General features: G+C 54.6%; 55 protein-coding genes, 4 tRNA genes and 1 pseudogene (1 of these 60 running past the window's edge). 18 read left to right on the forward strand and 42 right to left on the reverse strand.

All coding sequences use genetic code 11. The annotated features are described in order from the left end of the window. Positions 1–23: 23 nt before the first annotated feature. The gene (yjfP, locus tag ACUTSU_RS20340) at positions 24–776 is read right to left on the reverse strand and encodes an esterase (RefSeq protein ID WP_445654660.1); all 753 of its coding nucleotides are present in this window, start codon (positions 774–776) and stop codon (positions 24–26) included. 125 nt (positions 777–901) lie between these two features. Between yjfP and bsmA the strand changes: the two genes are divergently transcribed. Both bsmA and ACUTSU_RS20350 read left to right on the forward strand, forming a co-directional pair. After that, positions 902–1,210, forward strand: a complete 309-nt coding sequence (gene bsmA, locus ACUTSU_RS20345; protein ID WP_445652716.1) for a biofilm peroxide resistance protein BsmA — start codon at positions 902–904, stop codon at positions 1,208–1,210. Positions 1,211–1,321: 111 nt separating this feature from the next. Beyond that, the gene (locus ACUTSU_RS20350) at positions 1,322–1,597 is read left to right on the forward strand and encodes a DUF1471 domain-containing protein (protein WP_445652715.1); all 276 of its coding nucleotides are present in this window, start codon (positions 1,322–1,324) and stop codon (positions 1,595–1,597) included. Here the strand turns inward: ACUTSU_RS20350 and ACUTSU_RS20355 are convergent. From ACUTSU_RS20355 to nnr, 16 genes are all read right to left on the reverse strand, one after another. Beyond that, positions 1,594–1,992, reverse strand: coding sequence for a DUF350 domain-containing protein (locus ACUTSU_RS20355; RefSeq protein WP_445652714.1), 399 nt, complete (start codon positions 1,990–1,992; stop codon positions 1,594–1,596). The two genes, ACUTSU_RS20350 and ACUTSU_RS20355, sit on opposite strands and share 4 nt — an antisense overlap. 87 nt (positions 1,993–2,079) lie before the next feature. Beyond that, positions 2,080–3,714: an isovaleryl-CoA dehydrogenase gene (locus tag ACUTSU_RS20360; protein ID WP_445652713.1), complete on the reverse strand. Its 1,635-nt coding sequence runs from the start codon at positions 3,712–3,714 to the stop codon at positions 2,080–2,082. 129 nt (positions 3,715–3,843) lie between these two features. Next, positions 3,844–4,575, reverse strand: coding sequence for a 23S rRNA (guanosine(2251)-2'-O)-methyltransferase RlmB (gene rlmB, locus ACUTSU_RS20365; RefSeq protein ID WP_012004902.1), 732 nt, complete (start codon positions 4,573–4,575; stop codon positions 3,844–3,846). Between the two features lie 59 nt (positions 4,576–4,634). Beyond that, the gene (gene rnr, locus ACUTSU_RS20370; RefSeq protein ID WP_445654661.1) at positions 4,635–7,121 is read right to left on the reverse strand and encodes a ribonuclease R; all 2,487 of its coding nucleotides are present in this window, start codon (positions 7,119–7,121) and stop codon (positions 4,635–4,637) included. A 59-nt stretch (positions 7,122–7,180) separates the two neighbouring features. Continuing rightward, positions 7,181–7,606, reverse strand: coding sequence for a nitric oxide-sensing transcriptional repressor NsrR (nsrR, locus tag ACUTSU_RS20375; RefSeq protein ID WP_445652711.1), 426 nt, complete (start codon positions 7,604–7,606; stop codon positions 7,181–7,183). 545 nt (positions 7,607–8,151) lie between these two features. After that, a complete protein-coding gene (locus ACUTSU_RS20380; RefSeq protein ID WP_261110172.1) occupies positions 8,152–9,450 on the reverse strand; it encodes an adenylosuccinate synthase in 1,299 nt (432 codons plus the stop codon). A gap of 97 nt (positions 9,451–9,547) precedes the next feature. Then, positions 9,548–9,748 carry a DUF2065 domain-containing protein gene (locus ACUTSU_RS20385; protein WP_017891360.1) on the reverse strand — a complete coding sequence of 67 codons (201 nt, stop codon included), beginning with the start codon at positions 9,746–9,748 and terminating at the stop codon, positions 9,548–9,550. Between the two features lie 62 nt (positions 9,749–9,810). Further along, complete coding sequence (hflC, locus tag ACUTSU_RS20390; protein WP_445652710.1) at positions 9,811–10,818, reverse strand: protease modulator HflC; 1,008 nt, start codon at positions 10,816–10,818, stop codon at positions 9,811–9,813. Between the two features lie 3 nt (positions 10,819–10,821). Beyond that, the gene (gene hflK / locus ACUTSU_RS20395; protein ID WP_445652709.1) at positions 10,822–12,081 is read right to left on the reverse strand and encodes an FtsH protease activity modulator HflK; all 1,260 of its coding nucleotides are present in this window, start codon (positions 12,079–12,081) and stop codon (positions 10,822–10,824) included. A 68-nt stretch (positions 12,082–12,149) separates the two neighbouring features. Continuing rightward, on the reverse strand, positions 12,150–13,430 hold the full coding sequence (gene hflX / locus ACUTSU_RS20400; RefSeq protein ID WP_020824906.1) for a ribosome rescue GTPase HflX: 1,281 nt from the start codon (positions 13,428–13,430) through the stop codon (positions 12,150–12,152). Positions 13,431–13,525: 95 nt separating this feature from the next. Next, positions 13,526–13,834, reverse strand: a complete 309-nt coding sequence (gene hfq / locus ACUTSU_RS20405; protein ID WP_012004894.1) for an RNA chaperone Hfq — start codon at positions 13,832–13,834, stop codon at positions 13,526–13,528. A 114-nt stretch (positions 13,835–13,948) separates the two neighbouring features. After that, on the reverse strand, positions 13,949–14,890 hold the full coding sequence (miaA, locus tag ACUTSU_RS20410; RefSeq protein ID WP_445652708.1) for a tRNA (adenosine(37)-N6)-dimethylallyltransferase MiaA: 942 nt from the start codon (positions 14,888–14,890) through the stop codon (positions 13,949–13,951). Then, positions 14,883–16,757: a DNA mismatch repair endonuclease MutL gene (gene mutL, locus ACUTSU_RS20415; protein WP_445654662.1), complete on the reverse strand. Its 1,875-nt coding sequence runs from the start codon at positions 16,755–16,757 to the stop codon at positions 14,883–14,885. The genes miaA and mutL overlap by 8 nt, the downstream gene beginning before the upstream one ends. 24 nt (positions 16,758–16,781) lie before the next feature. Then, a complete protein-coding gene (gene amiB, locus ACUTSU_RS20420; protein WP_445652706.1) occupies positions 16,782–18,584 on the reverse strand; it encodes an N-acetylmuramoyl-L-alanine amidase AmiB in 1,803 nt (600 codons plus the stop codon). 7 nt (positions 18,585–18,591) lie between these two features. Then, a complete protein-coding gene (tsaE, locus tag ACUTSU_RS20425) occupies positions 18,592–19,062 on the reverse strand; it encodes a tRNA (adenosine(37)-N6)-threonylcarbamoyltransferase complex ATPase subunit type 1 TsaE (protein WP_012004890.1) in 471 nt (156 codons plus the stop codon). Between the two features lie 14 nt (positions 19,063–19,076). After that, entirely contained in the window at positions 19,077–20,588 is a 1,512-nt protein-coding gene (gene nnr / locus ACUTSU_RS20430) for a bifunctional ADP-dependent NAD(P)H-hydrate dehydratase/NAD(P)H-hydrate epimerase (protein WP_445652705.1), read from the reverse strand. Here nnr and queG point away from each other — a divergent pair. Continuing rightward, entirely contained in the window at positions 20,587–21,726 is a 1,140-nt protein-coding gene (gene queG / locus ACUTSU_RS20435; protein ID WP_445652704.1) for a tRNA epoxyqueuosine(34) reductase QueG, read from the forward strand. The genes nnr and queG overlap by 2 nt on opposite strands. 298 nt (positions 21,727–22,024) lie before the next feature. Here queG and ACUTSU_RS20440 read toward each other — a convergent pair. From ACUTSU_RS20440 to orn, 4 genes are all read right to left on the reverse strand, one after another. Beyond that, positions 22,025–22,100: transfer RNA gene (locus tag ACUTSU_RS20440), tRNA-Gly, on the reverse strand. Between the two features lie 55 nt (positions 22,101–22,155). Next, a tRNA-Gly gene (locus ACUTSU_RS20445) sits at positions 22,156–22,231 on the reverse strand. 63 nt (positions 22,232–22,294) lie between these two features. Then, a tRNA-Gly gene (locus ACUTSU_RS20450) sits at positions 22,295–22,370 on the reverse strand. A 205-nt stretch (positions 22,371–22,575) separates the two neighbouring features. Further along, positions 22,576–23,121 (reverse strand): oligoribonuclease, encoded by a 546-nt coding sequence (orn, locus tag ACUTSU_RS20455; RefSeq protein WP_445652703.1) that lies wholly within the window; start codon positions 23,119–23,121, stop codon positions 22,576–22,578. 183 nt (positions 23,122–23,304) lie between these two features. On the opposite strand from orn, the gene rsgA reads away from it, so the two are divergent. The 3 genes from rsgA (at position 23,305) to mscM (ending at position 28,687) form a co-directional block, all read left to right on the forward strand. Then, positions 23,305–24,354, forward strand: a complete 1,050-nt coding sequence (rsgA, locus tag ACUTSU_RS20460) for a small ribosomal subunit biogenesis GTPase RsgA (RefSeq protein WP_445654663.1) — start codon at positions 23,305–23,307, stop codon at positions 24,352–24,354. A gap of 75 nt (positions 24,355–24,429) precedes the next feature. Beyond that, positions 24,430–25,326, forward strand: a complete 897-nt coding sequence (asd, locus tag ACUTSU_RS20465; RefSeq protein ID WP_445652719.1) for an archaetidylserine decarboxylase — start codon at positions 24,430–24,432, stop codon at positions 25,324–25,326. Between the two features lie 13 nt (positions 25,327–25,339). After that, positions 25,340–28,687, forward strand: coding sequence for a miniconductance mechanosensitive channel MscM (mscM, locus tag ACUTSU_RS20470; protein WP_445652701.1), 3,348 nt, complete (start codon positions 25,340–25,342; stop codon positions 28,685–28,687). 68 nt (positions 28,688–28,755) lie between these two features. Here mscM and epmA read toward each other — a convergent pair whose 3' ends face one another. Further along, on the reverse strand, positions 28,756–29,733 hold the full coding sequence (gene epmA, locus ACUTSU_RS20475) for an elongation factor P--(R)-beta-lysine ligase (protein ID WP_445652700.1): 978 nt from the start codon (positions 29,731–29,733) through the stop codon (positions 28,756–28,758). Positions 29,734–30,118: 385 nt separating this feature from the next. On the opposite strand from epmA, the gene frdA reads away from it, so the two are divergent. From frdA to frdD, 4 genes are read left to right on the forward strand one after another with little or no spacing between them, the layout of a single operon-like run. Then, complete coding sequence (gene frdA, locus ACUTSU_RS20480) at positions 30,119–31,915, forward strand: fumarate reductase (quinol) flavoprotein subunit (protein WP_445652699.1); 1,797 nt, start codon at positions 30,119–30,121, stop codon at positions 31,913–31,915. Further along, entirely contained in the window at positions 31,908–32,642 is a 735-nt protein-coding gene (locus ACUTSU_RS20485) for a succinate dehydrogenase/fumarate reductase iron-sulfur subunit (protein WP_445652698.1), read from the forward strand. The genes frdA and ACUTSU_RS20485 overlap by 8 nt, the downstream gene beginning before the upstream one ends. Before the next feature lie 15 nt (positions 32,643–32,657). Next, positions 32,658–33,050, forward strand: a complete 393-nt coding sequence (gene frdC / locus ACUTSU_RS20490) for a fumarate reductase subunit FrdC (protein ID WP_261110230.1) — start codon at positions 32,658–32,660, stop codon at positions 33,048–33,050. Positions 33,051–33,062: 12 nt separating this feature from the next. Then, positions 33,063–33,422, forward strand: a complete 360-nt coding sequence (gene frdD / locus ACUTSU_RS20495) for a fumarate reductase subunit FrdD (protein ID WP_445652697.1) — start codon at positions 33,063–33,065, stop codon at positions 33,420–33,422. A 271-nt stretch (positions 33,423–33,693) separates the two neighbouring features. Here the strand turns inward: frdD and sugE are convergent, their stop codons facing one another. From sugE to efp, 4 genes are all read right to left on the reverse strand, one after another. Further along, entirely contained in the window at positions 33,694–34,011 is a 318-nt protein-coding gene (sugE, locus tag ACUTSU_RS20500; protein ID WP_017891350.1) for a quaternary ammonium compound efflux SMR transporter SugE, read from the reverse strand. A 217-nt stretch (positions 34,012–34,228) separates the two neighbouring features. Next, entirely contained in the window at positions 34,229–34,360 is a 132-nt protein-coding gene (locus ACUTSU_RS20505) for an entericidin A/B family lipoprotein (protein ID WP_135314814.1), read from the reverse strand. Positions 34,361–34,482: 122 nt separating this feature from the next. Then, positions 34,483–34,611 carry an entericidin A/B family lipoprotein gene (locus ACUTSU_RS20510; RefSeq protein WP_012004876.1) on the reverse strand — a complete coding sequence of 43 codons (129 nt, stop codon included), beginning with the start codon at positions 34,609–34,611 and terminating at the stop codon, positions 34,483–34,485. A gap of 74 nt (positions 34,612–34,685) precedes the next feature. Beyond that, positions 34,686–35,252 (reverse strand): elongation factor P, encoded by a 567-nt coding sequence (gene efp / locus ACUTSU_RS20515; protein ID WP_004952647.1) that lies wholly within the window; start codon positions 35,250–35,252, stop codon positions 34,686–34,688. 43 nt (positions 35,253–35,295) lie between these two features. On the opposite strand from efp, the gene epmB reads away from it, so the two are divergent. Beyond that, positions 35,296–36,324 (forward strand): EF-P beta-lysylation protein EpmB, encoded by a 1,029-nt coding sequence (epmB, locus tag ACUTSU_RS20520; RefSeq protein WP_445652696.1) that lies wholly within the window; start codon positions 35,296–35,298, stop codon positions 36,322–36,324. A gap of 79 nt (positions 36,325–36,403) precedes the next feature. On the opposite strand, the gene ACUTSU_RS20525 is transcribed toward epmB, so the two are convergent. From ACUTSU_RS20525 to ACUTSU_RS20540, 4 genes are all read right to left on the reverse strand, one after another. Continuing rightward, positions 36,404–36,748 (reverse strand): DUF4156 domain-containing protein, encoded by a 345-nt coding sequence (locus tag ACUTSU_RS20525; protein ID WP_445652695.1) that lies wholly within the window; start codon positions 36,746–36,748, stop codon positions 36,404–36,406. 243 nt (positions 36,749–36,991) lie between these two features. Then, positions 36,992–38,638, reverse strand: coding sequence for a chaperonin GroEL (gene groL, locus ACUTSU_RS20530; protein ID WP_135314812.1), 1,647 nt, complete (start codon positions 38,636–38,638; stop codon positions 36,992–36,994). Positions 38,639–38,682: 44 nt separating this feature from the next. Further along, positions 38,683–38,976, reverse strand: a complete 294-nt coding sequence (locus tag ACUTSU_RS20535) for a co-chaperone GroES (RefSeq protein ID WP_004952634.1) — start codon at positions 38,974–38,976, stop codon at positions 38,683–38,685. A gap of 185 nt (positions 38,977–39,161) precedes the next feature. Next, positions 39,162–39,653, reverse strand: a complete 492-nt coding sequence (locus tag ACUTSU_RS20540) for an FxsA family protein (protein ID WP_445654664.1) — start codon at positions 39,651–39,653, stop codon at positions 39,162–39,164. 341 nt (positions 39,654–39,994) lie between these two features. Between ACUTSU_RS20540 and aspA the strand changes: the two genes are divergently transcribed. The 7 genes and pseudogenes from aspA to ACUTSU_RS20575 all read left to right on the forward strand — a co-directional run. Beyond that, on the forward strand, positions 39,995–41,431 hold the full coding sequence (aspA, locus tag ACUTSU_RS20545) for an aspartate ammonia-lyase (RefSeq protein ID WP_445652693.1): 1,437 nt from the start codon (positions 39,995–39,997) through the stop codon (positions 41,429–41,431). Positions 41,432–41,681: 250 nt separating this feature from the next. Beyond that, positions 41,682–42,983 carry an anaerobic C4-dicarboxylate transporter gene (locus ACUTSU_RS20550; RefSeq protein WP_445652692.1) on the forward strand — a complete coding sequence of 434 codons (1,302 nt, stop codon included), beginning with the start codon at positions 41,682–41,684 and terminating at the stop codon, positions 42,981–42,983. 121 nt (positions 42,984–43,104) lie between these two features. Beyond that, a complete protein-coding gene (gene cutA, locus ACUTSU_RS20555) occupies positions 43,105–43,428 on the forward strand; it encodes a divalent cation tolerance protein CutA (RefSeq protein WP_445652691.1) in 324 nt (107 codons plus the stop codon). Continuing rightward, positions 43,404–45,110, forward strand: a complete 1,707-nt coding sequence (locus ACUTSU_RS20560; protein ID WP_445654665.1) for a protein-disulfide reductase DsbD — start codon at positions 43,404–43,406, stop codon at positions 45,108–45,110. The genes cutA and ACUTSU_RS20560 overlap by 25 nt, the downstream gene beginning before the upstream one ends. Positions 45,111–45,150: 40 nt before the next feature. Then, positions 45,151–45,726, forward strand: coding sequence for a division control transcriptional repressor DicD (dicD, locus tag ACUTSU_RS20565; protein WP_445652689.1), 576 nt, complete (start codon positions 45,151–45,153; stop codon positions 45,724–45,726). 159 nt (positions 45,727–45,885) lie between these two features. Then, positions 45,886–45,961 (forward strand) — tRNA-Phe (locus ACUTSU_RS20570). 196 nt (positions 45,962–46,157) lie between these two features. Continuing rightward, positions 46,158–46,457 (forward strand): annotated as a pseudogene (locus tag ACUTSU_RS20575) (integrase arm-type DNA-binding domain-containing protein); the annotation flags it as partial. A 168-nt stretch (positions 46,458–46,625) separates the two neighbouring features. Here ACUTSU_RS20575 and ACUTSU_RS20580 read toward each other — a convergent pair. From ACUTSU_RS20580 to ACUTSU_RS20635, 12 genes are all read right to left on the reverse strand, one after another. Then, entirely contained in the window at positions 46,626–47,222 is a 597-nt protein-coding gene (locus tag ACUTSU_RS20580; RefSeq protein WP_445652688.1) for a LuxR C-terminal-related transcriptional regulator, read from the reverse strand. Next, positions 47,219–48,856 carry a Wzy polymerase domain-containing protein gene (locus tag ACUTSU_RS20585; RefSeq protein WP_445654666.1) on the reverse strand — a complete coding sequence of 546 codons (1,638 nt, stop codon included), beginning with the start codon at positions 48,854–48,856 and terminating at the stop codon, positions 47,219–47,221. Before ACUTSU_RS20585 ends, ACUTSU_RS20580 begins: the two co-directional genes overlap by 4 nt. Before the next feature lie 262 nt (positions 48,857–49,118). Then, positions 49,119–49,799 carry a hypothetical protein gene (locus ACUTSU_RS20590; protein ID WP_445654667.1) on the reverse strand — a complete coding sequence of 227 codons (681 nt, stop codon included), beginning with the start codon at positions 49,797–49,799 and terminating at the stop codon, positions 49,119–49,121. A 237-nt stretch (positions 49,800–50,036) separates the two neighbouring features. Next, entirely contained in the window at positions 50,037–50,423 is a 387-nt protein-coding gene (locus ACUTSU_RS20595; RefSeq protein WP_445652685.1) for a hypothetical protein, read from the reverse strand. Positions 50,424–50,982: 559 nt separating this feature from the next. Further along, positions 50,983–51,369 carry a hypothetical protein gene (locus tag ACUTSU_RS20600; RefSeq protein WP_445652684.1) on the reverse strand — a complete coding sequence of 129 codons (387 nt, stop codon included), beginning with the start codon at positions 51,367–51,369 and terminating at the stop codon, positions 50,983–50,985. Positions 51,370–51,826: 457 nt separating this feature from the next. Continuing rightward, the gene (locus ACUTSU_RS20605; RefSeq protein ID WP_445652683.1) at positions 51,827–52,399 is read right to left on the reverse strand and encodes a fimbrial protein; all 573 of its coding nucleotides are present in this window, start codon (positions 52,397–52,399) and stop codon (positions 51,827–51,829) included. A gap of 10 nt (positions 52,400–52,409) precedes the next feature. Beyond that, positions 52,410–52,904 carry a fimbrial protein gene (locus ACUTSU_RS20610; RefSeq protein ID WP_445652682.1) on the reverse strand — a complete coding sequence of 165 codons (495 nt, stop codon included), beginning with the start codon at positions 52,902–52,904 and terminating at the stop codon, positions 52,410–52,412. A gap of 13 nt (positions 52,905–52,917) precedes the next feature. Continuing rightward, a complete protein-coding gene (locus ACUTSU_RS20615) occupies positions 52,918–53,415 on the reverse strand; it encodes a fimbrial protein (protein WP_445652681.1) in 498 nt (165 codons plus the stop codon). A 7-nt stretch (positions 53,416–53,422) separates the two neighbouring features. Continuing rightward, positions 53,423–54,052 (reverse strand): fimbrial protein, encoded by a 630-nt coding sequence (locus ACUTSU_RS20620; RefSeq protein ID WP_445652680.1) that lies wholly within the window; start codon positions 54,050–54,052, stop codon positions 53,423–53,425. Between the two features lie 58 nt (positions 54,053–54,110). Continuing rightward, positions 54,111–54,863: a fimbria/pilus periplasmic chaperone gene (locus ACUTSU_RS20625; protein ID WP_445652679.1), complete on the reverse strand. Its 753-nt coding sequence runs from the start codon at positions 54,861–54,863 to the stop codon at positions 54,111–54,113. 122 nt (positions 54,864–54,985) lie between these two features. Next, on the reverse strand, positions 54,986–57,550 hold the full coding sequence (locus ACUTSU_RS20630) for an outer membrane usher protein (protein ID WP_445652678.1): 2,565 nt from the start codon (positions 57,548–57,550) through the stop codon (positions 54,986–54,988). A 59-nt stretch (positions 57,551–57,609) separates the two neighbouring features. Then, positions 57,610–57,671 carry the final stretch of a fimbrial protein gene (locus ACUTSU_RS20635; protein WP_445652677.1) on the reverse strand. The gene runs 481 nt beyond the window's last position, so 62 of the gene's 543 nt are visible here — the last part of the coding sequence; its start codon lies off the right edge, out of view; it ends in the stop codon at positions 57,610–57,612.

Below are 57,671 nucleotides of genomic sequence, written 5' to 3' on the forward strand. Positions count from 1 at the left end.
CCCCCTGCCTGCAGGGGGCTTTTTTACAGCGATTGCACGAAGAAATCGGCGGTGGCACTAAGTGCCTGTGGAGTAATGCGGTGCTTGACCCCCGGCTCAGTGAGCAACGTCAATTGCCGGTCCCAACCGCTCTGCCGCAGTTCGGTCGCCAGCCGCAGGCTTTCCGCCGCCGGCACCAGGTCATCTGCCTCACCGTGCCAAAGCAGCAACGGGCGATCGGCAATTTTCTCCAACTGCTGCTCCAGACCGTAATCCGCCAGCATGGCAATGCGCGCATCAAAATCCTCGCTCGACAAAGGATTGCCCCGCTCATCCAGTGGCGGGAACAGCGTTTGCGCCAGAACGGTGTAGTAACCGGCCCCCATCAGGCTGGCCGCCGCTTTCACCCACGGATAGCGAGCAAAGCTGCCCAATGTCGTCATGCCGCCCATTGACGCACCACCCACGCCAATGCGCCCCTCGGCAATCAGACCTAGCTGTTCAAAGTGCGCCTTCAGCGCCGGTAACTCGTCAATATTGCCTCGAAGGATCTCCCAAAAGCTGGCCAACCGCTTTGCTTCATTGCCATCAAAACGTTCGCCGTGCAACTCGGCATCCGGGAGCACCACACGAAACCCTGCCCGGGCTAATGCGTAGGCAAAGTACGCGTACACTTCTTTCGACGAGGTATAGCCATGGTAGAAAAATACCGTCGGCAATGGTTGGTGATATTGCCCCGCAGGCACCGCGTGGATCACCGCAGTGTCCCCCACCCGCTCGTCATGTATTTCAATCATCCGTTTTCCCTCTGCGTACCGGTTGCCTTCATAATGGCAAACTTGAGCTAAAAGCATTAGCTCAATCTGTTCCAATTTATAATGGGTTACACTGAAATCATGCTATCCGCTCTGTCGAGGTATCTATGAAACTTTCCCATCTGCTGCTGCCCCTGGCGCTGGTCACGCTGCTTAGTGCCTGTGGCATGATGACCACGACGCCGAAAGCCCCGCCGGCCCCCACTGGCCAGGCACAAGAGGTAACCCGGGCGCAAACCTCCAAGCTGGTAAAGATAGGCACCACCAGCGCACTGGTTTACGGAAGCCCGATGGACGTGGAAGCGGAGATTAACAGGAAGGCTAACGCCAGCGGCGCACGCTATTACATGATTATCATGAACAGCGAGACCGTCGTTCCCGGCCAATGGTATTCACAGGCGATCCTGTATCGATAAACTGCGGCGTTTTAACCATATTTACAATGGCTTTGCACAGACTGAAGTTGGATATTGCACACTGTCGCTCAACCGGTCGCAGCCTGCGGTCGTTCGACGAAGGGGAACGCCATGAAACGCTCCGCCGCACTCACCGCCCTCCTGCTCTCCGTGGGGTTACTCAACGTCAGCGCCAAGTCTGCCGAACTGGCACCCGCCGATCGTGTTACACCGCTCAGTGAAATTGCGCAGATCACCCTGGATAATCTTTCCGGCTCGCCTCAGGACGTCGAACAGCTCATAGCACGCAAAGCTGATGAGCATGGGGCAAGCTATTACCGGATCCTGCGGATGGAGGAGCAGGCACATCAGCCCGGCTGGCGTGCCTCGGCGATTTTTTATCTTTAATAACTCATGCAGGCCGCATTTAACACGCCGCCGCTGATTGACACGCCCCCCAGGAAAATCCCGGCGGCCAGGTGATTGGACTCAATCTTGTCGCTGATGCGCGGCATGTAGATTTTAACCGCCGCGAACAGCAACAGTTGCACCACCAACGCCACCACGCCCCACAGCAAGTAGTCCAGCAGACTGATCGAGTTGATCGCCGCGCTGGCCAGCGGGATCACATACCCCAGGCAGGCACCGACGAATCCGAAGGCGGCAGACTGGTTGTCGGCCTTGATCAATGCCCATTCGTCATGCGGCGTAATGCGGGTATAGATAAACAAGAACACCAGAACCATGGCAAAACCACTGAAGAAGTAAGAGGCGAATGCCACCAACGCGCTGATAATATCCATGTCATGTTTCCTGGTCAGAGGTCAGAATCCCTTACGGGCCAAGTACTGAATTAAAAAGCTTTTCCCGCTGTAGCGCTACTGTTTTCCCTAGCCTCCCATCGCTCGGGCAAACAACGTCTCGCACAAACGGTCTGGTAAAGTTCGCTCACCACGGGTATCGAGCATCATTTGGCACCAGGCTTCCGCTAACGGCGGTGAACTGTAGCGCAGAAGCTGCGCCGCGGCGAGCAGATTGAATAACCCGCCGGTGACTGCCCGTCCCTGCACCTCCTGGGGCTTGCGCATCAACTGGAGCAACTGCCGCCACTGGCGATCAAAGTGACGGTTCTGTCCCCTCACCTCACCAAATTCAAGCTCCAGGGCCTCCTGCACCCCCGGCAGCTTTCCCCAGGCTCGCATCACGTCCAGACACATAATATTGCCGGAACCTTCCCAAATGCTGTTCACCGGCATTTCACGGTACAGCCGCGGCAGTTCACTCTCTTCGCAGTAGCCAATGCCGCCCAGCGCCTCCATCGCTTCGCCGACAAAAGGAGTGCCCTGTCGGCAGACTTCAAACTTCGCCGCCGGGGTCATCACCCGACACAGTGCCTGTTCCAACGATGCCCCGGCCCCCGTGCTGTCATAGGCTCGCGCCAGACGCATCAAGGCCGCCGTTTGTCCCTCCAGCCGCAGCGCCATGCGCGCCAACACCTGACGCATCATCGGTTGTTCGAGCAAGGGTTTGCCGAATGCCTGCCGTTGCAGAGCGTGGTACAAGGCCACCGATAATCCACGCCGCATCAATCCGTGGCTGCCCAACGCACAGTCAAAGCGCGTCAGGCCGCCCATTTTCAGGATATGCCGCACGCCATCCCCTTCTTCACCTACCAGCCAGGCGCTGGCGTCCTGAAACTCAACCTCACCGCTGGCATTGGAACGATTGCCCAGCTTATCCTTCAGCCGCTCCAGTCGTATGGCATTGCGGGTGCCGTCCGGCAGTATGCGCGGCAGGAAGAAGCACGACAGCCCCCCTTCAGCCTGTGCCAACACCAGATGTGCATCGCTTTGCGGCACCGAGAAGAACCATTTATGCCCCACCAGTCGGTATGCCTCCCCCGGGCCACGGGCGGCCAGCGGGGTTGCCGTGGTGGTATTACTCAACACGTCGGAACCGCCCTGCTTTTCGGTCATACCCATGCCAATCAGCAAGCCGCGCTTTTGCCCGCCGGGCAGCACATGCGCATCGTAACGATCGGATAGCAGCGGCGTTAACCAGGATTGGAATTCTGCCGGCAAAGAACGCTGCAGCAGTGGGATAGCGCCAAAGGTCATGGTCACCGGGCATAAGGTGCCGGCTTCGACCTGAGCATGCAGCACAAAACGCGCGGCGCGCGCCACAAACGAGCCAATACGGGCATCCTCCTGCCACGGCAGGTTATGCACACGGTTGGCGATCAAGCCTTGCATCAGGATATGCCAGGCGGGATGGAAACGGACGTCGTCCAACCGCTGGCCGGTGGCATCATAACGCAGCAGCTCCGGCGGGTTGGCATTGGCCAATCGCCCCAGTTCCAGCGATTCCTGGGTGCCCAACTGCTGCCCCAGCGAAGCCAGCACTTCGACATCCCAACCGGCTTGCTCGCGTTGTATCGCCTCATGCAGTGGCATATCGGACAGGAACAGATTACTGTTCCCCAGCGGTTTCGGCTGATTAAAAACGGTGTGTGTATTCCAGACCATCGGCTTGCTCCCTGATAAAAGCGTCAGGAGTAAGTATGGTCGTCAGGGGGATTTCTGCCGCAGGTGAGATCACAGGGTGGGAATTGAGAAAGTAATAAGGGCGCAAAATTCTGCGCCCTTATCGGTAAATCAACTGCGCTGACGCACTGCTTCAAATAGGCAGATGCCGGTGGCGACTGAAACGTTCAGTGAAGACACCGTCCCGGCCATTGGGATGCTGATCAGTTCGTCACAGTGCTCACGAGTCAGACGACGCATACCTTCGCCTTCTGCCCCCATCACCAGCGCCATTGGGCCAGTCATTTTGCTCTGGAACAAAGTGTGATCGGCTTCTCCGGCAGTGCCGACGACCCAGACGTTCATTTCCTGCAGCAAACGCAGGGTGCGCGCCAGGTTGGTGACGCGAATCAACGGAACGTTTTCCGCCGCGCCGCAGGCCACTTTCTTGGCAGTCGCATTCAACTGGGCAGAGCGATCGCGCGGGACGATCACCGCGTGTACACCGGCCGCATCGGCACTGCGAAGGCAGGCTCCGAGGTTGTGCGGGTCGGTCACGCCGTCCAACACCAACAGGAATGGCGTATCCACGCTTTCCAGCAGCGCCGGCAAATCGTTTTCCTGATACTGACGCCCTTCGCGCACCCGGGCGATAATCCCCTGATGCACCGCGCCCTCGACCTTCTCATCCAGCCACTGGCGGTTCGCCACCTGGATAACAATGCCGGTCGCTTCCAGCTCGGCAATCAACGGCTGTAGCCGACGATCGTCACGGCCTTTGAGGATAAACACTTCCAGGAAGCGTTGCGGATCGTTGTCTAACAGGGCTTTGACGGCATGAATACCGTAAATAATTTCGCTCATGATGCTCTTTTAACTGTGCGGCTGGCATATGCCAGCCGGTGATAATGACGTGTGGCAGCTTAAGCCTGCTCAGCACCTTTCTTCTTGCCGGCGCGTTTGGCCTTGGTCGCCGACGCTATTTTCCGGGTTTTGTCGGATACTTTCTTGGCTTTCGCCTTTTTGTCTTTCTTCACCTTGTCAGCGGGTTTGGCTTCGTCTTTACGGAAGGCGCTGTCAGGCTCAAAATTGGCGGGTGCTTTGCCACCGCGACGTTTGCGTGGCGCTGAAGTCCGGCCTGCGCCAGCCCCACCACGCAAGGTACGTTGGCCGCCATTCTTGGCGCGATCGCGTTCAGTTTTGCCTTCACCGCGTGGTTTGCGAGTGCTCGAGACCAAAGCGAAGTCAATTTTACGCTCGTCCATATGCACCGCTTCAACGCGGATCTCCACCGTATCGCCCAGGCGATAAACCACGCCGGAGGATTCGCCAATCAGACGCTGGCCGATATTATCGTAGCGATAATAGTCATTATCCAGCGATGATACGTGCACCAGGCCGTCGATAAACAGCTCGTTCAGGCGGACGAAGAAACCAAAGCCGGTCACACTGGCAATAATACCGCTGAACACTTCCCCGACATGGTCCTGCATAAAGTCGCATTTCAGCCAGTCGGCAACGTTACGCGTCGCTTCATCAGCGCGGCGCTCGGCCATCGAACAGTGCTCGCCCAGCTGCAGCATTTCTTCGAACTCGCTGTGCCAACCACCGGTCGGCGTCCAGCGCTCTTTCGGCTCGCCATGCTCTTTAGCCAACTGATATTTGATCGCGCGGTGCATCGCCAGATCCGGATAACGACGGATCGGTGAGGTGAAGTGGCCGTAAGAAGCCAGCGCCAGACCAAAGTGGCCCCGGTTTTCCGGATCGTAGACCGCCTGTTTCATGGAACGCAGCAGCATGGTTTGCAGCATTTCATGGTCAGGACGTTCGGACACTTCATCCATCAAGGTGGCGTAGTCCTTCGGCTGCGGCTTGTTACCGCCGCCCAGCGTCAGACCCAGCTCACCCAACACGCTGCGCAAGGCAGTAATATGATCGTCACTTGGACGGTCATGCACGCGGAACAACGCCGGCTCGTTATTCTTCTCAACGAAGCGTGCCGCAGCGACGTTCGCCATGATCATGCACTCTTCGATCAGTTTGTGGGCGTCGTTACGCACCGTTGGCTCAACACGTTCAATACGACGTTCGGCGTTGAAGATAAACTTAGCTTCTTCGGTTTCAAAAGCAATACCGCCACGTTCGGCGCGCGCCTGATCCAACACCTTGTACATTGTGTGCAGCTCTTCCAGGTGCTTGACCAGCGGGTGATAATGCTCACGCAGCTCCTGATCGCCCTGCAAGATGTGCCAGACTTTGTTGTAGGTTAAGCGGGCGTGAGAGCTCATTACCGCTTCATAGAATTTGGCCGTCGACAGACGCCCCTGGGCGGAGATGGTCATCTCACACACCATACACAGGCGGTCAACCTGCGGGTTAAGCGAACACAGGCCGTTGGACAGCACCTCCGGCAGCATCGGGATCACCTCCGATGGGAAGTACACCGAGGTAGCACGGTTGCGCGCTTCGTCATCCAGCGCAGTACGTGGACGCACATAGTAACTGACGTCGGCAATGGCCACCCACAGGCGCCAACCGCCGCCGCGCTTTTTCTCACAGTAAACCGCGTCATCGAAATCGCGTGCGTCTTCGCCGTCAATGGTCACCAAAGGTAACTGACGCAGATCGACACGGCCTTTCTTGGCCGCTTCCGGTACCTGTTCGCTGAGATCGGCAACCTGTTTTTCCACCTGTGGCGGCCAAACATGCGGGATCTCATGGGTACGCAGAGCGATATCCACCGCCATGCTGGTCCCCATTTTATCGCCGAGGATCTCAACGATCTTGCCCACAGCCTTGGTACGGCGGGTCGGACGCTGGGTCAACTCAACCACCACCATAAAGCCCATGCGCGCACCGCTGGCGGCTTCGGCCGGGATCAGGATATCGAAGCTCAGACGGCTGTCGTCCGGCACCACAAAGCCGGTACCAGCATCCATAAAGAAGCGACCGACGATTTGGCTGGTTTTCGGCACCAGCACACGGACGATACGCGCTTCACGGCGGCCCTTGCGATCTGCAGCCATTGCCTGTGCCAGCACCACATCACCGTGGATTGCCATTTTCATCTGCTCGGCTGACAGATACAGGTCGTCTTTGCTGCCTTCAATACGCAGGAAACCAAAGCCATCACGGTGGCCGATAACGGTACCGCGCAGCAGATCAAGACGTTCCGGCAGCGCATAGCACTGGCGGCGGGTAAATATTAACTGACCGTCGCGCTCCATCGCACGCAGGCGGCGGCGCAACGCTTCTAACGGCTCTTCACCGGTTAAATTCAGCTCTTTGGCCAGCTCTTCGCGGCTGGCCGGCGTTTCTCTTTTCGCCAGATGGGCCAGAATGAATTCACGGCTCGGGATTGGGGATTCATATTTTTCTGCTTCTCGTTCCAGGAATGGATCTTGTGACATTGCGGTTCCTCCGTTGTCATCAGCAGGGTGCCGCTGAGCCTTGTCTTCTCAGCGACGCTTTATTCGACAAGCAATAGCTTGTAGAGCGATGGATTGTCTTCGACCATATCGGCCAACGTGTGGCTGTCCAGCTCTTCAAGGAAATTCTGTACGCCCTGTTGCAGCACCTGTTTCAGGCGGCAAGCAGGGGTTATGTGGCAGAAATTACTGTTGCAGTTAACCAGTGAAAGCGGCTCCAGCGCCCTTACCACGTCGCCGAGGCGAATGGTCTCGGCCGGTTTGCCCAAACGGATGCCACCGTTCTTTCCGCGCACGGCGGTCACAAAGCCAACCCGGCTTAACTGATTGATGATCTTTACCATATGGTTTCTGGACACGCCGTAGACCTCGGTGACTTCCGAGATACTGGTCATTTTGCCCGGTGGCAGCGAGGCCATGTAGATCAACGCCCGCAGGCCGTAATCAGTAAAACTTGTTAACTGCACATCTACCTCTGGGTATCATTTTACCCGTCTGATACGCCGATTTTCGGCACTATTTAAAAGATTACCTATACCAAAATAATTCGAGTTGCAGGAAGGCGGCAAGTCTGAGAGTTCCCAGGAGCTTACTCAGGTAAGTGACTGGGGTGAGCAGACGCAGCCAACGCACATGCAACTTGAAGTATGACCGGTATATTGGATAATAAACCAGCCGGAGAGTTAGCCGCTAATTATTTAGCGCATCTCAGGCTTTGGACAGGTTAAAGAAAGGATTTTTTGAAGTGAAATCGCAACCGGGGAGAATAATGATAAAAAAAACCGGAACAATGCCCGGTTTGTATAGGCTGCGTCCCGTAATAGGTCGTGGCACCGTCGCAGCCCCAAAATCCTCTAATCAAGGCGGAGGGGGGCTGAACATAGTGGCCCTATGTTCAAGCCCGACAACGCAGAGTACGGGTTTTTGGGACGCGACCCGAATGGCTGGAGCCATTTGAACGCGCACCTGCGTTCACGCACTATTACGGGACACAGCCTCTAGCAAAGCCAGATTATGCGTCGAACGGGTCGCGCAGGATCATGGTTTCGCTACGGTCTGGACCTGTAGAGATAATGTCTACTGGCACACCAGTCAGCTCTTCAATGCGCTTGATGTAGTTCAGCGCCGCCTGTGGCAGTTTGCTGTGTTCTTTCACGCCAAAAGTGGTGTCGCTCCAGCCAGGCATGGTTTCGTAGATGGGTTCAATACCTTCCCAACCTTCAGCCGCCAGCGGAGTCGTGGTCATTTCGCGGCCGTCAGGCATGCGATAACCCACGCAGATCTTCACTTCTTTCAAACCGTCCAACACGTCCAGCTTGGTCAGGCAGAAACCAGATAGGGAGTTGATCTGTACAGAACGGCGAACAGCTACCGCGTCCAGCCAGCCGGTACGACGACGACGGCCGGTAGTGGCGCCGAACTCGTTACCTTGTTTACACAGGAACTCACCGGTTTCGTCGAACAGTTCAGTTGGGAACGGACCTGCACCCACACGGGTAGAGTAGGCTTTAACGATGCCCAGTACGTAATCCACGTAACGCGGACCAATACCTGAACCGGTAGCAACGCCGCCAGCAGTGGTATTGGAAGAGGTCACGTACGGATAGGTACCGTGGTCGATATCCAGCAGGGTGCCCTGTGCGCCTTCGAACATGATCAGGTCGCCACGCTTGCGCGCGCCGTCCAACAGTTCGGACACGTCAACAACCATGGCGGTCAGGATGTCGGCGATAGACAGCACATAATCCAGAGTCGCCTGGTAATCAACGGCTTCAACTTTGTAGTAGTTGACCAACTGGAAGTTATGGTAATCAACGATTTCCTTCAGCTTAACAGCGAAGGTTTCTTTGTTGAACAGGTCGCTAACGCGCAGACCACGACGAGCAACTTTATCTTCGTAAGCCGGGCCGATACCGCGACCGGTGGTACCGATAGCTTTCGCGCCACGTGCTTTCTCGCGCGCGTTATCCAACGCAACGTGATAAGGCAGGATCAGCGGGCAGGCTTCGGACAGTAACAGACGTTCGCGTACCGGGATGCCGCGCGCTTCGAGTTCACCCATTTCTTTCATCAATGCGTCTGGAGCCAGAACCACACCGTTGCCGATGATACTGGTCACGTTTTCACGCAGAATACCTGATGGAATCAAATGAAGGACGGTTTTTTCACCGTTAATAACCAGAGTGTGACCAGCGTTATGGCCCCCTTGGTAGCGCACTACATATTGAGCCCGTTCGGTCAGCAGGTCTACGACCTTGCCCTTACCTTCGTCACCCCATTGAGTGCCCAGTACGACGACGTTCTTACCCATTTTAAAAATCACCGGTTGCTTAAAAATGGATTCTACCACCGTAATTCGTGAGTTTCAGCACTTTTAGCATAGGGTTGCATATTTTTTAGGCTAAACTTTAAACCCCTGCGTGTGTACGCAACATGTAGTAGATCACACAGCCTGCAACCACTATTCCGCCGCCAAATCGACGCAGTGTCGCGTCGGGAAACTGGGTCATCGCCAGTATCATTTTGCGCCAGGCCTGCGGGAACAGCATCGGGCCCAGCCCTTCCAGCACCAAAACCAGCCCAAGCGCCAGCCAGATCGTTGAATTCATCAGTGACTCCCAAAAAGAAAGGGCCCGCGTTTAAACGGGCCCTCTATCATTAACCGACGCGGTTACTTGCGTACGGAATCAGGCGACTTCATGTAGCGGAAGAAATCGCTGTCCGGGCTCAGTACCATCACATCCTGGTTATTGCTGCTGAAGCTGGTTTCATAAGCGCGCAGGCTACGGATAAAGGCGTAGAAGTCCGGATCCTGACTGAATGCGTTAGCAAACAGTTTGGCCGCTTCGGCATTACCTTCACCACGAGTGATACGCGCTATACGTTCGGCTTCTGCCAAGGTACGAGTCACTTCGTAGTCTGCGGTAGCGCGCAGCTTCTCAGCCTCTTCCTGACCCTGTGAACGGTGACGACGGGCTACCGCTTCACGCTCGGCGCGCATACGCTGATAGATTGCATCAGACACTTCTGCCGGCAGGTTGATCTGCTTGATACGCACGTCGATCACTTCGATACCCAACGCCGCCATGCTGTTCGGGTTAACCTTCGGCAGTTTGCCGGTGGTTTCCTTTTCAACACGCGCCGCTGCAGAAGCAATAGCATCATCAGCTTCAGTGGTCGCCACTTCCTGGTCATCACCCACGGTGCCGGTGTTCAGCGCGTCACGCACGTCGGACATCAGTTTGCCGCGCGAGTCGGTCACGATATCTTTAACATCCAGACGACCAATCTCGGAACGCAGACGGTCACTGAACTTACGTTTCAACAACACTTCGGCCTGTGAAACATCACCGCCGCCGGTTGCCAGGTAGTAACGGCTGAAATCGCTGATACGCCATTTCAGGTATGAGTCGACGATCAGGTCTTTCTTCTCGCTGGTAACAAAGCGGTCAGCCTGGTTGTCCATGGTCTGGATACGCGCATCCAGCGTTTTCACTGATTCAATGAACGGGATCTTGAAGTGCAGACCCGGCGCATAAACCAGCGGCTTGTTGTCGCTGTCACGCAGTACCTTGCCGAAACGCAGCACGATGCCGCGCTGACCTTCCTGAACCACGAACAAGGATGCATACAACGCCACCAGCACCGCGAGGATAATTACTATAAAAGACTTACGCATTGATTATTCTCTCCCTACGCGAGTGGTGTCGTCACGCTGCGCATTCGCCCGGCGCTGGTCCATGACCGAGCCGTTGCTGGTGCGCTGGCTGCTGGAGCTGGCGCCGCTGTTGGCAGACGGAGCGGGGTTGAGACGAATCAGGCTGGTGTCTTTACTACCGTCAGCCGCCGCGCCGGTTTGGCCACGCAGCATTTGATCCAGCGGTAACACCATAAGATTGTTGCCTTTGTCATTCACCAACACTTTACGGGTGTGGCTCAGGACTTTTTCCATGGTTTCGATATACAGACGCTCGCGGGTGATTTGCGGAGCAGACTTGTATTCCGGCAACAGCTTGGCAAAGCCCGCAACCTCACCCTGTGCTTCCAGGACGGTACGGTCTTTATAGGCTTTGGCATCTTCCAACAGACGCTGTGCCTGGCCATTAGCACGTGGCTGAACTTCGTTGGCGTAAGCTTCTGCCTCACGGATGTACTGCTGCTCGTTCTCACGTGCGGCAATCGCATCATCAAATGCGGCTTTCACCTCTTCCGGCGGACGAGCGGCCTGGAAGTTGACGTCCAGCAGCGTGATGCCCATGTTGTACGGACGAATAGTCTCTTCCAGTACGCGTTGGGTATCGCTACGCACGATAGTACGGCCTTCGGTCAGGATCTTATCCATGGTGTACTTGCCGATAACGCCACGCAGGGCGCTGTCAGTAGCTTGGCTCAGGCTATCGTCGGCGTTGGTCACGCTGAACAGATAGGCTTCCGGGTTGGTCACGCGGTACTGCACGTTCATTTCTACGCGTACCACGTTCTCATCGGAAGTCAGCATCACACCAGAAGCGGCCAGTTCACGCACCGACTCCACGTTAACTGGACGCACTTCATCGATGAAGGTCGGCTTCCAGTTCAGACCCGGCTGCACCAGGTGGCTGAATTTGCCGAAACGAGTCACGACACCGCGCTCGGCTTCTTTGATGGTGTAGAAACCGCTGGCGGCCCAAATCACCACCACCGCAACCGCAGCGATACCGATAATACGACCGCTAAGACCCGGCCCCGAAGTGCCAGTACCGCCGTCGTTATTGTTGTTGGAGCCTTTGCCCCCGCCCAAGCCGCTCAGTTTTTTGCTCAGCTTGCGGAAGATATCGTCCAAATCAGGTGGCCCTTGATCGCGACCGCCTTTGTTATTACCGCCAGAGTTGCCGCCATTGTTATTGCTGCTCCCCCACGGGTCGCGGTCCTGTCCGTTATTACCGGGCTGATTCCACGCCATGTTTTAGCTCCATATTCTGTGATTGGGTACTTCAGGCTTACGCGAAGCTCAAATGTAACAGGATATGATCATACTATAAAGTTAATCAGTTCCTGTTCCTGTTTGCAGAGGCGGCGCCATTCGACGATGGGCATACGAACCACCACGCCAATGCTGCCGTCTTCTTCGTTCCACTCTTTCTCAATTGCCTGAAGCTGGTAAAAACGGCTACGAAGACGGCCTGCCTCTGGCGGTAAGCGCAGCTCATAATGCGCGATTTCCCCCGATAAGCGCTCCGTCAACGCCTGATACAGCAACGGGATACCTTCACCACTGGCGGCGGACAGCCACACCCGGATCGGTAAGTTTTCATCGTTGCGGTCGATACGCGGAACAAAATCATCCAGCATATCTATTTTGTTCATCACTAACAGTGTAGGGATCTCATCCGATTCAATCTCTGCCAGCACGGTATTTACCGCTTCAATGTTCTCATCGACACGGGTATCCGCGGCGTCAATTACATGTAACAGCAAAGATGCCTGACGCGTTTCTTGCAGCGTTGCCTTGAAGGCGGCCACCAGATCGTGCGGCAGGTGCCGGATAAAGCCTACGGTATCCGCCAACACGGTATCGCCCACATCGGCCACGTCGATACGTCGCAGGGTAGGATCCAGGGTGGCAAATAGCTGGTCGGCCGCGTACACATCGGCAGACGTTATTCGATTAAACAGGGTAGATTTACCGGCGTTGGTGTATCCCACCAGCGATACGGTTGGCACTTCAGCACGGGTACGCGCACGTCGGCCCTGTTCACGCTGCTTAGCTACCCGCTCCAGGCGGCGTAGAATCAGGCTAATGCGATCGCGTAACAGACGACGGTCGGTCTCTAATTGGGTTTCCCCCGGCCCGCGCAGGCCAATCCCCCCTTTTTGGCGCTCAAGGTGCGTCCAGCCACGAACTAAACGCGTGGCGATATGACGCAACTGTGCCAGCTCTACCTGCAGCTTACCTTCATGGGTACGGGCACGCTGGGCAAATATGTCTAAAATCAACCCGGTGCGATCGATCACCCGGCATTCGCACAGGCGTTCAAGGTTTCTCTCTTGCGCCGCGGAAAGGGAGTGATCAAACAGGACAACAGATGCGCCACTGGCTTTTACCGCATCTGCAATTTCTTCGGCCTTTCCTTCACCGACAAAGTACTTGGGATGGGGGGCTTTGCGGCTACCAGTCACCACTTGCAAAGCTTCGACACCCGCAGAGGACACCAGGGATTCGAACTCACTGAGATCTTCTGTATCTTTGTCTTGCGAGAAATAGATATGAACCAGGACGGCCTGCTCACCGGCTTCATAACGGTCAAACAAGCGTGCAACCTCTCAAACGGAAATCCGTGAGTTTGGGGGACATAAACAGCCCATGGCTGCTTATGCTCCCCGTCATGGTTGACTCGCAACGCACTTTATTCAGCGTCATCGCTTTCCTGCTGCGGCTGTTGCGGCGCAGACGGGTTGTTACCATGGTGATAGTTACTGGTGCCGCCGCTCGGAGTATTGCTATGGTGCGATACCGGGCGTGACGGGACAACGGTAGAGATAGCGTGCTTATAAACCATCTGGCTCACCGTGTTTTTCAACAGGATGACAAACTGGTCAAAAGACTCAATCTGGCCTTGCAGCTTAATACCATTCACCAAATAAATAGAAACCGGAACACGTTCACGACGCAATGCGTTCAGGAACGGATCTTGCAAAGATTGCCCCTTAGCCATTCTATCTTTTCCTTATTTGCTTGTTGTTTTTAACTAAGAACCTGTCGGCTCTAAAATAAACGACCTAAAAAATTTGCGCGCTGAATACTCATCAATTGTACACAATCACTCAACCTATGCACTAACAACCTGTATTACCGAGTCCAAAGCCTCTCCCGGCTTCTCGCTGTCCAGCCAATGTACCGAGTCCCAGCCTCGTAACCAGGTCATTTGGCGCTTGGCCAATTGACGCGTTGCGCAAATACCACGATAAACCATCTCATCGTAACTAATCTCGCCAGACAAATATGACCACATCTGGCGATAACCGACACAGCGAATGGAAGGCAAATCCGTATGCAAATCACCCCGAGCAAAAAGTGCACGCGCTTCCGTCTCAAAACCTGCCGCCAACATTTGATGGTACCGCAGCTCTATGCGTTGATGGATCAACTCACGGCTGGTCGGCGCTATCGCAAACTGGTGCACATGATACGGCAACGATTCACCCGAAATTTTAGTCAGTTCCGTTAAAGTTTTACCCGAAATAAAAAAAACTTCCAGTGCTCTGGACAGTCTCTGCGGATCATTCGGATGAATTCTCAATGCCGCAACCGGATCAATCTCTTGCAACTGACGGTGTAAAACGTCCCAACCCTGCTCCGCCGCCTGCTGTTCGATGCGCTCGCGCACCACAGGATCGGCAGGTGGCAACGGCGATAAACCTTCCAGCAACGCCTTGAAATAAAGCATGGTGCCCCCCACCAGCAGCGGGATACGCCCGGCGGCGCTAATGGCGGCCATCTCTTTCAGTGCGTCGGTGCGAAAGTCCGCTGCTGAGTAGACTTCGGCAGGGTCACGAATATCAATCAGCCGATGCGGTGCCTGCGCCAGTTCTTCAGCGCTCGGTTTGGCCGTGCCGATATCCATACCGCGATAAATCAGCGCGGAATCCACGCTGATCAATTCCACAGGCAGGCGTTCACGCAGCGCGATCGCCAATGCGGTTTTGCCCGAGGCGGTCGGCCCCATGATAAAAATAGCCGGGGGACGTGGTGTCATTTCAGTTTCAATCATGCCTAAGTGCTGTCAGTGCAGCCTGTAAATCAACAGGTTGTAAAAGTCCGCTGGGTGGTGATTTGACCAGTTTCGGGCAAAGTCGTTCAACGTCGGTCAGCAATTGTATCGCTTGTGAGGTGTTCCACTGTTCATGCTCGCTACCTAAATGGCGGGCAAACCAGGTGGCCAATACCGCGGGCGACATCTCCTGATTCTCGGCCAGATAGCCTAACAGTTCGGGTATCAGTTTTTGTAAATTTTGTTGGCGTAATGGTAAAGGTACTGCGCGCAGCGTCACACGCCCGTGATCAACTTGCAGATCCAGACCCATGGTTACCAATAGCGGCTGATGATGTATGCAGGCAGCCGCTTCTTGTTTGTTCAACGTCAGCTTGATTGGTATCAGCAGCGGTTGTGGCCGCAAGCCTTCTTGCGAAGGATTGAGTTGCGCCTGACGTAACCAGCGTTCGGCCACCGGCAGGTTAAGCAACATTAACTGTTGACGGTTTTCAATCAGCGCATAACACGGCGGGTAGATCATCAGCACACGGCCAAAACCGTGCTGACTACCGGCCAGTGGTGTTTCCGGCTCGGTTTTTACCGGCGGAAACAGCGGTTGCTTCGGCGCTTCTTGTCGTGGCTCAGCCACTGGCGTGGCCTGCAACAGCTTACCGTACAGTTCACCTTCCCGCTTCTGGTAGCCACTACCCGAATGATAAGCCGGTTGCGGCGCACGTTCACGCGCGACGGCAGGCTCGGTTGATGCGGTTTCTCGGCGCGGTGCAGGCTGCGAAAAATGATTGCCGCCAGCGGCGACGCGGTTTTCTTGCTGCCAGACCGGAGCCTGCGGCAGCTCGGTTTCATCGGTCAACGGCAGCGGCGCATGGCCGACCTGCTGCAACACGGTGGTTACCGCCTGATAGATAAAGTCGTGCACCAGCCGAGCCTGATGGAAACGTACCTCGTGCTTGGCCGGGTGTACATTCACATCCACCTGATGCGGGTCTACCTCCAGATACAGCACATAGGCAGGCTGCTGGTCGTCTTTCAGTTGATCCTGATAAGCCTGGCGGATAGCGTGATTAATCAAACGATCGCGCATCATGCGGCTGTTGACGTAGCAATACTGCATTTCGCCCAGTTGCCGGGCACCGGCAGGATCGGCCACCCAACCGCGGATGGTCAGATCACCGTGCTGCCAAGAAATATTCAGCGCATGCTGCAAAAAGGCCGGACCGCAAATACTGCCCAGGCGGCGCTCATACTGGCTCTCGTCTTTCGCTGCGCGATATTGGCGCATCAGCTTGCCATTGTGACTAAGATTGATCGCCACATCGAAACGCGCCAGTGCAATACGTCGAACCACTTCATCGATATGACCGAATTCGGTTTTCTCGGTGCGCATAAATTTGCGCCGCGCCGGGGTGTTGTAGAACAGATCCAGCACTTCCAGCGTACTGCCTGTCGGGTGTGCCGCCGGCTTGAGCGTCACCGCCTGATCGCGACCTTCGGCATAAGCCTGCCAGGCTTCGTTTTGTTCTGCGGTGCGTGAAGTGAGGGTTAAGCGAGAAACCGAGCTGATACTGGCCAACGCCTCACCGCGAAAGCCGAGGCTGGCAATGGCTTCCAAATCGTCGAGCGTACTGATTTTACTGGTGGCATGACGGGCCAACGCCAGAGCCAGGTCGTCCTTGCCAATACCACTGCCGTTATCACGGATGCGGATCAACTTGGCACCACCGCGCTCGATATCAATATCAATACGCGTCGCCCCGGCATCCAGACTGTTTTCCACCAGTTCCTTGACCACAGACGCGGGTCGCTCGACTACTTCACCGGCGGCAATCTGATTGGCAAGCTGGGGCGGTAGTACCTGGATAGGCATGCTGACTCCTGTAATGTGTGGGCGCTAGGCCTGCGGAATGGTCAGCGTCCGATCCAGCGGCGCAACGTCCGACTTCAGTTTATTCACGCGTTTCAGGTCGCTGACGCTGACGCCATAACGGCTGGCAATAGATGTCAAAGTATCACCGCGGGCCACTTTATGCTTTGACGGCTTCTTCACGCGGGGTTTCGCCTTGGCGACCGTGTTGACAGTAGCGGCGGATTTACCCGCCGGTACCTTGAGGCGTTGGCCGACCCACACGCCATCCTTCTTCAGCTTGTTCAGGTCACGCAACGCCGCCATGGTCGTGCCATAGCTGTCGGCAATACCGGAGAGCGTTTCCGCCCGCTTCACTACGTGAATCTGCGTTTTACCGCTAATACGGCTGCTGCCGGCCGAACTGACGACCGGTGCAGGCTGGCTGACGTCTGGTGTTGAGGAGTTAACCGCCGCTGCGACGTCCAGCGGTCGGTTTTCCACCTTTGGGTCGGCTTGTAGCGGATGCGCCAGGAAATAACTACGCAGGCCGTTGTGGATCGCCCTGGCAATTTTTTCCTGATACGCGCTACTGCCGAGCAGCCGCTCCTCCGTGCTATTACTGATAAATCCTGTTTCCACTAGCAATGATGGAATATCCGGCGAACGCAGCACACCAAGGCTGGCGTGTTCCGGACGACGTTTATGCAATGAACCGACGCTCTGCAACTGCTGCAAGACTTTGACCGCCACATCGTAACCTACACGTTGCGAGTGACCGAACTGCAGATCCAGCACCGCCTGGCTCAGGTAAGGATCCGCCTGGCTGTTGGCCAGCAAATCGCCCGCTCCGCCCAGCAATTCCGACTGTTTCTCATGCTGCTCCAGCCAGCCTGCCATTTCACTGTTGGCCCGGCGGTTGGACAGAACCCAAACCGAGGCCCCATTGGCACTGCGGTTTGGCGCGGCATCGGCGTGAATGGAGATCAGCACGTTGGCGCCCTGTTTGCGCGCTACGTCGGAACGTCCCATCACCGAGATGAAGTAGTCACCATTGCGCGTTAAGACCGGTTTGAACTGAGGATCGGCATCCAGTAACGCCTGTAAGCGACGAGCAATAGCAATAGTGACATTCTTCTCTTTCAGGCCGTTCGGGCCGATAGCGCCTGGATCCTGCCCGCCGTGACCGGCGTCAATGGCTACCACCACCCGATCGCCGGAACCTGCGGAGACGCGGCTGCTACGCGGCGTAATTTCCGATGCGGTCCCCGCAACTACGGTTTTCTTGTTGCTGAACGGATTAGAACCGCTTGGTGCTTTACGCACCGGTGCAGGCTCATCAGGCTCACTCACCACGACCGGCGCTTTACGCGTTGGCTGGCTCACGGCGACCGGCGCAGGCACCGATACCGGAGCTTTACGCACTATGTTGGTATTAGCACTGACCTCTGCGGCAATGGTAAACACCACGGTATAGATACTGCCGCTTTGGCGTGTGGCAACCCGGATCTTCGAACGCTGGGTCAGGTCAAACACCAGCCGCACGCTCTGGGCATCTTTCGGCGTACTGGAGCGGATGCTTTTCACCAGGTTTTGACCGCTAAAATTCAGCGGCAGACCACCGACCTTGCCTTTCTGGTTAACATCCAGCACCACGCGGTCCGGGCCATGCAGTGGGAAAAAGGCATAATCCGGCGGGCCGTTGAAACTCACCGAGACGGTGGCTTCGCGTTGGGCATTGGTGACTTTAATATCAGACAGCTTTGATGCGGCCAGCGTACTGGCCGCACCCAAAGGCCCCAATACGGCGATCAGGGCGATTACGAATAGTTTTCTCAACGCATACGTCATTGCGGCGTCATTCCTGTGGCCCGTGAATACGGTCTAAAAGCTGGCTGCCATAGGCAGAAACCGCCTGAATTTTTGCTTCTCGTCCCTGATCCTGATAGCTGAGATGCAGCTCCAGATCCGGCTCCGGCAATACGCCCGTGCCCTGCTGCGGCCATTCCACCAGGCAAATAGCATCCTGCGCAAAATAATCGCGAATGCCCATAAATTCGAGTTCTTCCGGATCGGCCAGGCGGTACAGATCAAAATGGTATACCGCCAGCGGTTGCAGCGCATAAGGCTCTACCAGCGTGTAAGTGGGGCTTTTAACATTGCCCTGATGACCCAATGCCTGCAGGAAACCACGGCTGAAGGTGGTTTTACCGGCACCCAGGTCACCGTAAAGGTAAATTACGCTGGCACGATCGCACGCCTTAGCCAAGACGGCACCCAATGCGACAGTCGCTGCCTCATCCGGCAGAGGTAAAACGAGTTCTTTCATTCGATAGTTTCTATTTATGCCAACTCAGGATTAACGTAATAAGGAATTTCCGGCAGTAAGTCGCTTGCCAACATCCCCCTGATTCCTTGTCTTGCCGCCACGCGATCGGCGGCTGCGCCATGCGCCACACATCCAGCACAGGCTGCATCATACAGCGAGAGCTTTTGCCCCAGCAAACCGCCGATGATACCCGACAGAACATCGCCCATTCCGCCGGAGGCCATGCCAGCATTGCCGACGTCGGCGATCGCCATCTGGCCGAACTGGTCGGCAATCAGCGTGCCTGCACCTTTCAGCACGGCTACGCCACCGTATTGCGCCGCCAGATTACGCGCTGCAAGTAAGCGATCACTCTCAATCTCAGCGATACGGCACCCCATCAGGCGTGCCGCCTCCCCAGGATGCGGGGTAATCACTCGATTCTGACGCTTCTCGGGATTTAATGCCAGCAAGTTCAACGCATCCGCGTCCCATAACGCCGGTTTATCACTGGCTTGCAATACTTTCAGCGCATTCCTACCCCATTCGCCCTGGCCCAGCCCCGGCCCCACCACCAGGACATCTGCCCAGTCGAGCGCCTGCTGCAGTGCTTCGTCACTTAAAGGCTGTACCATCAGTTCGGGTCTGGCGGTCAATAACGGCCCCACATGTTCAATGTGAGTAAGTACTCGCACCAATCCAGCACCGCTGCGTAGTGCCGCTTCTGCCGCCATGCGTATCGCCCCGCCAAAACCATGATCGCCGCCAACCACCAACAAACGCCCTTGTTCACCTTTATGCGAGCAGGGACGACGCGGTTTCAGCCACAGAGGCAGGGACTCGGCAGTAAGCCGCTGAATCTGTGCCGGTTGCTTCGCCAACCAACCCGATAATCCTAGCGTACTCTGGTGAAGTTGCCCGACCCAATCACGGGCCTGACCGGTCAACAAGCCCGGTTTGAGGGCAATAAACGTCATGGTGTGCGTAGCGCGGATCGCCACGCCAGGCACAGCACCGCTTTCAGCCAGCAAGCCCGAGGGTATATCGAGTGCGATAACCGGTGCGCAGTTGCGGTTCGTGGCTTCAATCAGCGCATTGTATGGCGCGCGCGGGGCGTTACTCAGCCCGGTTCCAAGCAAGCCGTCGATTATCAGATCAATATCTTCCGGCCAACGACTGTCAGCCGGATGAATTTCACCCCCGGCGGCCAACCAGGCCTGTCGCGCTTCTTCAGCCTCTGGCGGCAGTGCCCGTGTGCCTTCGCAGGCGATCAGACTGACCTTAACGCCGGCCGCCGCTGCCAGTCGGGCGACCACATAACCGTCACCGCCATTGTTGCCATGGCCGCACAGCACCAGCCAGTGGTGAGCCGCCGGGTATTGGTCGCATGCCAGGGTGTAAGCTGCCTCACCGGCACGTTGCATCAGTTGGTAGAGTGAAATGCCTTGCGAGGCAGCGGCGCTGGCTTCAGCCCGCCGGATCCAGTCTGCAGACCAGACAGAGTGTGATAAACTGTCGGAGTATTGTTTTTCACTGTGGCCCGTCATGACTCACCCCCTCGATCTCAATCAACTCGCCCAACATATCAAGCAATGGGGCCAATCGCTAGGATTCCAGCAGGTAGGCATCTGCGACACCGATCTCAGCGCGGAAGAGCCTAAACTGCAGGCCTGGCTGGACAAACAATATCACGGCGAAATGGAGTGGATGGCACGCCACGGTATGCTGCGCGCCCGGCCTCATGAGCTACTGCCCGGCACCCTGCGGGTGATCAGCGTGCGCATGAACTATCTGCCGGCCAAAGCGGCCTTTGCCAGCACGTTGCAGAACCCAGAGTTGGGCTATGTCAGCCGCTATGCGTTGGGACGTGATTATCACAAACTGCTGCGCCAACGGCTGAAAAAGCTCGGCGACCAAATCCAGGCCTACTGCGGCGAACTGAATTTCCGCCCTTTTGTCGACTCCGCGCCGGTGATGGAACGCGCATTGGCCTCCAAGGCCGGGATTGGCTGGGTTGGTAAACACTCACTCATTCTCAATCGCGAAGCCGGTTCCTGGTTCTTTCTTGGCGAACTGCTGATCGATCTGCCCTTGCCGGTAGATAAGCCGCAACAAGAACAATGCGGTCGCTGCGTCGCCTGTATCACCACTTGCCCGACCGGAGCCATCGTCGCACCCTATACCGTGGACGCCCGGCGCTGCATCTCCTATCTCACCATCGAGCTGGAAGGTGCCATTCCTGAAGAATTTCGGCCATTGTTAGGCAACCGTATCTACGGCTGTGATGATTGCCAGCTTATCTGCCCCTGGAACCGCTTCTCGCAGCTCACTGACGAAGATGATTTCAGCCCGCGTGCCGCACTACATGCACCGCAACTGATTGAACTGTTCGATTGGACGGAAGAGAAATTCCTGCGCGTCACTGAAGGTTCTGCCATCCGGCGCATCGGCCATTTGCGTTGGTTGCGTAATATTGCCGTGGCGTTGGGTAATGCTCCCTATCAGGATGCCATAGTGATGGCGCTGCGCTCCCGGCTGGAACAGGACGCAATGCTGGATGAACATATCCACTGGGCGCTGGAACAGCAATTGGGGCGGCGTGAGGAGCAAGGGATAGAAGTACAGACAACGCAGAAAAAACGATTGATACGGGCTGTGGAAAAAGGATTACCGAGGGATGCCTAAAACCTTGCGTTCAGGTCCAATAGTCACTCTGTGGATTTGTGCATAAAAATAAAAATGCTTTGTCTTTCAACTGCAACAAAAAGAGCAAGTGATCGGCATAACGTTTTCCGATAAATAAATATCTTTATAAATCAAATACATAAAGATTTCATTTATGTGGCGTTGATTTTTTGAGCTGAGGGTATTATGTACGCTACCTGTGGATAAGTCTGTTCACAACATTTCGACAGGGTATGTACAACAAGACATGAAGCCGCGCCGGTAAAGGCGTTGGACTGAGTTAAAACGAAGATAAAATTGGAGCGGGAAACGAGACTCGAACTCGCGACCCCGACCTTGGCAAGGTCGTGCTCTACCAACTGAGCTATTCCCGCATTGAGATGCTTTGGGCATCCGGCCATCAAACAACAACATGGCCTTTGAATTTTTTGGAGCGGGAAACGAGACTCGAACTCGCGACCCCGACCTTGGCAAGGTCGTGCTCTACCAACTGAGCTATTCCCGCGTCGCATGGGTACTACTTGTTACTTTTTTATTCATCACGCCACCTAAGCAGCATTGCTGAATTTGGAGCGGGAAACGAGACTCGAACTCGCGACCCCGACCTTGGCAAGGTCGTGCTCTACCAACTGAGCTATTCCCGCCCGGCGTAACGATGTCGGAACTAAACGAAATTCTTCATCGGTACGGGGTGCGCATTATACGAGAAATCCTTTCTGCCGCAAGCCCCTGAAAGCAAAAAAACGCGTTTTTTGTTTGTTTGCCGATTAAAGCGCCAAACTGGTTAATTAAGCGGCGGGATTGGCCACTTGCGGTAATCAGGCCCCCTGTTCAGGGGCCTGGCATCCATTATAGCTGGATGAAATGCTCACGGTAATAGGCCAATTCACCTACTGACTCACGGATATCATCCATAGCCTGATGAGTACCCTGCTTTTTAAAACCGCTTAGGATTTCCGGCTTCCAACGACGCGCCAACTCCTTCAAAGTGCTGACATCCAGATAGCGGTAATGGAAGTAGGCTTCCAGTTCCGGCATATAGCGGAACAGGAAGCGGCGGTCCTGGCCTACACTGTTGCCGCAGATCGGTGATTTGCCCGCCGGTACCCACTGTTGCAAAAAGGCGATAGTGGCCAACTCGGCGGCATGGTCGTCGTACTGACTGGCCTTCACGCGTTCCACTAGCCCGCTGCCGGTATGAGTACGCACGTTCCAGTCATCCATCAAACCAAGCTGTTCATCGGATTGATGTACGGCGATCGTCGGCCCTTCCGCAAGTATGTTCAGATTAGCGTCGGTGACCAGTGTTGCGATCTCGATAATGCGATCGCGTTCAGGATCCAATCCTGTCATCTCCAGATCGATCCAAATCAGGTTATTTTCGTTTCCTGTCATGATATTTCCTGCGTAAAAGCCAAAAGATAAACAAACTATAGGCAAGGCGGCGAGCGACACTGGCTGTTTACCGACGGTAGTAGGCTGCGCGTGGCGGCTAACAACGGTTATTTAATATAAAATAGCGTGTATCATAGTCTTTTTGGTCGCCATGAGCGATAAAGCGGATTCAAGTGAGGCGCAGTGAGCAAGAACAAACTGTCCAAAGGTCAAGAACGCCGCGTGCAAGCGAACCATCAACGTCGCCTGAAGCGCACTGACAATAAACCGGAACTGGATGATTCCCAACTGGGTGAGCCGCAGGACGGCATCGTCATCAGTCGTTTCGGCATGCACGCCGACGTTGAAGCAGCGGATGGCACTCAGCACCGCTGTAATATCCGCCGTACGTTACGTTCGCTGGTGACCGGCGATCGTGTGGTATGGCGCCCTGGTGTCGGCACCCATGCTGGGGTGAAAGGTATTGTAGAGGCCGTGCATGAACGCACTTCCGTACTGAACCGCCCCGATATCTACGACGGCGTGAAGCCCATCGCCGCCAATATCGATCAGATCGTCATCGTTTCCGCGATCCTGCCAGAGCTGTCGCTGAATATGATCGACCGCTATCTGGTGGCCTGTGAAACGCTGGAAGTCGAGCCGCTGATCGTACTGAACAAAATCGACTTGCTGGATGCAGAAGCACGCAAGACCGTCGACGGGATGATGGATATCTACCGCCATATCGGTTACCGGGTGCTGGAAGTCTCCAGCCAGACGCGTGAAGGGATGGAGGCGTTTGAACAGGCGCTGGTCGATCGTATCAGTATCTTTGCCGGCCAGTCCGGGGTGGGCAAATCCAGCCTGCTGAATGCCCTGTTGCCGCCAAGCGATACGCAAATTCTGGTAAATCAGGTTTCCGATGTCTCTGGCCTCGGGCAACATACCACCACCGCTGCGCGGCTGTACCATTTCCAACACGGCGGCGATGTGATCGATTCACCGGGTGTGCGTGAGTTTGGTCTGTGGCATCTGGAGCCGGAACAAGTGACTCGAGCCTATGTCGAATTCCGTGACTATTTGGGCGGTTGCAAATTCCGCGACTGCAGCCACGACACCGACCCAGGCTGCGCCATCCGCGGGGCGATGGAGAAAGGCGATATCGCCAAAGAGCGTTTTGAAAACTACCATCGTATTCTGGAAAGCATGGCCTCCGTGAAGGTTCGCAAGAACTTCACCGACGCCGCAGGCTGATAATACCGGGCGGCGTTGACTATGGCGGAGCCATGGTTACAATGCGCGCCCTTTACCCCGATTCACGAGGTTAATGTGCTGGATAGCATCAAAATTAAATTGCAGTATTGGTTACCCAAGTTGGCGCTGACCCGCCTGGCAGGCTGGGGCGCAGATAAACAAGCCGGCTGGCTGACCCAGCTAGTGGTGAAGGGCTTCGCCCGCTATTACCGCGTGGATATGCAGGAAGCACAAAATCCTGACCTGACCTCTTATGCGACCTTCAACGATTTCTTTGTACGGCCACTGCGTGACGGCGCACGTCCGATCGTCGACGGCCCCCATTGGCTGGCGCTGCCCGCAGATGGCGCGATAAGCCAACTCGGCCCGATCAACGACGACCAAATTTTCCAGGCTAAAGGCCATTACTACAGCCTGGAGGCGCTGCTGGCCGGCAACTACATACTGGCTGAGCCGTTCCGCAACGGTCTGTTCGCCACCACTTACCTGGCACCTCGTGACTATCACCGTGTGCATATGCCGTGTGATGGCGTACTGCGCGAAATGATTTATGTTCCGGGCGACCTGTTTTCTGTCAACCCACTGACCGCAGCCAACGTACCAAACCTGTTTGCCCGCAATGAGCGTGTGATCTGCGTATTCGATACCGCGATCGGACCTATGGCGCAGATCCTGGTGGGTGCCACCATCGTCGGCAGCATCGAAACCGTCTGGGCCGGCACCGTTACACCACCGCGCGAAGGCATTATCAAGCGCTGGACCTACCCGGCAGAAGGCGCTGAAGGCGCTATCGCACTGGAGAAAGGGGCAGAAATGGGCCGCTTCAAGCTTGGCTCGACGGTCATCAACCTGTTTGCCCCAGGCAGCGTGCAGTTTGCCCCGCAATTGAACAACGGCACCGTGACCCGTATGGGCGAAGCCTTCGCAGAAATCCCGGCGACACCTGCCGCCGCTGAAACAACGCAGATCTAAGGGAATTGATACTGTGCGCCTGATTATCACGCTATTGCTCGGTTGTTTACTGTCTCAACCGGTGCTGGCCGCCACGGTGCCTACCGAAACACAGCTCAAACAAGAGTTGAAGCAGGCGGAAGGCAACAAAAACGTGCCTAATCAGGCGGAAACCACTGAGGCGCTGCAAAGCGCCCTCAACTGGTTATCAGAACGCAAAGAGTCGCTGACGCGTGTTGAACAGTATCAGCGGGTGATCGACGATTTTCCAAAGATGACGCAGGAACTGCGCCGTCAATTGGTAATTGAAGACAGTAAGATCCTGCCAAATGGCGATAACCTGCCGGCCAGCGATCTGGAGCAGCAAATTTTGCAAACCAGCAGTCTGTTGCTGGAACAGGCCCGGCTGTTGCAGCAGGAACAGGAGCGCACGCGAGAAATCAGCGACTCCCTCGGTCAGTTGCCACAGCAGCAGACCGATGCTCGCCGAGCGCTGACGGAAGTGCAGCGCCGTCTGCAGGCACAGCCCGCTAACCCGACCACGCCACATGCACAGGCCGCGCTGGCGTTATTACAAACTGAGGCCGCTGCGCGCAAAGCCAAGGTTGATGAACTCGAGCTGGCGCAGCTGTCGGCCAACAATCGTCAGGAACTGGCGCGGATGCGCGCTGAGGTCTACAAAAAGCGCCACGAGAAAGTCGACATTCAGCTGCAGGCGCTGCGCAATAACCTCAATGCCCAGCGGCAACGTGAAGCCGAACTGGCACTGGAAAAAACCGAGCAGTTGGCCGAACAGAACGGCGACCTGCCAAAAAGCATCAGCCAGCAGCTACAGATCAACCGTGAACTTTCCGCCGCGTTGAACAATCAGGCCCAGCGCATGGATCTGATCTCATCCCAACAACGTCGGGCCGCCGCGCAAACGCTGCAGGTGCGCCAGGCATTAAGCACCATCATCGAACAGGCCCAATGGCTTGGCTCCTCGTCCGCACTGGGAGAAACCCTGCGTGCCCAGGTGGCGACACTGCCAGAAATGCCCAAGCCACAGCAGTTGGACGGCGATATGGCTCAGTTGCGCGTACAGCGACTGCAGTTTGAAAGCCAACTGGAGAAACTCCCACAGCGAGAGTTTAAACGCGACGATGGCAGTGAACTGACCAGCGCGGAACGGCGTATCGTCGACGCCCAGTTGCGTACCCAACGCGAACTGCTCAATTCACTGCTTTCCGGCTGCGATACCCAAATCCTCGAGCTGACCAAGCTCAAAGTGGCCAATACCCAGCTAATTGAGGCCCTGAACGAAATCCGGGACGCCACCCACCGTTATCTGTTCTGGGTGCCGGACATTAATCCGATCAACCTGTCCTACCCGATTAACGTGGCGCACGATCTCACTGTGTTGCTGTCACTCGATACGCTGTCGCAACTCGGCGGTGCCTTTATGATGATGGTGACCAGCCAGGAAACGCTAATCCCGATTTTCGGTGCCCTGCTGCTGGTGATTTTCAGCATCAGCTCCCGCAAGCACTACCACGCCTTCCTGACCCGGGCCAGCAGCCGGGTCGGCAAAGTCACCCAGGACGAGTTCTTCCTGACGGTACGCACCGTGTTCTGGTCGATTCTGGTGGCGCTGCCGCTGCCGGTGTTGTGGGCGGCACTCGGTTTTGGCCTGCAAAGTGCCTGGAACTATCCGGTAGCCGAAGCCATCGGCAAGGGCGTCACTGCGACACTGCCGATCTTGTGGGTTTGTATGATCTGCGCCGCCTTTGCTCATCCACAGGGGCTGTTTATCGTGCATTTCCGCTGGCCGGTGAAGCAGGTTTCACGCGCCATGCGTTACTACAAAATGTCGATCTGGCTGATCGTGCCGCTGATCATGGCGCTGATTACCTTCGACAGCCTGAAAGAACGCGAATTTGCCAACACCCTTGGCCGGCTGTGCTTTATCTTGCTGTGTCTGGCATTGGCCCTGGTAACCAACAGCCTGAAACGTGCCGGCATCCCGCTGTATCTGGACAAGAAAGGCTCCGGCGACAACATGGTCAACACCGCGCTGTGGGGGCTGCTGTTGTCGGCACCGGTGCTGGCAGCACTGGCCTCGGCCGTCGGCTACCTGACCACTTCACAGGCGCTGCTGGCGCGTCTGGAAACCTCGGTAGCCATCTGGTTCTTCCTGCTGGTGATTTACCATATTATCCGTCGCTGGATGCTGATCCAGCGCCGCCGTATTGCCTTTGACCGCGCCAAGCAACGCCGCGCCGATATCCTGGCCCAGCGTGCACGTGGGGAAGAAGAAAGCTCACACACGCCTAACAGCACCGAAGGCTCGACGGATCTGGATGATTCGGAAATCGATCTCGATACCATCAGCGCCCAGTCACTGCGGCTGGTACGTTCGATCCTGACCATGATCGCGCTGGTATCGGTGATCGTGCTGTGGTCGGAGATCCATTCCGCCTTCGCCTTCCTGGAAAACATCTCCCTGTGGGACGTAACCTCGACGGTCAACGGGGTGGAAACGGCACACCCGATCACGTTGGGTGCGGTATTGATCGCCATTTTAGTGCTGGTCGTCACCATGCAGTTGGTCCGTAACCTGCCGGCGCTACTGGAACTGGCGGTGTTGCAGCACCTTGATCTGACGCCGGGCACCGGCTATGCCATCACCACCATTACCAAGTACCTGCTGTTGCTATTCGGCGCTATCCTCAGTTTTTCCTGGATCGGCATCGAGTGGTCGAAACTGCAGTGGGTGGTCACCGCGCTCAGCGTGGGGTTGGGCTTCGGCATGCAGGAGATTTTCTCCAACTTCATCTCCGGCTTGATCATTTTGTTCGAAAAGCCGATCCGCATCGGCGATACGGTGACGATCCGCAACCTGACCGGCACCGTCACCAAGATCAACACTCGCGCCACCACTATTTCTGACTGGGATCGCAAAGAGATCATCGTGCCGAACAAGGCGTTCATCACCGAGCAGTTCGTCAACTGGTCGCTGTCGGACAACCTGACCCGTGTGGTGTTGACGGTGCCGGCACCGGGCGATGCCAACAGCGAAGAAGTGACCAAGATCCTTCTCAACGCCGCCGAACGCTGCTCGCTGGTGCTGGACAACCCGGTGCCGGAGGTCTATCTGGTCGATCTGCAACAGGGCATTCAGATCTTCGAGATGCGTATCTATGCGGCCGAGATGGGCCACCGCATGCCTCTGCGCCACGAGATCCATCAGTTGATTCTGGCCGGTTACCGCGAGCACGGCATTACGCTGCCATACCCACCGTTCCAGGTGCGCAGCGAGACGCTCTCACGCTTGACCAGCAATGGCCGTACGCCGCCGTCTACCCCACCGCCGAACACCAAACGCGAATCGGGCAGTCTGTAGCGCAGAATGCAAAAAGGGTTCGGCTATGGCCGAACCCTTTTTTTATCGCAATGGCGCTGAATTAGCAGCTATGCGCGCCCGACCGGGAAGGCCAGCACCTCACTCAGGCTCTCGGCACCCAGCGCCAGCATCACCAAGCGGTCAACCCCTAACGCCACACCTGAGCATTCAGGCATGCCGTGCTGCAATGCGTCCAGCAGGTTGTTATCAATCGGATGTTGTGGCAAGCCGCGTTCCGCACGTTTGCGGTTGTCCTGGGCAAAACGCTGCCCTTGTTCGCGACTGTCCGTCAGCTCACGGAAGCCATTCGCCAGCTCAATGCCCTTGAAGTAAACCTCGAAACGCTCCGCCACCCGGTGATCCTCGGTACTGATCTCCGCCAACGACGCCTGACTGGCCGGGAAGTGATAAACGAACGCCGGTTTGTCACGACCAATGTGCGGCTCCACGCCAACGGTGAACAGCAACTGCAACAGCGTATCGCGATCTTCTTCTGTATCGGCAATGTTGCTCAGATCCAGCTTGGCCGCCGCTTCACGCAATTGTGCCTTCTCCGCTGACAGCGGATCGATATCCAGATGGCGCAGGAAAGCCTGCTGATAGGACAGGGTTTCCGCACTGTCGCAATCCAGCACCTGCTGCAGCAGATCGTCCACCTCATTCATCAGACGGTACATGTCGTAATGCGGGCGGTACCACTCCAGCATGGTGAATTCCGGGTTGTGGTGACGACCGGCTTCTTCATTACGGAAGCTGCGCCCCATTTGATAGATCGGACCGCTGCCCGCCGCCAGCAAGCGCTTCATGTGGTATTCCGGGCTGGTCATCATGTACAGCGTCAGGCCATCCGCCGCGCCGGGCCCGACGAAACGCGTCTGGAACGGGAACAGGTGGATATCGGTGACCGTCGCCTGGCTCATGGTTGGCGTCTCAACTTCCAATACGCCACGATCGGCGAAGAAACGCCGGATCTCAGTCAGGATCGCTGCGCGCTTCAACAAATTGGCGATGGGTGCACTTGGCTGCCAGCTTGCCGTTTCGCTCATGGTAATTACTCCGAAATCAAACAGGGGATGCAGTCTACTCGTATCCCGGCATGCAAACAAATTCTTAACAGGCCCTGGACTTTTAACCGCGACATTACCTGATAAATAGTTAGTAATAAGGTTAATAAAAGGTGAATAAACGTTAAATCCAGCCTGCGGTAAATTATCCTCCCAACCGGCGGTTAAAAGGCAAAACAATCGATCACATCAAATTTCTTCTACTTAACTTTAGGTATAGTTAATTCCACATTATTGGTGGGAGATATCTATCCTTAGTATTAATGCAACGACAATAAACTCAGTTAGTTAGCACCCGAAGTTTTTTATAAATATTAAGCATAGATATTTAATTTGCCGTTCTTAACAAGAATATTGGAGGAATGCAGTGCAAACCTTTAACGCCGATCTTGCCATTATTGGGGCCGGGGGTGCTGGTTTACGTGCAGCAATAGCCGCAGCGGAAGCCAACCCCCAACTGAAAATCGCGCTAATCTCAAAAGTCTACCCGATGCGCAGCCATACGGTAGCCGCTGAAGGGGGCTCCGCCGCCGTCACTCAGGATCACGATAGCTTCGACTACCACTTCAACGACACCGTTGCCGGTGGCGATTGGCTGTGTGAACAGGACGTGGTCGACCATTTCGTCCACAACTGCCCGCGCGAAATGACCCAGCTTGAACAGTGGGGTTGTCCATGGAGCCGTAAAGAGGACGGGTCAGTCAACGTACGTCGCTTCGGAGGCATGAAGATTGAACGCACCTGGTTCGCCGCCGACAAGACCGGCTTCCACATGCTGCACACCCTGTTCCAGACCTCGCTCAAATACCCGCAAATCCAGCGTTTCGACGAGCACTTCGTGCTGGATATTCTGGTGGATGACGGCCAGGCTCGCGGCCTGGTGGCGATGAACATGATGGAAGGCACCCGCGTGCAGATCCGTGCCAATTCGGTGGTCATGGCTACCGGCGGTGCCGGGCGCGTGTACCGCTACAACACCAACGGCGGTATCGTCACCGGTGATGGCATGGGCATGGCGTTCCACCATGGCGTACCGCTGCGTGATATGGAGTTTGTCCAATATCACCCTACCGGCCTGCCTGGCTCCGGTATCCTGATGACCGAAGGTTGCCGTGGCGAAGGCGGTATTCTGGTCAACAAAGACGGCTATCGCTACCTGCAGGACTACGGCATGGGGCCGGAAACCCCGCTGGGCAAGCCAAAGAACAAATACATGGAACTGGGCCCACGCGACAAGGTGTCGCAGGCTTTCTGGCATGAATGGCGTGCCGGCCGCACCGTTCCTACCCCACGCGGTGACGTGGTTTATCTCGACCTGCGCCACCTGGGTGAGAAGAAACTGCTGGAACGCCTGCCGTTCATCTGTGAACTGGCCAAGGCCTATGTCGGCGTCGATCCGGTGAAAGATCCGATCCCGGTGCGTCCAACTGCGCACTACACCATGGGCGGCATTGAAACCGATCAAAACTGCGAAACCCGTATTAAAGGGCTGTTTGCCGTCGGTGAATGTTCCTCCGTCGGCCTGCATGGTGCTAACCGCCTGGGTTCCAATTCGCTGGCAGAACTGGTGGTATTCGGCCGGGTGGCCGGTGAGCAAGCAGCTCGCCGCGCGCTGGAAAGCAACCCGGCTAACGGCAGTGCCCTGGATGCACAGGGGCGCGACGTCGAAACCCGGTTGAGCAACCTGATGAAACAGGAAGGCAACGAGAACTGGGCAAAAATCCGCGACGAGATGGGCATGTCGATGGAAGAAGGCTGCGGTATTTACCGTACCCCGGAACTGATGCAGAAAACCGTCGATAAACTGGCTGAGCTGAAAGAACGCTTCAAGCGCGTCAAAATTACCGACAACTCCAGCGTGTTCAATACCGATCTGCTGTACACCATCGAGCTGGGTTACGGACTGGACGTGGCCGAATGCATGGCGCATTCCGCTCTCAACCGTAAAGAATCCCGCGGTGCCCACCAGCGTCTGGACGAAGGCTGTACCGAACGTGACGACGTGAATTTTCTCAAGCATACGCTGGCGTTCCATAACCCGAACGGCGCACCACGCCTGGAATACAGCGACGTGAAGATCACCAAACTGCCACCGGCCAAACGTGTATACGGCGCTGAAGCCGAAGCGCAGGATAAAAAGGATAAGGAGCAGGCAAATGGCTGAGATGAACACCCTGAAAATCGAGGTCATGCGCTATAACCCGGAACGCGACTCTGAGCCGCATTTCGAGACTTACGCGGTGCCTTATGATGAGCAAACCTCGTTGCTCGACGCCCTGGGCTACATCAAGGATAACCTGGCCCCCGATCTTTCCTACCGCTGGTCATGCCGTATGGCGATCTGCGGCTCGTGCGGCATGATGGTCAACCGGGTGCCAAAGCTGGCCTGTAAAACTTTCCTGCGCGAGTACACCGGCGGCATGAAGGTAGAAGCGCTGGGCAATTTCCCGATTGAGCGCGATCTGGTGGTCGATATGACCCACTTTATCGAAAGTCTGGAGGCGATTAAGCCTTACATCATCGGCAATAATCGCAAACCGGAAGATGGCCCTAACGTGCAGACTCCGGCGCAAATGGCCAAGTATCACCAGTTTTCTGGCTGCATCAACTGCGGCCTGTGTTATGCCGCTTGCCCGCAGTTCGGCCTGAACCCAGAGTTTATCGGCCCGGCGGCGATCACCCTGGCACACCGCTATAACCTGGATAACCGCGACTACGGCCAGAAACAGCGTATGGCGCAGCTGAACGGTGAAAACGGCGTCTGGAGCTGTACCTTTGTCGGCTACTGCTCTGAAGTTTGTCCGAAGCACGTCGACCCGGCCGCTGCGATTCAGCAGGGCAAGGTGGAAAGTGCCAAAGACTTCATGATCGCCATGCTGAAGCCGCAATAAGGGAGATAAACAGCAATGACAACACAACGTAAGCCCTACGTGCGCACCATGACGCCGACCTGGTGGCAAAAGCTCGGTTTCTACCGTTTCTATATGCTGCGCGAAAGCACCTCGGTGCCAGCAGTCTGGTTCAGTATCGTGCTGATCTACGGCGTCTTTGCGCTTAAAGGCGGGGTAGATAGCTGGGCGGGTTTCGTCGGTTTTCTGCAAAACCCACTGGTGCTGCTGATTAACGTCGTCGCGCTGCTGGCCGCACTGCTGCATACCAAGACCTGGTTCGATTTGGCGCCGAAAGCCGCCAACATTGTGGTTAACAGCGAGAAAATGGGCCCGGGGCCAATAGTGAAAACGCTGTGGGCGGTGACTGTAGTTGCCAGCGTGGTCATTCTGGCCGTGGCCTTGATGTAATCCGGAGGAAACATGATAAATCTTGCACCTAAACGCTCAGACGAACCGGTTTTCTGGGGATTATTTGGCGCCGGCGGAATGTGGGGAGCCATCATCGCCCCCGCCATAGTGCTACTGATCGGCATTCTTCTGCCATTGGGGTTATTCCCAGGCGATGCACTGGGCTATGACCGCGTACTGGCCTTCTGCCAGAGCCTGATTGGCCGCCTGTTCCTGCTGCTGATGATTATCCTGCCGCTATGGTGCGGTCTGCACCGTATCCACCATGCGATGCATGATTTGAAAATCCATGTGCCCGCCGGCAAATGGGTCTTCTACGGTTTGGCTGCCATCCTCAGCGTAGTGACCCTGATCGGCGTAGTCACCCTGTAACCCCCTTCTGGCGGCCACTTCCGTTGGTCGCCTGTTATTATTTCTAAGGGGCTATCAGTTCGATCAAATCGACATACCCTATGGATTTCAAGCTGTAGCTAGGCGCCCAGTTCACTGATCCCCAGGAGCTTACTCAGGTAAGTGACTGGGGTTAGTGACAAATCTGTCGGGAACAGATTTGAACGCTGCTTGCAGCGGCCCCAAAGGGGCAAGACCCACGGATGGGTCTTGTAAGCAGGTAACAACGCTACAGCTTGAAAGACGACGGGTATCAGTGACTGCTGAACTTCAGCCCCAATATGCCGACTACAATCAGGCACAGGCTGAGAATACGCGCGATATTGGTTGATTCGCCCAGTAGCACCATCCCCATAATCGCTGCACCTACCGCACCAATACCGGTCCATACCGCGTAGGCCGTGCCGGCGGGCAGTGTTTTCATCGCATGCGCCAGCAACAGCATACTGACTACCATGGCAGCAATAGTGATAAGGCTGGGGGTCAGGCGGGTAAAGCCGTGGGTGTATTTCAAACCGATAGCCCACACCACTTCAAGCAAACCGGCAATAAGCAGAATAATCCAAGCCATGAAACAGGCTCCATTACTATGGGGTCGTCCCCGAATACAGATGCGTAAACAGGTCGTCCCGTTTAGCGTTGTGATATGCCCGGAGATTATACCTGCAGCCTGGGAGGATAACAGCACAAAGGTGACTGCCAGGAAAGGCTCAGCAGAGAAAGCGGTATCCCACGACGATGCCCTTTTACGGCCGTTCGCGGAATACCGCAGAAATCATCAAGGTGGGTTATTGCGCGCTACGCTGGATGGCCTTACCACCAGCCTGAATATCTTCGCCTACGCCTTGAGTGGTATTGCATGCGGTCAATGAGGCCAAGAACATCAAAGAGAAAATCGCGATAATACTTTTCTTCAGCATATGAAAGCCCTTATTTGTCAGTGATGAAAAAGTACGGTTTTCTAAGCTTAGTAAATATCAGCGAGAGTTGCTGTTTAGAATGGTCTTATTTCGCACTAATACATTAGTGCATCTGATACTTATTAACTGGCCGTACGCGAGATAGCGCCGCCAAGGTGCTGAACGTCTTCACCGAACCCACGGAAAGTATTACATCCGCTAAGGGACATCAGTAGCAACAGGGAGATAACGGCCAACAGAGTTTTCTTCATTATGCAGATTCTGCCAACAATTTGCGGGAAGGGGTAAAACAAAGGAGCCCAACGAGGCCCCTTTGTATTGAAACTTATTTTACGCGTGATACGTATTCGCCAGAGCGGGTGTCAACACGGACAACTTCGCCAATCTGTACGAACAATGGCACTTTAACCACGGCGCCGGTGCTCAGGGTCGCAGGCTTGCCGCCAGTACCGGCAGTATCGCCTTTCAGGCCAGGATCGGTATCAGTGATTTCAGCTTCGATGAAGTTAGGTGGCTGAACAGCGATAGGACGACCGTCCCACAGGGTAACGATACATTCTGCGTTATCTTGCAGCCATTTTGCCGCGTCAGATACGGTTTTCTCTTCAACACCGTGCTGCTCGAAAGTCTCAGGGTGCATGAAGTGGTAGAACTCACCGTCGTTGTACAGGTAGTTCATGTTGGTATCTACAACGTCTGCACCTTCGCAAGAGTCTGTAGATTTAAAGGTTTTCTCTACACGGCTGCCGGTCAGCAGGCGACGCATTTTAACGCGCGCAAACGCCTGGCCCTTGCCCGGCTTAACGAACTCACTGGATTCGATAGCGTAAGGCTCGCCCTCGAACATGATTTTAAGACCCGGACGGAAATCGTTGCTAGAATAAGTCGCCATGATGGCCCCTCTGAATATTTAAACTGGTAGCTTAGCCAAAAAAATGGCACACATTATAACCCAAAATACGGCATATAGAGAAGATTGGTTGCATCAACTCGCCGATGTTATTACCGATCCCGATGAATTACTGCAGCTTTTGTCACTGAATACGCATCCGGAATTGCCACAGGGCCGTGAAGCCCGCCGGCTGTTTGCGCTGCGCGTCCCGCGCTCTTTCGTAGCCCGCATGCAGCCTGGCGATGCCAATGACCCGCTGCTGCGCCAGGTACTGACTGCCAGCGAAGAATTCATCAAAGCGCCTGGCTTCACCACCGATCCGCTTGATGAGCAGCGTAGCGTGGTACCAGGGCTGCTGCATAAATACCGTAATCGTGCTTTGCTGCTGGTTAAGGGCGGCTGTGCGGTCAACTGCCGCTACTGCTTCCGCCGCCATTTTCCGTATCAGGACAACCAGGGCAATAAGGCCAACTGGCGTCAGGCGCTGGATTATATCCGCCAACACCCGGAACTCGATGAGATTATTTTTTCGGGTGGCGATCCGCTGATGGCAAAAGACCATGAGCTGGACTGGCTAATCGGTGAACTGGAAGCCATTGAGCATCTAAAACGCCTGCGTATTCACACCCGCTTGCCGGTGGTGATCCCTGCGCGAATTACACCGGAACTGTGTCAACGGCTGTCGACATCACGCCTGCAGGTCCTGATGGTCACGCACATCAACCATGCCAATGAGATTGACCGCGAACTGCAGGCCAGCATGGCACAACTGCGTCTGGCTGGCGTCACCTTGCTGAATCAAAGCGTGCTGCTGCGCGGTATCAATGACGATGCCGATACGCTGGCGGCACTGAGCAACGCACTGTTTGACGCAGGCATTTTGCCTTACTACATCCACGTACTGGATAAGGTACAGGGGGCTGCACACTTTATGGTCAGTGATGATGAAGCACGCACTATTATGCAGGCGCTGCTGGGCAAGATCTCCGGCTATATGGTGCCACGCCTGACCCGCGAAGTCGGCGGTAAGCCAAGCAAAACCCCTCTCGATCTGCACCTGATGCAGGACTGATCCCCGGTAGATTGCCGATACAAAAAGAGGCATGCCGTGGCATGCCTCTTTTTTATATTATGAGTTGCTCATTAGGCCGTTATGGACACTTATAAACTTGGCCGGCCATTTTGCTGTCCAGCGGGGCAAAGCTTGAAAGCAGGTTCTGACTTGGACTGGTAGCGCCATAAATGACATTGCCGCCCATCGCCGCTGCCTTGTTACGCAGATCGTTTGCCGCGCCGCGCATGGAGCTGCCTTCACCACCGTTACCGGACAACCAGTTGCTCTGGGTGCCAGTCACTTCACCCACTAGCTGGCATTCCGCAGTCGGTTTGGTGTCGGTAAATTTAACCTGCTGACCTGCGGCGGACAGTTCATTGGTGCTGCTGCAACCTGCCAGCAGCACGGCTGCCGAAAGACCCAGTAAGGCTTTAATCCGCATCTTGTTCCCCATATGATATTGAGAATTCTGCAAAAGCTTATCAGAAAGCGATGCCATCTCTTAAGCATCCGTTGCCACTGGTGCCTGGCCAACGTCTTGAGCGACAGCTAATGAAAGCTCAGTTTACCAGCTAAATCTGTCTGGTCTGCAAAAATATCATCAAATACAGTGCGACTAAGCACGCAAATAAAAAACCCCGGCCAATTGGCTGGGGTTTTTAGCACACAAACGTGTAGGGGATGATTACATCATGCCGCCCATGCCGCCCATGCCACCCATGCCGCCAGCGCCACCTAAATCAGGTGCGTCGCCTTTTGGCAGGTCGGTTACCATGCATTCGGTGGTGATCATCAGGCCAGCCACAGAAGCCGCATACTGCAGAGCAGAACGGGTTACTTTGGTTGGATCCAGGATACCCATCGCGATCATGTCGCCGTATTCTTCAGTTGCTGCGTTGTAACCGTAGTTACCTTCGCCCGCTTTCACGGTGTTGGCAACAACGGATGGCTCTTCGCCGCAGTTCAGAACAATCTGACGCAGTGGCGATTCCATTGCGCGCAGAGCAACTTTGATACCCACGTTCTGATCTTCGTTCACGCCACGCAGTTCGCTCAGTTTGGACGCTGCACGAATCAGTGCAACACCACCACCGGCAACTACGCCTTCTTCTACTGCAGCACGGGTTGCGTGCAGAGCATCTTCAACGCGAGCTTTCTTCTCTTTCATTTCAACTTCGGTAGCAGCACCGACTTTGATTACCGCAACGCCGCCAGCCAGTTTAGCTACGCGCTCTTGCAGTTTTTCACGGTCGTAATCAGAAGTTGCTTCTTCGATCTGCTGACGAATTTGGGACACACGGCCCTGAATCGCAGGTTCGTCACCATTACCATCGATGATGATAGTAGTGTCTTTGTTGATAACGATACGTTTAGCCGTACCCAGATCTTCCAGGGTAGTTTTTTCCAGCTCCAGGCCGATCTCTTCAGAGATAACGGTACCGCCAGTCAGGGTAGCGATGTCCTGCAGCATGGCTTTACGACGGTCACCGAAACCAGGTGCTTTAACCGCAGCCACTTTCACGATGCCGCGCATGGTGTTAACCACCAGGGTAGCCAGCGCTTCGCCTTCAACATCTTCAGCAATGATCAGCAGTGGTTTGCCGGCTTTCGCCACGGCTTCCAGTACTGGCAGCATTTCACGGATGTTGGAGATTTTTTTGTCAGCCAGCAGGATGAACGGGCTTTCCAGTTCGATAGAACCGGTTTCTGGCTTGTTGATGAAGTACGGAGACAGGTAACCGCGGTCGAACTGCATCCCTTCAACAACGTCCAGCTCGTCTTGCAGGCCGGTGCCTTCTTCAACGGTGATAACGCCTTCTTTGCCCACTTTCTCCATCGCTTCTGCAATCAGTTTACCCACAGTTTCGTCGGAGTTTGCAGAGATGGTGCCAACCTGAGCGATGGCTTTGGAGTCAGAGCAAGGTACGGACAGTTTTTTCAGTTCTTCAACAGCAGCGATAACCGCTTTGTCGATACCGCGCTTCAGATCCATCGGGTTCATGCCGGCAGCGACTGCTTTCAGGCCTTCGGTGATGATGGATTGAGCCAGTACGGTTGCAGTGGTGGTACCGTCGCCCGCAGCGTCGTTCGCTTTAGAAGCAACTTCTTTCACCATTTGCGCACCCATGTTTTCGAACTTGTCTTCCAGTTCGATCTCACGAGCAACAGATACGCCATCTTTAGTGATGGTAGGAGCGCCGAAGGATTTATCCAGCACTACGTTACGGCCTTTCGGGCCCAGGGTCACTTTCACTGCATCAGCGAGAACATTCACACCGCGGAGCATTTTCACGCGAGCGTCATTGCCGAATTTTACGTCTTTAGCTGCCATTGGTATTTCCCTTCAACTCGTTCAGTTCAGAAGATAAAGCGTTATTACGCTTCAACAATTGCCAGAATGTCGCTTTCGGACATGATCAACACTTCTTCATTGTCGATCTTCTCTGCTTTCACGCCGTAGCCGTCGTTGAAAATCACGATATCGCCAACTTTCACATCCAGCGGTTGGATGTTGCCGCTTTCCAGAACACGCCCTTTACCCACTGCCACAACTTCACCACGAGTAGATTTACCCGCTGCAGAGCCAGTCAGAACGATGCCGCCAGCAGATTTTGATTCAACTTCTTTGCGCTTGACGATAACGCGGTCATGCAATGGACGAATACTCATTGAACGCTCTCCTGTAAGAAGGTTTCTATCAGACTTAGGGTTGTCACCGGATTGTTATTACCGGCCTCGTGGGATTTGAAATGGGGGCATTCCATCCCCCTTCAAGGGCCAGACCAAAAAAATTTTCGCTTTTGACGGCAATCCAGAGGGGACAAATGTGAAAAACGCGGCGGAGCCGCGTTTTTTTAACGATCGTTACGCTTGTCATGATCGTCCGGCTGGTTTCCCAACGTATAACGATCGTCGTCCTTACGTTGAAATTCGCCATCGAAGGTGTTGCCGTTGGCAGCATCGCCGCCCTGGCTCCAGCCGCCGGGACGGTAGACCGAAAGGTGTGGCATCAGTTTCAGCGTCAGCGACTTCTGCACCGGCGGCAACAGCAGCAGCAGGCCAAGGAAGTCGGTAAAGAATCCCGGCACCAGCAGCAGGAAGCCCGCCAATACCAGTGAAACGCTCTTTACCATTTCCGCTGCCGGGCTTTCACCCTCGGCCAGCTTCTGTTGCATCTGCATGAAAGTTTTCATGCCCTGATTACGCACCAGCGAAATGCCGACACAAGAGGTAAATACCACCAACAGCAGGGTGATCGCTACGCCCATAACGGCGGCGACTTTGATAAATAGCGATATTTCTATGTAAGCCAATAAAAATATCAGCAGTAACGGTAACCAGCGCACCTGGTTCTCCTCTGGCAGATCTACGTTGCCGCAAGGAAGCGACAACGCGAAAAAGGGGCCGGTAAACGGCCGACCTAAATACAATGGGGTCAGCCGAGGGTCATTTCAACCAAAGGTCCTTTTTTATTGCTAAAGTTAGTAAACGTGAAAGAGATCACAGAACGAATAACACGTGATTTTAGAAGGCTCAGAAGGTGATCTGGATTCATTCATTTATTACTAACCAGCATATGATCTGGGCTGCAACGGGCACTGTGGTTAATCGTTTCACGCCTGAAGCCTTCGGCAACATAATTTGGTTACCTGACAATTAATTCGGCAGCAATACAAAGAAGGTTCTCATGTCAAATAACATTCGTATCGAAGAAGACCTGTTAGGAACACGTGAAGTCCCCGCAGAAGCCTATTACGGTGTTCACACTCTGCGTGCGATTGAAAACTTTTATATCAGCAACAGTAAAATCAGCGACGTGCCCGAGTTTGTCCGCGGCATGGTGATGGTAAAAAAAGCCGCAGCGCTGGCAAATAAAGAGTTAAAAACCATTCCACGCAAAATCGCTGATGTCATCATCCAGGCTTGTGATGAAGTGCTGGACAAAGGCAAATGCATGGACCAGTTCCCGGTGGACGTGTTCCAGGGCGGTGCAGGCACTTCACTGAACATGAACACCAACGAAGTGCTGGCGAATATTGGTCTGGAACTGATGGGTCATCAGAAAGGCGAATACCAATACCTGAACCCTAACGATCACCTCAATAAATGCCAGTCCACCAACGACGCCTACCCTACCGGCTTCCGCATTGCGGTTTACGCTTCCAACCAGAAACTGATCGACGCCATCAACCAACTGCGCGAAGGTTTTGACCGCAAGGCCACAGAGTTCGAAACCATCCTGAAAATGGGTCGTACCCAGTTGCAGGATGCGGTGCCTATGACCCTGGGTCAGGAATTCCATGCGTTCAGCGTGCTGCTGAAAGAAGAAACCCGCAACCTGCATCGCACCGCCGAGCTGCTGCTGGAAGTGAACCTGGGTGCCACCGCTATCGGTACTGCGCTGAACACGCCGGAAGGCTACCAGCACCTGGCTGTACAAAAACTGGCGGAAGTCAGCAACCTGCCGGTCGTGCCGGCCGAAGATTTGATCGAAGCCACCTCCGACTGCGGTGCCTACGTTATGGTGCACAGCGCACTGAAACGTTTGGCGGTCAAACTGTCCAAAATCTGTAATGACCTGCGCCTGCTGTCTTCAGGCCCACGCGCCGGTCTGAACGAGATTAACCTGCCGGAACTGCAGGCCGGCTCCTCCATCATGCCTGCCAAGGTCAACCCGGTGATCCCGGAAGTGGTCAATCAGGTATGTTTCAAGGTGATCGGCAACGACACTTGCGTTACCATGGCGGCCGAAGCAGGCCAGCTGCAGTTGAACGTGATGGAGCCGGTAATTGGCCAGGCGATGTTTGAGTCAATCCACATCCTGACCAACGCCTGCTATAACCTGCTGGAAAAATGCATTAATGGCATCACCGCGAACAAAGAAGTGTGCGAGCATTATGTGTTCAATTCTATCGGTATCGTCACCTATCTGAACCCGTTTATTGGCCACCACAATGGCGACATCGTCGGGAAGATCTGCGCTGAAACCGGAAAGAGCGTGCGTGAAGTGGTGCTGGAACGCGGTCTGCTGACCGAAGCCGAGCTCGATGATATCTTCTCCGTGGAGAACCTGATGCATCCAGCCTATAAAGCCAAACGCTATACGGATGAAAATGAACAATAACAGAGACACCCGGTAGCCCAAAAAGGCACGCTAAGTCCCCTGGATAGCGTGCCTTTTTACTTTCCATTGCCCACAAAATTTTAACTTTTTATTTTCAATTTACACCCAAAATAATTGGAGCTGCATCAAGGCGGCAAGAGGGTGAATCCCCAGGAGCTTACTCAAGTAAGTGACTGGTGTGAGCACTGGCAGCCAACGCAGATGCGGCTTCAAGGATGACGGGGACATCTCATCTTAAGGAGTAGACACTATGTTAGCCGTAGAATTGGTTATCGTTCTGCTGGCCATTTTTTTAGGGGCCAGGTTGGGCGGTATCGGGATTGGATTTGCAGGCGGGCTGGGGGTGTTGGTCCTGGCGTTGATTGGCGTGAAGCCGGGCAGCATTCCGTTCGACGTGATCTCCATCATCATGGCGGTGATTGCCGCGATCTCAGCGATGCAGGTCGCGGGCGGTATGGATTATCTGGTGCAGCAAACTGAAAAGCTGCTGCGCAAGAACCCTAAACACATCACCATTCTGGCGCCGATCGTCACTTATTTTCTGACTATCTTCGCCGGTACCGGCAATATTTCTCTTTCTGCCTTGCCCGTGATTGCCGAAGTGGCGAAAGAACAGGGCATCAAGCCTTGCCGTCCGCTATCAACCGCCGTGGTATCTGCCCAGATTGCCATTACCGCTTCACCCATTTCCGCGGCGGTGGTCTACATGTCCTCAGTGATGGAAGGTCACGGCGTCAGCTACCTGCACCTGCTGATGGTTGTCATGCCTTCTACCTTCTGCGCCGTGGTGCTGATGTCGCTGCTGGTAAGCTGGTTATTCGACGCCAAACTGTCTGACGATCCGGTTTATCTGAAACGCCTTGAAGAAGGCCTTGTCACCCTGCGCGGCAACAAGCTTGTTGAAATCAAACCGCGTGCCAAAGTTTCGGTACTGCTGTTCCTGCTGGGTGTGTTGTGCGTGGTGGCCTACGCCATCATTAACAGTCCGGGTCTGGGGCTGGTAGCGAAACCGCTGATGAACACCACCAACGCGATTTTGATCATCATGTTGAGCGTCGCGACCCTGACCACTCTGCTGTGCCGCGTCGATACCGATATGGTACTCAACTCCAGCACCTTTAAGGCCGGTATGAGCGCCTGTATCTGTATTCTGGGCGTAGCCTGGCTGGGTGACACCTTTGTGCAGGCCAACATCGACTGGATCAAAGAGACCGCGGGCAGCGTGATCCAATCACACCCGTGGCTGCTGGCGGTGATCTTCTTCTTCTGCTCGGCACTGCTGTACTCTCAGGCCGCTACCGCCAAGGCGCTGATGCCAATGGCGCTGGCGCTGAACGTTTCGCCATTGACCGCCGTCGCGTCCTTTGCCGCCGTTTCCGGCCTGTTCATCCTGCCGACCTACCCTACGCTGGTCGCCGCGGTACAGATGGATGACACCGGCACCACGCGCATCGGGCGTTTTGTGTTTAACCATCCGTTCTTTATTCCCGGCACCATCGGGGTGATATTGGCGGTGTTGTTCGGCTTCCTGCTGGGCAGCGTGATGCTGTAATGCTTTCACCGGGGCTACGGCCCCGGTTTCTCCCCCCGCCCCATTGGCGATAAACTCGCCTTCTAGCCGAGCGTCCTTCAAGGTATAGTGCTCACTGATAATCTCGATGAGAGGGCTGAAGATGTCTGATTGCGAAGCTGTCGTCATACTCTGCACTGCGCCCGATGAGGCCACCGCGCAAGACCTGGCAGCCCGGGTTTTGGGGGAAAAGCTGGCAGCCTGCGCCACGTTGCTGCCTGGTGTGACATCGCTCTATTACTGGGAAGGGAAACTGGAACAGGAATACGAAGTGCAAATGTTGTTCAAAAGCGACCGCCACCATCAAGACGCCCTGCTCAACACCCTGAAACAACATCACCCGTATCAAACGCCCGAGCTGTTGGTGCTGCCGGTGATGGCTGGAGATAAAGACTACCTGTTATGGATCAACGCCTCATTAAAGTAATATTCCTGCTCTGCAGCCTGTTTTTTTTACCGCAAGCGGCTCAGGCATCTTTGTTCGGCCAAAGCGGCGATAGCCAGTTCGTGCCCGTCGATCAGGCATTCGCCTTTGACTTTAAGCAACAGGACCACCAACTGGCCCTGAGCTGGCAAATCCGCCCCGGTTACTACCTCTATCGTCAGCAGATCAAACTGGTGCCGCAGCAGGCGACGCTAGGCACCTTTACGTTGCCCGAAGGACTGAGCCACAAGGATGAGTTCTTCGGTGAAGTCGCTATTTTCAAGCAACAGCTCGCACTGAACATTCCACTGCAACAGGCGGCCAACGGCGCCAGCCTGAGCGTAACCTATCAGGGCTGCGCGGAAGCCGGTTTCTGCTACCCGCCTGAAACGCGAGTGATCCCTCTGGATGCGGTAAGTGCCACAACCACACTGCCAGTCAGCACGCCAGAAGAACCGGTGCCAGCCAACCTGCCATTCTCCCCGCTATGGGCACTGCTGATTGGCATTGGTATTGCTTTCACCCCCTGCGTATTGCCGATGTATCCGCTGATTTCCGGCATCATTCTTGGGCGTGAAAAGCCGCACAGTAGCGGCCGTATACTGGCACTGGCGGTGGTTTATGTGCAGGGCATGGCGCTGACCTACACCTTGCTGGGTTTGGTGGTTGCCGCCGCCGGCTTGCAATTTCAGGCAGCGCTGCAACATCCGTATGTGCTCATCGGCCTGTCGGTGCTGTTTATCGCCCTTGCACTGTCGATGTTCGGTCTGTATTCGCTGCAGTTACCTTCTTCGCTGCAAACCCGGCTGGCAGGCTGGAGCAACACTCAACAAGGCGGTTCGCTGCCTGGCGTGTTCCTGATGGGCGCTCTGGCCGGGCTTATTTGCTCCCCTTGTACCACCGCGCCGCTTAGCGCCATCCTGTTGTACATTGCCCAAAGCGGCAATATGTGGGCCGGCGGCGGTACCTTGTATCTGTACGCACTGGGGATGGGTATCCCGCTAGTGCTGGTGACTCTGTTCGGTAACCGCCTGTTGCCACGCAGTGGCCCATGGATGCAGTATGTCAAAGAGGCTTTCGGGTTTGTGATCCTGGCGCTGCCGGTATTCCTGCTGGAACGAGTGATCGGTGACGTGTGGGGACTACGGTTGTGGAGCCTGCTTGGCCTGGCGTTCTTCGGCTGGGCCTTCGCGCTGAGCCTGAAGACTTCCCGCGGCTGGGTGCGGGCGTTGCAATTACTGTTGCTGGCAGCGGCCGTCATTGCTGCGCGACCGTTGCAAGACTGGGTCTTTGGCACCAACAGCGCACAACAGGCAGAGGTACAACACCTAAACTTCACGCGTATCAGTAACATAGATCAGCTCAATGCGGCACTACAGCAGGCCAAGGGGAAGTCGGTGATGCTGGATCTGTACGCCGACTGGTGCGTCGCCTGTAAAGAGTTCGAGAAGTATACCTTTAGTGATACAGGTGTTCGGGCCACACTTGCCAACACGGTGCTGCTGCAGGCGGATGTCACGGCGAACAATGCCGAGCAGGTCGCGCTCCTTAAACACCTGAAAGTCCTGGGATTACCAACTATTCTGTTCTTTAACGGCACGGGGCAAGAGCTAACCAGCCAACGGGTTACCGGATTTATGGATGCCGCGGCGTTCAACGCGCATTTGCAGAAAACGGTGCAATAAATAACACTGAGGATCGGAACCGAATTTGGAGGAAGCACAAGTGCAACGTGAACACGTCCTTGATACGGCACTGGGGCTGTTAGAACAACAGGGCCTGGCGACCGCCACACTGGAAATGCTGGCGGAGAAACTCGATGTACAGCCGGGCGACCTGAAACGGTTCTGGCCGGATCGTGAAGCGCTGCTGTATGACTGCCTACGCTACCATGGTCAGCAAATTGATACCTGGCGTCGACAGCTGCTACTGGACGAAAACCTGAGCCCACAGCAAAAACTGTTGGCGCGCTATGACGTTTTGGCAGAGTACGTCAAACACGACCGCTACCCCGGCTGTTTGTTTATCGCTGCCTGCAGCTTTTTCCCGGAGGTGGACCACCCTATCCACCAATTGGCAGAGCAACAGAAGCTGACGTCGCTGGATTTTACCCGCGATTTACTGCGTGAAATGGATGCCGATGACGCCGATATGGTGGCACAACAGATGGAGCTGATTCAGGAAGGTTGCCTGAGCAAACTGCTGATAAAACGCCAGCTACAGGATGTTTCCGTCGCCAAGCGGCTGGCGGAAGACATTTTGCAGGTAGCTCAGTGCCGCAGAAACGGGGCGTTAAGTTAATTCATCGTGCGGTGGTGTACCGCTGCCGCAAAATTTTGGCCAACCCGGTGCGATTTTTGCGCCCTTTGACCGAAAAGCCAGCAACCAGACGCGTTTTACCTGATTTCATTCATAAAGCCGTTGACTGCCTTCGGCCAATACGGTTTAATGCTGCGCGTTGCCCGGATAGCTCAGTCGGTAGAGCAGGGGATTGAAAATCCCCGTGTCCTTGGTTCGATTCCGAGTCCGGGCACCAAATTCATATCAACGGACCTCCACGGAGGTCCGTTTTTGCATTCTAAGCCCGCACAAATCAACACTTCGACAATCCCTTAACTCTACCCAACTCAATCAACTTCAACCCGCATCAAGTCCCTTGCGAGGGTACAACTGAGGGTATAGTCTGATTCGATAAAATTTATACCCCCTTTTACTATCAGGAAATACCGCCAATGGCGCTCACTGACGTTAAAATCCGAGCTGCTAAACCGGATGAAAAGCCTTATAAACTTGCCGACAACGGTACTAACAAATATGTTTTTGCTCGTTCAGCCTAACGGCTCCCGCTACTGGCGGCTCCGCTACCGGTTTCTGGGAAAAGAGAAAACGCTCGCTATAAAGCAGCCGAAGCTAAAGAGATATATAAGATTGCAGCCCACCTTCAGAAACGTATCACTGCAATCATGCGCTATGCTGCTCAGTCAGGCATTATCAGCTATAACCCTGCCGTGGATATGGCTGGCGCTTTAACGTGAATCGCAACGCTTATCATGGATAAAACATTCACCCTAAAAAACTCATTATGCGATGCAATAAATTCTTTAATATTCTTGCTGAGCGCCACCCGTTAGAACTCTTTGCGCAAGTTAGTTTTATTAATGCGATAATTGTCCAAGTGGCCATTCAACGTTTTTTACTGATCAAGCTCCCTTTATCTGGTCCAATCCACCCAGCCTCAGCCAGTGGTATAATTCGGTATTGCGTCGGAACCCCAGCTTGCGCATCACGGTTCGCTTATGGCTGCTGACGGTTTTTGGGCTGATGTTCAAATGGCTATGCAGGCTTTTTAGCGGCATAGCCTGACTTAAGCAGCGCATCACGTCCCGCTCGCGCTCGGTCAGGGCCAGTGTCGTGCAATAAGAACAAAGGGCTATCGACGCCTCGATGCCTCCCGCCGCCTGCAACCCCTGTTCGACCAGTGTCAGCACCGCTTGGGGGCGCGCACGTCGCCAGAGGTTGCCCTTTTCATGCTGGCAGCCGCTGTGGTTGTCGGCAAGACTGGCTCGTACGCTGATGTACACAGGCGGGGCTGACTGAGGGCAAGCATGCAGGCAAAGCTGAAGCGGCCAGCCCTTGCGAACGGACCAGAAAACCAGGTTGGCCTGGGCCACTTCCCTCTCGTCGACAAAGTGCACCCGCTGTCCTCGACGTTGAAAATAAGACAGCAAAATGAACTGAATACCCTGAACAAAGAAGCGGTTCTCATCCAAAATGCACACTGTAACAATCTTTTTCATAAGGCCTCCCGGGCCGAAATCTGAGGGGGTATAATCACCGCCTGAAAGCGGGTGTCCGCAGGGAAAAACAGACGAGCGTCCTGACGATAATGCTCAGCCGACACCTCTTGTCGCTGATGGTGCAAAATCATGATCAGGCTGGCATACACATTCGCGTCGATACGCCACGTGAGATAGTCCTGTGCCCAATGGACGTAGCGCTCAAGCAGATGCTCATCACGTGTCCGGTTGTAAGTCAGCAGCGCGTTGACCTGTTCATCAAAACGTACGCGCTCCCAATGTACCCAACGTGCCAGAGTCGGCATCGCCTGCACGTCACGCATATCCACCAATCCAGCGCGCTCTGCGCGGGTCAAAATAAGTCCCCCCTGCAAAGAAGAGACCATCAGCAATAGAATTGCGACCGAGACAGGCGGCAACCCCCCCCGCAATACCCAGCCCCAAAAGGCCGGCAGCGGTCGACTCGCCATAACACCGCTGACCTGGCGTTCCAGCATCGCCAGCACCATCAGAAACACCATGAAGTGCAGCGCCGACAGGTAAAACGGGTACTCCAGCTGGGTATGTAATGCCATAGGCAATAGCACCAGGCACAGGCCGCTGGCTTCACCCGCACTACGCCGACCAGCCTCAAAGGCCCCCGCATCCCAGCGCCAGACACGCAGCACCAGTCGCACACAGCCCAACATAATCAACCCTATCCCCAGCAGTGCCACCAGACCGCCTTCAACCCACCACAGTAAAATCTCGTTATGCGGATGATTGGCGATTTCACTCACTACCGTTGGCGGCTGCAGGTTGATGCGAAAATGCAGGAAATTGTACTCAAAGCTGCCATAACCCCAGCCTAACCAGGGCTTCTCTGCGATCATTCGCAAGGTGTCGTGAAGCATGGTCCAACGCGCATGGTTGGAGGCCTCGTGGTTAAGGTAGCGCAGCCCGTCCTCCGGGCCTGCCGCCAACATGCCGATCAGCCCTATCAGTACCCCCGCGCCCAACAGAACTGTGGCTTGCTTACAGCGAGCGGGAAAGCGCGCGTTAAAACACCAGAGAAACAGCCAAACCACCAGACCGCCTCCCAGCCAGCCGACGCGGGACTGGATCCAGACCAGCAGCATCGGTAACACCAACAACAACACGCCCAAAAATGCCTGGCGACAGTGCTCATACCGCGCCCGCACCAGGGCAAAGCCCGGCAACAGAAACAGCATCAGCGCCAGCGCCAGTCCAGTGGCCATAAAACTTGCCAGCACGTTAGGCTGCTGGAAAATCCCGTACACACGGCTTCCCGCCTTCATTGGCACCCAGGCCCATGCAGGGGCAAACAACTGTACCAACGCCAGCACTGCCTGGCCGGACACGGCCAGTAGTACGATAAACAACACACCCTGACGCTGCAGACGTGACAGGCGCACCTGCAGCCAGGTGGAGTAAAACACAGCGCCAGCCACCAGCCCCGCAACCCGCCAGTCAGCACGGAGTAACCCGGCAGGAGAGGCATACAACAGCGGAATGGTCAGTACGACAATGCCCGCAATAAATAACGGCAGAGATGTCGTCGTCACACGATATTTATCTGGGGCGACACGAACGCTAATAAATAAAACCAGCACGGCCATTACGCCCCAAACCATATTATTAAGCGGAATTGAAAGCCCTGACGTGCCGTTATTAATGATATAGTACCCCCCACAGAATACAGTGGCAGCCCAAAAAAACAAAAGAGAGGAAACACCCTTTATCATTGGTATAGTCCTTTTAATGAAATGATGGTCATCAGGTTTAAGATGACTAATAAAACCCGCACAAAAAAACCAATACCAATGGAGATGGGAATTTTTATAATTTATAGAATATATATTTATATAGGCATAATGTTTTCATTTAGAAGACAACTCAATACGGTGAAACCGATATGATAGCAGAGGCTGAATACTCCCCAGCAGGGGCATAAGATTTAACATCCATATCAGATTGTACACGTAGTTGAGTGTTGGACATCATCGAGGCAGAAACCTTAACAGATACCCCAGTGGCTAATTCAATATTAGAACGCCCTACCACCGCAACTACCGGTGCCCGCCCACAATCCACTACACCATCGATAAACCTTCGGCTAAATCCGCCCTCGTTCGAGTAAAGGACACCATGATCGATTTCTGACGGCAGGTTAATTTCGCATTTAACATCAGGCGGTAACGCTTTCACACAAAAAGCATTACCCGCATTCGCGACAGTAGTGGCATCCATGGCGCCTAATGCCGTGAAAAACTTAGACCCAGACATTTTTTGCCCAAACAAGACACACTCGCCACCGGCAGAAGCCCCTTCGTGTGGCCCCCATGATAACGTCGTTGTACAGGTTGAGTCATCGCTCAGCTTCCATTCTTCTAGCGATTGGAGACGACAAGGCCCCACGCTGAGTGGCGAATGAGAAACATAACTATAAGGCACCCACATGCATCCCTCATACGGAATACCTCTGGATATATCCCCTTTATCACAGTGAACTCCAACTGGCACTATATCTAGTGCATAACCCCCTGGTTTACCTATCGGCGCACCGATTTCCTGCATGACCGTCCCACCATGAGTGGTATAAACGTGACTTGCGCATTGCCCAGCCTCGGTAGCGCTACAAGATATTATTTTTGGATTGGAAATGAAAGGCCATTGTATGGCCTGTGAATATTTAACAGGTGATAAAAAAAGCATAATAATATATATTAACCGCATAAATCACCCTCTTTTTAATTTTAATTAAATCAGGAAAAATCCGACAAAAAAACAAAAAAAATGCATTCCGATGAAAAATCAATACGGAGAAACTGCTATGACAACCGATGCAAAATACTCCCCAGGAGCGGCATTAGATTTAATATCCATATCGGATTGTACACGTAGTTGAGTATTGGACATCATCGAGGCAGAAACCTTAACAGACACCCCAGTGGCTAATTCAATATCAGAACGCCCTACCACCGCAACTACCGGTGCCCGCCCACAATCCACTACACCATCGATAAACCTTCGGCTAAACCCAGCCTCGCCCTCGAAAATAACACCATGATCGATTTCTGACGGCAGGTTAATTTCACATTTAACATTAGGCGGTAATGCTTTCACACAATAAGCATTACCGGCATTCGCGACAACAGTGGCATCCAAGACGCCTAACGGTGTACTGAGAGTCGTCGACACTAATTGCGACCCAGTCAATTGCCCGAACAAGACGCACTCGCCACCAGGAGCAGCCCCTGAGTGCTCCCCCCATGCTAAATACGATTTACAGGTCGAAGAACTACTCAGTTGCCATCCGTCTACAGTTTGGAGATTACAAACTGAATACTCGGTCATTGGCGCGTGACCAGTATACCCTCCCGCCCAATAGCATCCCTCATATCGCACTCCTCTGGACTGATCTCCCCTCTCACAATGGATACCGTATGCTGCTATCTTTAATTCACCAGATATTGGCCTAGTTATCGGCTCACCTATTTCCTGCATGACTGTCCCATCATGGGCATAGTAAACAGAGATTGAACAATCACCATTGTCTGAATTTTTACACGATGTTATTATTGGATTGGATATGGATGGCCACTGCATGGCGTTAGAATATTGAATTGACCAAGCCAAGGTTATAATTATATAGATAAAACGAATCATTTTATTCACGCACCAGGTTGAAGTTCATTAAAGAAAAACTAAATTCACCCAAATAGTTACCAACTCAGATAAAAATTCAATTCGATAAAAATCAATACGGAGAAACTGCTATGACAACCGATGCAGAATACTCCCCAGGAGCGGCATTAGATTTAATATCCATATCGGATTGTACACGTACCTGATTTCTGGATATCATCGAGGCAGAAACCTTAACAGACACCCCAGTGGCTAATTCAATATCAGAACGTCCTATCACTGCAACCACGGGGTTTCCCCCACAATCCACCGCGCCATCGATGAACCTTCGGCTAAACCCAGCCTCGCCCTCGGAAATAACACCATGATCGATTTCTGAAGGGAGGTTGATGGCACATGTAACACTTGGCGCCAGTGGTTTCACACAAAAGCTATTGCCAGCATTCGCTACGGTCAGGGCATCCCTGTCCCCTAAAGGTGTGCTGAGCGTCGTCGACATAAGTGGCCCAATCAATTGCCCGAACAAGACACACTCGCCACCAGGAGCAGCCCCTGTGTGCTCCCCCCATGATGAGGCCGTTTGACAGGTCGAATTATTATCCAGCTCCCATTTCCCTGGAGTTCGAAGCCTACAGAATCCTGTCATCTGTGGAGCATGGCCATGAGTTGTCCAGTAACAATTTGTATACGGACGGCCTTTGGCAGCCTCGCCATCATTACAGTGGACCCCGTACGCTAATATATCTGTTGAATTAATTCTTGGATTACCTATTGGCATGCCAATTTCTTGCATGACAGTTCCACTATGATAATAATTAACGTTAGCCACACAGGAGCTCGCTGTCGTATTCTTACAAGATGTTATGCTTGGATTAGATACGAATGGCCATTGTATGGCATGTGAGTACGAAACCGGCCAGCTCAAGGCAATAATAAAATAGAGGAAACGCGTCATTTTACTGATACTCCAGATTTACGGTAGCCACGGCACTAAAATAACCCAGCCCTATCGTTTTTTTAGTAATAGCCTGGGGTTCCCCTTTAACATAAGCCTTAAAGGTGATTTGGTTGCTGCCTTTCTGCAACGGATATTCACCGCTCTCTTTATTGACAGGCAAAGGTCTTGCCCCCAACGTCTCAAGCCCTATCCCTATTCCTGTCGCCGTACTGCTCCCATCAATGGCCAATAAACCGGGTAAGGCCAGGTTCTCCGTCCCTTTGAACGTCACCTTTACCGATTTCCCCAACGACAGATCGCACTCCGCCAGATTTATCTCAACTTGCTGCCCCCCTGTACGAGTATTCAGATACAGGTATTTATCTATAATGGTGCCAAAATCCAGCTGCACCTCTTCATCACCCGGCAAAATAACGCATGGTTCCGCCACCAGTGCACCGTAAAAGTGTAGGTTCTTGTCATCATTGGCAGCCTGTGCCGATGATGACATTCCTCCGATGAGCAGCAACAGCGCTGAGGCAAGCCCCCAGATTTCGTGATACAGAGGACGCGTCTCCATGGTATCTTTCATGACTCTCTCCTCAGTCATACTCGGCGCGTAACGTTGCCCAGGCCTCGAACGTCCCCTCTGCGAGGGTTGCCCCCAGGCGCTTGACAGGGACTGCCTCCAGTCGCGGCGGCGCCTGGGGATTAATCACCAACGTACTGCCGGGTGTGAACGGGACATCATTTCGGTAAACCCGGATCCCAAAATCCGTCTTGCTGCTCAGCAGCGCCTCTTTGTCAAACGCCGCCGACGTGCCGCTTAAGCTCAACTTCAATGCCCCACCGCCATTGGCAGAGCCGCCACAGGTTATCTGGTAGTTCATCGCTTGGCGGTAGTTAACCCCGTTCACTTTGCTGATACCCACCCGCTCCCCGAAGTCCACGTCAACCCTATTGCCATCATTGATGGTACAGGGCGGCGGCTCTATCAACGTTCCGCGTATCCTCACCTCCCCCTCAGCCATAACCGGTGAATTTATCATCACCTGGACGACCAAGAGACAGGCATAGCAAATCATTGTGTTGTTCATGCACTGCCTCATGCTACTGGTAGTCCACGAGCATCGTGGCTCCCGCAGTGAATTCACCCCCACTGAGGGTGACTCCACTCTGTTTGACTGGCACAACCCATAAGTCCGGTTCTTTGAAGCCGCCGTAGAAGTTCCGCCAGCTATTCACAGGCAATAAATTGCTACCCAGTTGCATTTGAATACCCAACCCCGCCTTGGTGGTTTGCAACAGCTTAGTGTCAAATGCAGCCCCCGTTCCTTTCACCTGCAGTTTCACCCAGGGCGACGAGTTGCATTTCAAGGTGTAATTCACCCGTGTCCGGTAATTGTTGCCGTCTACCTGGGTCGTCATTACCTCGCCGAAATCCACCTCAATCGGTTTGCCCGCATTAATGGTGCACGGCTTCTGTACCACCTTCACCTTGATGGTTACCGTGCTCGTTGCCGCAGCGCCGGCCAGCAACGGCATGACAGCGCACAGCGTTGCCAGCGCCAGGCATGTCCGTTGTTGCATCGTTGCGCGTCCTTTCATATCAACCTCAGTCATAATTCAGCTGAAAATCCACGGCGGCGCGGTAAGACCCAGCCACCAGAGGTGCCGAAGTGCGCTCGGGTGTGACGGTGTAAGTCAGGCTGCTCTGACCCGGCGTCAAAAACAACGGCTCACCGCGGCTGCCAAGACGCACATCCCGCCCAGTGCTATCCAGCAGGCGCAAACCTAAACCAAAGACGCCCCGCACCTTCACCAACTGAGGGTTGTCCATGTCGGACGGTGCCCGGAAACTCACGCTCACTGACGGTTGATTGGGTGCCCAAGTTAGCGCACCGGTACGCACATCACGCTGGCTGGCTGGCGTACGCAGACAATCTTTTAACCGCAGTTCAAAAGCCACAGGGGTTCCCTGCGCACCCAGTGTATCCAGACGTGCCGTACCGGTTTCACCTAGCCAGATAGCCTGGTGCGCACTGCTCATTTCCAGGCGGCAGGCGCTCTCGGTCAACGCCCCCCGCACATACAGCGTGCCGTTGGCCCCATCAACTGCCCAATTATCCGCCGCCTGTAATGACGGTGAAAAAACCATCATGGCCAGTACCCATCCGGGCCCGCAGTAAATCAGTCCACTGCGCCAGAATGCCGACTTCCACTTTTTACCTGTCTTCCCTGCCATATTCTGTTCTCCCGACATTCTGTTTTCCGACTTAACGGCGTGATGCTTCAGGAGGCCTTTACGATGCCTTCTTATCCAGCACCACCTGACAGCGACTGCCACTGCAACTGAAACTCAGTTGTGGTCGGCCGCCATAGTCGTTGATGTAAGTCAGCACCGGCGCATTGCCCACGCTGGCAGCGCTCACAGTTAGCGGAGCGTTACCTTTCGGCGGCACCATGAATGGCTCAAAGTTTTTCGCCCCTGCCGTATCTTTCTTGCTGCTCGCGTCCACAATGGTCACGTAGTACGGCGTTGGGTTGTTCACCACATACTTGTCACCCTGCTTACTCAGCGTCAGTTGCTCTTGTGCCGGCGCAGCATTCTTCTGCAGGGCAATGCCTGCCGGACGGTAGAACAATTTGATGCGCGTTTGCAGCGCAATCTGCAGCGTATTCGGCTTGTCACTCTTCGGCGGAATTTCACGCAGGTTAAAATAAAACAGCGTCTCGCGATCCTGTGGAAACTGTTTGAGCATCGGCAACGCTTGGATTTTCACCTGGCTCGGCTTGCCCGGTTCAACACGTTGTACCGGTGGCAACACCGCTAACGGGCTCTGAATTTTGTTACCCTTATCATCTTCCAGCCAACCCTGTGCCAGGTACGGTAATTGCTTGTTCTGATTGCTGATATTCAGGCTCACCGATTTCTGGTCGCCGTCAAAAATCACGCGGGTACGGTCGAGAGCAATGGCCGCCTGAGCCTGCAGACTAACCAAGGTTCCCAGCAGGGTGATGGCAACCGCCGTCGTCTTTAGGGTGTTAATACGCATGTTCTTCTTTACTCCAAAATTCATCATGAGGTTAATCGTCTCCGGTTCATCTCGAGGTGGCGCATTGGCCGCCTATGCCGTTTCTTTTACGGCGCAGCCTCGTGTTCTGTTGTAAGTCGTTTCTACGGTGCCCTATCCTCCACAGGCTTGTCGGTCGGCAGGGCATCAGAAACCACCGCCTCAGCAGCGGGTATACACGGCAACAGCAGACTGCTCATCATGTCCGCAGGCAGCAGGGCTGGTAGGCGAACCTCACACTGCACCGCTCCATTCCAGTGCACCGTCATACGGTCACCCGCGTTAATCCCGCTCAGGTACACACTGCCGCCGTCGTTGACAATCCCGGTTTCTTGCTTGCGACTGTTCATTACCGTGGCGCCGAACGGTGGGGTACTGCCATCAGCTAGCTTGATGACGGCCATCGCTTTTTCGCCAGCAATCACTCCAAACTTGCGGTAACCAATCGCCCCTTCCGTCAGGGTGGCCTGCACCACCGACTTGGTGGCCTCGGCGTTGTCCCCCAGTTTGTTCAGATCAATGCTCGCCTTATTGCGGTAGTAGCTGTTCACATCCGCCACCACGGCTTTGCCCCACGCATTGGTCTGCGAGGTCGCGCCATAGCCGCGGACGGGTACGCCGGCCACGCCCTCGGTATCAAGCAGCAGGCGTGTCCCGCCAGCCATCCCATTCCGGTGTAGTGCACCGCCCTCCGGCGTCAGAGTCGCCCCCCCCTGGGCGGAGAAACCGACCGCACTGTAACGACCTTCCTGGTAGCTGGCATTGGTACTCACGCGGGCTATATCACCCTCGTGGTTGTAATACCCGCTTAGGCTTACGCCACTGCGTGACGTACCCGCCGCCAACTGGTAGTTATCGCTCTCGTCAATCCGGTCGTAATAGCTCATCCGGTGAGTGGTATCGTTACGATTCACCGTGGTGTTGTAGCTGACATTGGCACCATTGCCCCACGGCATCGACAGAGACAGGTACATGCCATCATCATTGGCGCTGTTATATTTGTTGCGATATGCCGACATCGACACACTCAAATTTTTAAATCGGCCGATATCAAAGTAGCGCGACATCGTCAGGGCGTATCGTTCATTGGCCGGACGATCCCAATAAGTCTGATGGAAGTAGTCCAGGTAAGTACTGAGTCCCAGGTCACGGAACTGTTTGTTGAAGGTGATGGTGTACATCTCCTTATTACCTCCCACCCGACTCCCGTAATAACGCGCATCCAGGTATTCGCTCATGCTCATAAAGTCCTCTTCCGAGAACCGATAGCCGGCGAACGTCACCTGACTGTCTAGCTCTTCAAAGGTCTTCGAATAGCTCACCCGATACGACCCCCCGCTAAGCGTCCCATCTTCCGATGGAATTCGGGCACGCGACTGAGTCGCGTCAAAAGACAATGCACCGAAGACCAGTAAGTCACGGCCGAGCCCCACTGACAGTGCGTTATAATCGCCCCCCATCAGGGCACCACCGTACAGCGACCAACCGTTGCTTATCCCCCAGGAGAACTCCCCGCTACCAAACATCGGCCCGCGGGAACGGTGCTGCCAGTCGGACGGTTTGCCTGTCGCTAGCTTGAAGCGCACTGAGCCAGGGCGCGTCAGGTAAGGAATGTTGGCCGTGTTCATGGTGAATTCCTGCACACCGCCATCCTGCTCTTCCACCCGAACGTTCAACTCACCGGATACCGCATCGTTGATATCCTGGATACGAAACGGCCCGACCGCGACCTGCGTTTCGTACAACACCCGCCCCTGCTGGCTGATGATCACTTTGGCATTCGTCTTGGCAATGCCCACCACTTCCGGAGCATAACCACGCAGATTCGGCGGCAACATATTGTCATCCGACACTAAGCTCGCACCGGTAAACCGGAAGCTCTCGAACATGCCTGAATCCAGTGAGCTCTCTCCTAACAGCAACCTGGAGCGCAACGCAGGTATCGCGCGGTAGGCGTAATAACGGCTCCATTCTAGTTTCTTTATTTCGCCCTGCCCGGTTCCGGTCTGGTGAGCCATATTCCCCTGCCAGTCCGCTCGCAGACGCCAAGCGCCCATATTGGCCCCTGCCGTTCCGTTACCACTGATGCTGTACTCACGGCTGCTGTCACGCTGCTGATACTGAGTCTGGGCATTGACGTTATAGTCAAACAACAACCCCGGAATACCTTCATCCCAGCGGGAAGGTGGATCCCAGTCCGGCGACGAATACTCCAGATAGGCCTGGGGAACACTCAAGTACAGTGCTGAGGTGGCCAGATCCGTACGTACTTCCATGCCCTTCAGGCTGTCAATATTCAAACAGCTATCCTGACGCCACCAGGTCAACGTTTTCATGGCATCCGGCTTTAACCCCAGTTGCCCGACCAACTCAGGTGACAAACAGGCCACACTGCCTTTGGGATCATCTTCAGGGGCATAAAAATTGATATTCTCTTCCGGTAACTCATTTTTATTGATATGCACCGTCAGGTTATAGGTTCCTGGCATAATATAACCACTGCGCGAGAATTGGCTCAAATCGATATTTTTTCTGTCATTCACATCCAAGATATCCATATTGAACTGGATGTCTTCTGCGGCATATAAACAGGTACTCCCCATCGCAAGAGAAACACTTAACCCCAATGCCTTAAGACGAAAAAACTTCCCTGTAGGAGAAAACACCATAGCCATAAACCTTTAAATTTTTATAAGGAATAACACCTGCCAATCATCATTTTTCGCTATCAGTAATAATCCAATTTAAAGCGCACAGCAGAGGTATAGGCGCCAGACTTTAGCACCTGAC

The organism is Serratia sp. NA_13, assembly GCF_052691735.1.

Coding starts and splice junctions, on each gene's coding strand:
- ACUTSU_RS20355 (WP_445652714.1), bottom strand. CDS start 1,992: ATGGATATTATCAGCGCGTTGGTGGCATTCGCCTCTTACTTCTTCAGT.
- ACUTSU_RS20580 (WP_445652688.1), bottom strand. CDS start 47,222: ATGAAAAAGATTGTTACAGTGTGCATTTTGGATGAGAACCGCTTCTTT.
- groL (WP_135314812.1), bottom strand. CDS start 38,638: ATGGCAGCTAAAGACGTAAAATTCGGCAATGACGCTCGCGTGAAAATG.
- ACUTSU_RS20510 (WP_012004876.1), bottom strand. CDS start 34,611: ATGAAGAAAACTCTGTTGGCCGTTATCTCCCTGTTGCTACTGATGTCC.
- rlmB (WP_012004902.1), bottom strand. CDS start 4,575: ATGAGCGAAATTATTTACGGTATTCATGCCGTCAAAGCCCTGTTAGAC.
- ACUTSU_RS20560 (WP_445654665.1), top strand. CDS start 43,404: ATGGATCAACGCCTCATTAAAGTAATATTCCTGCTCTGCAGCCTGTTT.
- ACUTSU_RS20600 (WP_445652684.1), bottom strand. CDS start 51,369: ATGTCGACGACGCTCAGCACACCTTTAGGGGACAGGGATGCCCTGACC.
- amiB (WP_445652706.1), bottom strand. CDS start 18,584: ATGACGTATGCGTTGAGAAAACTATTCGTAATCGCCCTGATCGCCGTA.
- cutA (WP_445652691.1), top strand. CDS start 43,105: ATGTCTGATTGCGAAGCTGTCGTCATACTCTGCACTGCGCCCGATGAG.
- ACUTSU_RS20615 (WP_445652681.1), bottom strand. CDS start 53,415: ATGAAAGGACGCGCAACGATGCAACAACGGACATGCCTGGCGCTGGCA.
- ACUTSU_RS20550 (WP_445652692.1), top strand. CDS start 41,682: ATGTTAGCCGTAGAATTGGTTATCGTTCTGCTGGCCATTTTTTTAGGG.
- ACUTSU_RS20535 (WP_004952634.1), bottom strand. CDS start 38,976: ATGAGTATTCGTCCATTGCATGACCGCGTTATCGTCAAGCGCAAAGAA.
- ACUTSU_RS20380 (WP_261110172.1), bottom strand. CDS start 9,450: ATGGGTAAGAACGTCGTCGTACTGGGCACTCAATGGGGTGACGAAGGT.
- epmB (WP_445652696.1), top strand. CDS start 35,296: ATGGCACACATTATAACCCAAAATACGGCATATAGAGAAGATTGGTTG.
- ACUTSU_RS20605 (WP_445652683.1), bottom strand. CDS start 52,399: ATGAAAGATACCATGGAGACGCGTCCTCTGTATCACGAAATCTGGGGG.
- hflC (WP_445652710.1), bottom strand. CDS start 10,818: ATGCGTAAGTCTTTTATAGTAATTATCCTCGCGGTGCTGGTGGCGTTG.
- queG (WP_445652704.1), top strand. CDS start 20,587: ATGACTCACCCCCTCGATCTCAATCAACTCGCCCAACATATCAAGCAA.
- yjfP (WP_445654660.1), bottom strand. CDS start 776: ATGATTGAAATACATGACGAGCGGGTGGGGGACACTGCGGTGATCCAC.
- ACUTSU_RS20625 (WP_445652679.1), bottom strand. CDS start 54,863: ATGCGTATTAACACCCTAAAGACGACGGCGGTTGCCATCACCCTGCTG.
- ACUTSU_RS20620 (WP_445652680.1), bottom strand. CDS start 54,052: ATGGCAGGGAAGACAGGTAAAAAGTGGAAGTCGGCATTCTGGCGCAGT.
- frdD (WP_445652697.1), top strand. CDS start 33,063: ATGATAAATCTTGCACCTAAACGCTCAGACGAACCGGTTTTCTGGGGA.
- tsaE (WP_012004890.1), bottom strand. CDS start 19,062: ATGAAAGAACTCGTTTTACCTCTGCCGGATGAGGCAGCGACTGTCGCA.
- hflK (WP_445652709.1), bottom strand. CDS start 12,081: ATGGCGTGGAATCAGCCCGGTAATAACGGACAGGACCGCGACCCGTGG.
- ACUTSU_RS20590 (WP_445654667.1), bottom strand. CDS start 49,799: ATGCAGGAAATCGGTGCGCCGATAGGTAAACCAGGGGGTTATGCACTA.
- miaA (WP_445652708.1), bottom strand. CDS start 14,890: ATGATTGAAACTGAAATGACACCACGTCCCCCGGCTATTTTTATCATG.
- ACUTSU_RS20525 (WP_445652695.1), bottom strand. CDS start 36,748: ATGCGGATTAAAGCCTTACTGGGTCTTTCGGCAGCCGTGCTGCTGGCA.
- hfq (WP_012004894.1), bottom strand. CDS start 13,834: ATGGCTAAGGGGCAATCTTTGCAAGATCCGTTCCTGAACGCATTGCGT.
- bsmA (WP_445652716.1), top strand. CDS start 902: ATGAAACTTTCCCATCTGCTGCTGCCCCTGGCGCTGGTCACGCTGCTT.
- orn (WP_445652703.1), bottom strand. CDS start 23,121: ATGACAGGAAACGAAAATAACCTGATTTGGATCGATCTGGAGATGACA.
- efp (WP_004952647.1), bottom strand. CDS start 35,252: ATGGCGACTTATTCTAGCAACGATTTCCGTCCGGGTCTTAAAATCATG.
- ACUTSU_RS20350 (WP_445652715.1), top strand. CDS start 1,322: ATGAAACGCTCCGCCGCACTCACCGCCCTCCTGCTCTCCGTGGGGTTA.
- ACUTSU_RS20360 (WP_445652713.1), bottom strand. CDS start 3,714: ATGGTCTGGAATACACACACCGTTTTTAATCAGCCGAAACCGCTGGGG.
- ACUTSU_RS20385 (WP_017891360.1), bottom strand. CDS start 9,748: ATGAATTCAACGATCTGGCTGGCGCTTGGGCTGGTTTTGGTGCTGGAA.
- rnr (WP_445654661.1), bottom strand. CDS start 7,121: ATGTCACAAGATCCATTCCTGGAACGAGAAGCAGAAAAATATGAATCC.
- frdC (WP_261110230.1), top strand. CDS start 32,658: ATGACAACACAACGTAAGCCCTACGTGCGCACCATGACGCCGACCTGG.
- ACUTSU_RS20610 (WP_445652682.1), bottom strand. CDS start 52,904: ATGAACAACACAATGATTTGCTATGCCTGTCTCTTGGTCGTCCAGGTG.
- ACUTSU_RS20485 (WP_445652698.1), top strand. CDS start 31,908: ATGGCTGAGATGAACACCCTGAAAATCGAGGTCATGCGCTATAACCCG.
- sugE (WP_017891350.1), bottom strand. CDS start 34,011: ATGGCTTGGATTATTCTGCTTATTGCCGGTTTGCTTGAAGTGGTGTGG.
- ACUTSU_RS20630 (WP_445652678.1), bottom strand. CDS start 57,550: ATGGTGTTTTCTCCTACAGGGAAGTTTTTTCGTCTTAAGGCATTGGGG.
- nnr (WP_445652705.1), bottom strand. CDS start 20,588: ATGACGGGCCACAGTGAAAAACAATACTCCGACAGTTTATCACACTCT.
- epmA (WP_445652700.1), bottom strand. CDS start 29,733: ATGAGCGAAACGGCAAGCTGGCAGCCAAGTGCACCCATCGCCAATTTG.
- ACUTSU_RS20585 (WP_445654666.1), bottom strand. CDS start 48,856: ATGGTTTGGGGCGTAATGGCCGTGCTGGTTTTATTTATTAGCGTTCGT.
- mutL (WP_445654662.1), bottom strand. CDS start 16,757: ATGCCTATCCAGGTACTACCGCCCCAGCTTGCCAATCAGATTGCCGCC.
- ACUTSU_RS20505 (WP_135314814.1), bottom strand. CDS start 34,360: ATGCTGAAGAAAAGTATTATCGCGATTTTCTCTTTGATGTTCTTGGCC.
- aspA (WP_445652693.1), top strand. CDS start 39,995: ATGTCAAATAACATTCGTATCGAAGAAGACCTGTTAGGAACACGTGAA.